The sequence below is a fragment of the Micromonospora sp. NPDC023966 genome (genome assembly GCF_040639095.1).
Taxonomy (GTDB): domain Bacteria; phylum Actinomycetota; class Actinomycetes; order Mycobacteriales; family Micromonosporaceae; genus Micromonospora.
In genome coordinates, this window is record NZ_JBEZZJ010000031.1 from 1 (window position 1) to 56649 (window position 56649).

Sequence of the window (56649 nt, forward strand, 5' to 3'; positions counted from 1 at the left end):
TACCCAGCCGAGAGCATCGAAGTAGTCCTGCCGTTGCCGCACCATCGTCACGCGATCACGATAGTGCCGATCATCAGGACGGAGGCATCCGCTATTCGGCACGTCCGGACGTTGGGCGCCTGCGCGGCGGTCATCGTCCGTGACGCCCGGTCGGCGGCAGATCCGGATGCCGTCGCCCAGAGATCTCGGACGTCGTCCGACACGAGGTCGGTGGCCGTCGCTCAACAGGCAGAGCACCGGCGTTCGACGGAGGTTGAGGGTTGGAGACCCCCGGCCATCCGGCGCCTCAGGGCTGCCGGCCGACATGGCGGCAGCAGTGGATGGCTGGCGCCGCCGATGGTGTGGCAACGGTCCGGCTACCCGGCTGCGGCCGGCGCCCGTGCGGCCGTGTTCTCGGCTGCCGCGGCTCTACGTTCGACCAGCAGGAATAGCGCCACGAGGCTGATCAGCCCCCCGGCTACGCAGGTGAGGAACGTGCCGGTTGCGTGGGCGGCGAAGGTTTGGCCGGCGGGCGCCCACTGATCGCCGGACAGGATGGTGGGCATGCTGAGGAAACCGGTGCCGACCATGCCGCCGGCACCGAGCCACGTCGCGATCAGGGGCAGCGTGAACCGCCGCTCCTTGCCCCATCTGTGGACGAGCACGAGTACGCCCAGGACAGCGCACAAGATCTGCATCGCCGCCACAACGTCGCCGAGCCGTAGCCAGACGTCCCGCGGCCCGGGGTGCAGCCCGACGGTAGCGCCGAACGCCCAGGACAGCCGCAGGCCGGCCAGGCCGGTGGCCAATACTGCGGCTGCCCACGCCAACGGAACCTGCGCCAGGTGCGTTGAACCCGCCGGCACCTGCCCCACGGTGCCCAGCAGAGCAGTGCGGAACCGGGCCCACGCGTAGACCGGGAAGGCGACCGCGAGTCCGGCGCCCAGCACGATGAAGCTGCCGTAGACGATGACGAAGGTCCACGGCTCGAGCGTCGGTTCAGTGCCATCTGCAGCCGTGGCCGGGGGTGCCCACCAACCGGCAGCCACGAATACCGCAGCCGCCGGCATGAGGACGATGAACGGAGCGAGCAGCCCGGCGCCGACCCACATCGGCACAGCGATCAGCCAAAGTGGGATGCGCATTCCCCAGGAACGTACCGTGGCCAGCGCCACGATCGCCCCTACGATGCCGAGGCCGGCGGTACTGATGTTGCCGGCCATCCAGTCAGCACGGGAGAGTCCGCGCATCTCGCTGATGCCGACCGAACTTCCGGCGATCCAGGCAACCTTCAGCAACGTGTAGGTCAATGCCGCACCGAACGCCGCATAACCAGCGATTCGCCCCGCCTTCACCGCACCCCCCGGATGGTCGACGCTGCGGATCCGCAGACTTCAGTGATTGCGATAAGCATTGCTGGGCAACATCAATGTGAGAGCTCAGACCGATTACAGCCGAGGACAATTGCCGTCCCGGGCCGAAACTTGTCAAGGCCGGTGGGACCAGTGGGTGTTACGCCGCTGTCGGGACGCGACCCGGTGGCGACGGGCGATCATCGGGCCAGCGTGCGCCGGCGCCAGTAGTTGGCCGCGACCGCGAGAACGAGCGGCCCCCACGCCAGCAGCGGGACGTAGAGTGACACGATCCCCGGCCCGGGCGGGGTCCGCTCGACATCGTGCTGCCCGACCAACACCGGTCCCCGATCGACAAAGTGAAATGTCATGTTGAGCACGGCGTACAGGCAGAGTCCGATGACCAGCGAAGCCCCGACCAGCGCGGGGACCGCGGCCGCCCGGGCTGGAATGGTCCGACCACCGACGCCGGGCACCCAGCCGGGGATTCGCTCACCCCAGTGGTGGACGAGGCCGAGGGTGAGCAGCGCGAGCCCCATGGACAGGCCGGAGAGCAGGAGGAGGTACCAGCCCCCGTTCGCCATGCTGACCGTGCCGTCAATTGCGGCGGTAGCGCGCCAGATCGTCGATGGCAACACGCAGAGCGGCACGGCATAGGCCGCCCACACCGCCCAGCGCGGCGCGGCCGTCGAGTCCCGACTTGTCGTTGACTTTTGCATGGCTCTCCCTCGTTCTGGGCCTGAAGCCATGCTCGTAGACCAGACCTGACCCGGAATCCACCACGGGAGCTAGCACCGTCCCCCGGCGGAGGGAGAACGAACGGCGCTTCTGGGTCAGCCCCGCGCACTTCGCAGCCTGGCCGGTCCTCAGCGAGTCGTGGCATGCGTCGACAATCCGGGCCACGCGTCGCGCGTGCATGTCGGCTTCGGCCTCGGCGGGCAGGTCTGCACATTGACCATGGTCGCCGGTCATCCGCTGCCCGCCATCCTTACCGCCGGGGGTCGATCTCTCCCGGCCGGCCGAACTCGGGTTGATGTTGGATGGTCACAACTCGCCTCTTTCGCGTCTGGCAGCTGCGGTGAAGCTTCTGGCGGTGCCTCTCGGGATGAGGCGTCGCCGTATCGGCGTCTCCGGCGGAACAGGCGTCCGCTTCTCGGCACGTCCCGATGCAGGGCACCCTGCGATCCGGTTACCTTCCGTGACGAGCGCATCGCGGCATGAGAGTGCGGCTGGTCGTCATCGCGGGCAGGTCCCGCCCCCAACCGGGAGAACACCTTCGAATGAGTAGGTCACTTTGTCCGGTCTCCGGGAGCGCGTGCGGACCGAGTCACATATGTGGCTGGATCGCCGTCACCGGATCGCCGCTCGGAGCAACGCCCGCCGGCCGTGGGGGTCTAGGCTGGCCCGCATGCCTGCCGATCATCACGCATTTGACCTCGGCCAGCTGATAGAGCTCGTCAACGCCGGATATTTTGAGGAGGCCAGGGACTTTGCGTGGCTGGGCTTTGTACCCCCCGGCAAGGCGTCGAGCATCAACACCGTCGCCGGACTCAAGCCGCAGCAGATGGCGACGGAGATGGGGATCTCCGCGATGGAGCCGCCGAGCGCGATCGCTCTGGTGCGGCGGCGCTGCCCGGGCATCGTCATCGCCATGGGCCGCCCAGGCGACTCCGATCCGCGCCAGCCCTTGCGCCCGGGCGGCGCCATGCTGTGGCACTACGATGGTACCAACGAGAGCCCGGCCCTGCCCCCGCCCGACCCGGGCGCCGCGCGGGTGGTGGCGGAGCTTGCCGCGCAACGGTCCTGGGGCCCGCCTCCGGTCACCTTCCATGCGGCGGCGCGGCTGCGCGAGGTACCCGTCAAAGAATTGTTGTCCTTGCTTGTCCATCCGCCGCAGTCGCCGGTGCACGCACGGATGTCCGTGTGGGAGCGGACCGTGCAGGCGTGGTGCTGCCTTGGCCTGCTGCACCGCGGTGAAACGGGGCTGCTGGCCGACATCGTCTTCGGCGTCGAGGACTGGACCACCGAGGCGGCCGTCTACGCGCTGGTGGTCTCGGCGTGGATGGAGCCGGCGCAACGGGCCGGCGTCGCCGCGCTGGTGGCGGAGCGCTTCGAGAAAGCGCTTGCAGCGCAACAGACCCGGCCCGTGCTCATCGCGGCGTCGCTGGCGCAGCTGGCCTGCGTGACTCCGGACCTGCCCGCCGCCGTCCGCGACGCGGCCCGGCAGGAGCTTGCCGAAGACGTGCTGCCCCCGGCGCAACCACAGCCCAAACGGACGCTGTGGGACAAGCTGCGGGGCCGCTGAAACCAGCGTGCCGGCGTGATTTCCGGCGGCGAGTGGCCAGGTGGCCGCGTCCGCGCGGCCTCGTCAATGTCGTTGCACTCCAGCATGACAATCGCGCCGATGACCTCTTTGAGTTCCAGGTACGGCCGGTCGGTGATCAGCGTCTGGCCATTCGCGCCGGCGCGCACTGTCTTTGCCGTGTCCCGGGGCTGTAGCTCGGCGCCGCCGTCGGCGACCTTGCCGGTCGGCTGCCACCGGTCGAACCACTCGTAGACCTGCTTCATCACGTCTTGTTCGTCGGCCGGGGACAATGCGGTCCATTCGCGGTCGTCGCCGACGATCAGCATCGCGTACTTCATCAATGCTCCTTGTGGTTGGGAGGGCTGCTTCGTCCGTGTGACGAATGGCCGGCACCGGTCCTCGACAGGTTCCGCCAAACTTCTTGCCGAAGCGTCGGCGCCCAACGGCTTTAGGGTCATTGAGTTGAGCCATCAGCACAGCGAAGAGCCGTGGTGGCAGGGCAATTGGAAGATCCCGTACAGCGCGGAGCGGGTCTTGGCGATCACGGCTCAGGCGCTCCTGGCGTACTCGACAACCCGCTCGTGAGGCTGCGGACATCATCGCGGCGAGTTTCGAACGCTTTCAGTAAAACGCGCTCACATCGGCATGTCCGGAAGCTGGGCGGCCCAAGTCGCTCTGACGCTCCGTAGCGCGCTGACCCCGGCAGATGCGGGCCTTGTAGGTTCGGCCGATGCGCTCGGCCGGCGAGCTGACCGGGCTCGTCGCGGCCGCCGGCAGCGCCCTGCAGGAGCTCAACGGCATCGGCCCGTCCGGCGCTGCCCGACTGATCGGCGACATCGGTGACGTCAGCCGGTTCGCCACGCGTGGGCACTTCGCCTCCTGGAACGGCACCGCACCTCTGGATGCCTCGTCCGGTGACCAGAAACGCCACCGGCAGTCCCGGGCCGGGAACCGGCGCATCAATCGCGTCCTGCACATCATGGCCATCGTCCAGTTGCGCCACGACACCGAGGGGCGTGCGTATTACCGGCGCAAAGTCGCCGCGGGCAAGACTCCGATGGAAGCCATGCGCTGCCTGAAACGACGCCTATCCGACGTCGTCTACAAGCAGATGATCAAGGACCCACGGCAGCGAGGACGGGCCGGGAGGACACGCGGGGGCGGCTCTTCAATCCAGCGCAGTCGACCCGATCCCCATGGTCAACACTTCGGAACAGTCACTTCCCGGACCCGCCGACTGCCAGCCTAGAACACCGCTCCTCGCCGCCTCTTGACACAGAGAGGTGACACGTGCGGACGAGAACCGGGGTCAGCTCGGTGTGACGCTGCGTCGCGCACGGTCGGCGGCTAGATGAGTGCGGTGCTGGCCCTACCGCGGTGCTCTCGCCGACTCGTTCGTCATCCACCACTTCGCTGCGGTGACGGGCGGACGGGCCGGGTCGCCGGGCGAACGGTAGCGACGAACAGGGCCAGGGCGACGGCCTGAATGCCGGCTACGACGATGACCAGGGCGGTGATGGAGTAGTCATAGAGGGCGCCGGTAAGCAGCCCACCGACCAGCGTCGCCCCGCCCAACCCGGCGGCGAAGATCCCGTAGGCCGTGCCCCGCCTCGCAGCGGGGACGATGTCCGCGATGGCGGCACGCATGGTGGATTCCTGGATGCCGAGCACGGCGCCCCAGGCCAGGACCCCGGCGACCGCGGTCGCCGAGGTGGTGGTGAAGGCGGCCAGCGGGATCAGGGCGGTCAGCAGGGGTACGGCGGCGAGCACTCGGAAGCCGGCCCGGTCGTACAGCCACCCGGAGGCCAGCGCCGCGAGCGCGTCGACGCCCATTGCGGCGGCGTACACGACCGGGACCACCACCACCGGTACGACGTGCCGGGTGGCGAGGTGAAAGCTGAGCACGCCGAAGGTGGCGTAGCCGGCCGTGGTCAGCACCGTGAAGGCCAGATAGGTCCAGAACACGCGGGGCAGCCGGGCGCCCGGCGGGGCGGGCGCCGCACCGGGTGAGGGGCCCGGTTCGAAGCGACCCGGATCGGGCACGCCGGCGCGCAGCCAGAGCAGCAGGAGCAGCACCGCCACAGCCGGCACGGCCAGGGCGAGGAACGCGGGCCGGTAGTGGTGGGCGGTGGCGGCCAGCACGGCGGCGACCAGCAACGGCCCGGCAACGGCCCCGGCCTGATCGAGCGCCTCGTGGACGGCGAAGCCCTTTCCACGGCCCACCGCCGAGGCGGCGTGGGAGAGCATGACATCCCGCGCCGGGCCACGGATCGCCTTACCGGCACGCTCCGCGACGAACAGCAGTGCAGCCAGCCACAACGCGCTGGTCAGCCCGAGCGCGGGCACCGCCACCAGGGTCAGGACGTAGCCGATCAGGACCAGCGGCCAGTAGGCCCGGGTCCGGTCGGCGAGGGGTCCGGTGCCCAGCCGTCCGGCCAGGGCGAACGCCTCCCCGACGCCGGTGACCAGGCCGACGAGGGCCGCGGATGCGCCGAGGGTGGCCAGGTAGGGGCCGATGACCGACCGGGCGCCCTCGTACACCACGTCCGACAGCAGACTGACAACACCGAACACGGTCACGAACCGCCACGGCGTCCACCTGATTGTCGGCGCGGCGATTTTCACCCATGCAGTCTGGCCTACCGGCGTGCGGGCCCGGTGCGGATCAGCACGAGCGGAGCGTTTGCCCGGGTATACCTCGGGCAATCGCGCGGCGGAGCACCGACCACGGGGAGGCGCAGGTAATGAAGATCCACGACCCGGCCAGTCAGGCGATGCAGAAGGACTACGACGTCACCGACATCGAGCGCCTGATGGGCAAACGGGACTGGAAGAACTACGACGACGTGATCAAGTGGCTGAAGAAGGAGGGTGATGAGGACCGGCGGTTCACCCCAGGCGAGGTTCAGCACATGATCGACGACTTCTCCCGGGCGCGGGACAAGGGCATCGACTTCTCGCAGGAGCCCGAGCAGCTCTACAAGAAGCTGAAGAGCACCCGATAGAGCTTGCGGGGACGCATCGGTCTAGAGCCAGGGGGCGTACGGGGCATGCGGGGCAGCGTCGCGGTAAAGCCGAAGGTGACCGGCGGCGAGTCGGTGGGGCTGGCCGACGTGGTCTGGGACAACGCCCGGCGGAAACCGGACACGGTGCAGTTTCTTCGCCCGAACCCGGACGTCCGGTCGTGGCCCGCGCAGCAGTCCGGCGTCGGCGACGCGGGTGCGGTGACCTGCCGGCAGTTCCGCGACGACGTGGTGGCGTTGGCGCGAGGGCTCATCGCCGCGGGGGTCGAGCCGGGCGCCCGGGTGGCGTTGATGAGCCGCACCCGCTACGAGTGGACCCTGGTCGACTACGCGGCGTGGACGATCGGCGCGGTGACCGTTCCGGTGTACGACACCGCGAGCGCCGAACAGCTGGCCTGGATTCTGGCCGACTCCGGCGCGGTGGCGTGCGTGGTGGAGACAGCTGAACACGCCGCCGCGCTGGCTGGCGTGCGGGACAGGCTGCCCGGGCTGGGCCAGGTGTGGCAGATCGACGCCGGTGACCTGACACAGGTGGCGGGCCGGGGCCGGGCCGTCGACGACGAGCAGGTGGAGGCCCGCCGTGGGGCGGTGTCGGGCGGGGACGTGGCGACGATCGTCTACACGAGCGGGACGACGGGCCGGCCGAAGGGCTGCGTGCTGACGCACCGCAACATCGGCCTCGACGTCGGCAACGCGGTCGCGGCCCTGCCGGAGTTGTTCCATGAGAGGGCGTCGACGGTGCTCTTCCTGCCGTTGGCGCACGCGTTCGCCCGGATGATCCAGGTGGGGATGGTGCAGACCCGGGCGACGATGGTGCACAGCGCCAGCATGAGCGGCGTGATGGGTCAGCTACGTCGATACCGGCCGACGTTCGTCCTCGCGGTGCCGCGAGTGTTCGAGCGGATGTACAACCGGGCGCAGCAGAAGGCCATCGAGAGCCACCAGGGTCGCCTCTTCACCATGGCGGACCAGGTGGCGGTGCGGTACAGCCGAGCGCTCGACCGCCCGGCCGGCCCCGGCCCGATGCTCCGGCTGGCGCGGCGGGTCTTCGACCTGCTGGTCTACCGGAAGCTGCGGGCGGCGCTCGGCGGTCGATGCACCGTCGCGATCGTCGGCGGCGCCCCGCTCGGTGAGCGGCTCGGCCACTTCTTCCGCGGCGCCGGCCTGACGGCGCTGGAGGGATACGGGTTGACCGAGACGTCCCCGGCGCTGGCGGCGAACCGGCCCTCGGCGATGCGGATCGGCACGGTCGGCCGGCCACTACCGGGCGTGGAGTTGGCGATCGCCGACGACGGCGAGGTCCTCGTCCGCGGCGAGGTCGTGTTCCAGGGCTACTGGAACAACCCGTCGGCCACCCGCGCGGCGTTCACCGCCGACGGCTGGTTCCGCACCGGCGACCTCGGCAGCCTCGACGAGGACGGCTATCTGCGGATCACCGGACGCACCAAGGAGATCCTCGTGACCGCGGCCGGCAAGCACATCGTGCCCGCACCGATGGAGGATCGGGTACGCGCGGACCCGCTGGTCAGCAACTGCATGCTCGTCGGCAACGCCAAGCCGTACGCCGCCGCTCTGATCACCATCGACCCGCAGGCGTGGTCGCGGTGGCGAACCGCTCACGGCCACCCGCACGCATCGGTGGCGGACCTGCGCGACGACCCCGCCCTGCGCGGCGAGATCCAGGCTGCCATCGACCGAGCGAACAGCCCGGTCTCCAAGGCGGAGGCGATCAAGACCTTCCGCATCCTGCCCGACGACTTCACCGAGGCCAACGGTGAGCTAACCCCCACCTTGAAAATCAGACGGGAAGTGGTGGAGCAGCACCGTGCCGCCGAGATCGAAGCCCTCTACGCCGGCCATTAGGTGCTGTCTTCAAAGGACTCCTTATCAGCCCGCCTCGGCAGCACACCTGGCCGATCTGGGAGCCGATCTGCTGTTACGCACGCCGTCCGTCGAGCCGGATTGTCCACGGCTCCACACTGTCAACCTGTAGATGCGTTTCGCTCCACGGATCGCGGGCGAGGGCAGCGCGGACGAGGTCTTCAGACTCGGCGTCGACGACGAGCACCACCCTGTGCTCGTCTGCCAGCGGCCCGCCTAGGACGACGGAGCCCGTATTCACCAGTTCGTCCATGAACGCCGCGTGCGCGGGCCAGTCGGACTGCTCTTGCATGGGCCGTGACGGGTCCCATTGAGGGCCGGATCGGCGAAGCAGGACGAGGAACGTGGCCACGCCACGGACATTACTGCACGGGCAACTTCGCCGGGCCCCGCGAAATCAGCCGCCACCACCCGGGGCACTCAGGTGCCCTTCGCTCCGTCGATGGCTTGTCGCAGCATGTCGGCGTGCCCGTTGTGGCGGGCGTACTCAGCGATCATTTGCAGGTACACGTAGCGCAGCGACGCCACGTCCTCGTCCGGAAATGCAAAGGTGTCGTCCATCGAAGCCGTGGCCACAGCCTTGCGGGCGAGTTCTGTCTCCTCGATCAGAAGGGCATAGTCGGATTGGGCGCTCGCCGGGTCGATGTCCTCGAAGTCGGCGTCGCGCCAACCCGCCGTAGAGTAGAGCGTCTCCAACGGTTCGCCGCGAAAGAGCGTCCGAAACCATGTGCGCTCCACTTTGGTCATGTGCCGGAGCAGACCGAGGAGCGAAAGGTTCGTGAAGGCCAATGGCGTCCGCGCCAGCTGTTCGGCGTCAAGGCCGGCGCACTTGTGAAGCAGCGTGGCGCGATGCCAGTCGAGAAGATTCCGAAGGTGATCGGCCTCCGGTGCGATGAGGATGTCACTGGGACGGCTCACCTCAGGGGCAGTCCAAGTCATCCGACAATGATGCCACGTGCCGAGGCCCAGCAGCATGCGGTGCGCCCGGGCCCCAGGGGGCGGGCGGACCGCTCACAGGGCGGCGAATCCCGCTCGCCAGGAGGGATACTTCGGGGTCCAGCCGAGGTGCTTGCGGGCGTAGTGGTTGCTCGCTCCCCGCGCCCAGCCGTGCCGCTCCCCCTCGGTCACTGCGGGGGCCGGGACTCCCGCCGCCGCGCAGAACGCGGGCACCCACTCGGCGGCCGGGGCGGGCTCGTCGTCGCAGACGTTGACCGCGCCGGACGGCCAGTCCAGGGCGGCGAGCGCGGCGGCGACGGCGTCGTCGACATGCAGCAGGCTGCTCACGTCCGCGTCAGCGAGGACCTTTCCGGCGGCGGCGAGCTGAGCCATTTGGCCGTCGCGGGCGTACCAGGTGTCCGGGCCGTAGAGGGTGCCGTACCGCAGCACGATCCACTCGGGTGCCTCCTGGACGGCGGATTCGAGCGCGGCGACAGCGGCCACACTGGTCTGCCGTGGCTCGGCGGCGTGGAGGTCGAGCGGATCCTCCTCCGTCGCCGGTTCGGCGCCCGGCTCGTACGCCCAGGCGATGCTCTGGGCCACAATCCGGCGTACCCCAGCGGCGAGCGCCGCGTCGACGAGGTTGCGGGTCCCGACCCGGCGCAGCCGCGCATTGGCGGCACGGTCACCGGTGCTCAGGCTGGTGAGCTGGTGCAGCACCGCGTCGGGCCGGACGTCACGCACAGCGGCGGCCACCGCATCCCGGTCGAACACGTCGACGGCGAGCGGTCCGTTTCGGGCCAGGCCGACGACCTCGTGCCCCTGGGCGGTCAGCAGGGGCGCGAGTCGGCGGCCGATGACGCCGGTCGAGCCGGCGAGCAGGATCCGCATGATCAGGCTGCTCCGTCGGTCGGCCGGGGCGCCCGGCGGTCCTTGCGCTCTTCGAGTTCCTCGGGGCTGACGTACACCAGCATCTCCTGGTTCGGTGCGCAGACCATGACAGCCAGGAACTTGGTCGGCCGGTCCGGCAGGTTGTTGGCGGCCTGGTAGTGGATGACGTCGCCGCCGGGCTCCCAGAATGCCTCACCAGCCTTGATCACCCGTTCCGGCTCGCCCTCCAGCTCGAAGATCATCTCGCCCTCGAGCAGATAGCCGAAGACCGGGCCGGAGTGCCGGTGCGGCGGCGCGCCGGGGTCACCCGGCGGTAGTTCGACTGTCCCGGTCATGACGTGCGAGCCCTCCGGCAGCACCGGCGGCATGGCCGTGCCCAGCAGCACGACCTCGTTGTTTCCCATCCTCATGGTTTGCATGATCCGAACGTATCCCCGCCTAGACCAGCGGAATGGTCCAGTCAGCGACCGCTCTGCTGGACCAGTTCGCCGAGTCCAGTGAGCGCCGCCTGCCAGGCGTGCGAGGGCGGCGCCGCGTACCCAAGGACCAGGGCCGCCGCCTGCCGCTCATCCGCCGGATCGTGCCAGTAGTCGCTGCTGTACAGGCCGATCAGATGCAGGCCCTGGCGGCGCCCGGCCTGAATCAGCCGGTGCTCCTGCGCCGCCGAGGCCAGCGGCAGCAGCGCATGCATGCCAGCCGCGATGCCCGAAAGCGGGGTGGTGGTCACCTCGGCCAGCCGGTCGGCCAGCTCGGCCCGGCGGCGCTGGTAGATCAGGCGCATGCGGCGAATGTGCCGGTCGTAGTCGCCATGCGTGAGCAGGTCGGCCATCGCCAGCTGTTCGATCGCGGAGACCGCCGCGCCGGACTCCAGAAGTGTCACCGCCAGGTCGCGGCGCAGCGACTCGGGCACGACGAACCAGCCCAGGCGTACGCCCGGCGCCAACGACTTGCTCGTGCTGCCTGCGTACACGATCCGCTCCGGCGCCAACGCCTGCATCGCGCCCACCGGCCGCTGGTCGTAGCGGAACTCGCCGTCGTAGTCGTCCTCGATCACGAACGCGTCGTGCCGCCGCGCCCAGGCGATGAACCGATAGCGGTGCTGCGGGGCGAGCACCACGCCGGTCGGATGCTGGTGCGCCGGGGTGAGCAGCGCCGCCTGCCCCGCCGCCTCGTCCGGGTCGGCCCCGCCCGCGCCGACGGTGAGCGGGGTTACCGTCAGGCCGGCGGCACGCAGCAGCATTCGGTGATGGGTCAGGCCGGGGTTCTCGGTGGCGACGGCGCGCACGCCGCGCCGGTGCAGCGCCCGCGCCAGCAGGGCGAGGCCCTGGGTGAAGCCCGCGGTGATCACCACCGCGTCCGGATCGCAGCGCACCCCACGGGTACGCACGAGATAGCCGGCCACCGCCGCCCGCAACGCGGGCAGCCCCGCCGGGTCGGGGTAGTCCAGCGTGCCGCGCGACGCCGTCGCCAGCGCCCGGCGGACACTGCCGGCCCAGGCCGTACGCGGGAACGAACCGAGATCAGGAATCCCCGGCCGCAACTCGATCACCGGCCCGGGCGTCGTCGCCGGCCGCGGTTCCCGGCGCGAGCCGGGCGGCTCCTGGGGCAGGTTCGCGACCCGGGTGCCCGAGCCGGGCGCCGTCACCAGCCACCCTTCCGCCACCAGCTGCGCGTACGCCTGCACGACCGTCCCCCGGGCCAGGCCCAGGTCGGCGGCGAGGCTTCGGCTTCCGGGCAGGCGCGACCCGGCCGGCAGCCGGCCGGTCCGAATGCTCTCTCGTAGCGCATTCTCCAGCGAACGACCCGGGAACCCCGCACCCCGATCGAACTCCAGATGCAGGTCGAGTGACTCTGCCATCCGCCAACGATCCCATCCGTGTGGCCGGCGCGACGTGTCGACGACGACCCCCGCAGCTTGTCAGCCAATCAACGGCCGCCGCCGCACACCAAATGCGGTTCTGTAATTCGCCTCGACACCGACGGCTATCGCTGGAACTGGGTCAGCTTCTCCGGGTTGAGGATGATCAGCACTCGTTCGATACCGTCGGGTGAGGCGTCGACGGTGACCAACCCGACGGAGGTTCCTGCTCGCGACACGAGGATCGCGGCCCGGCCGTTGGATTCGACGATCTCCAACGAGAGGTCGCTGCCGAACTTGCGGAACAGCCCCAGGATGTAGCGCGCCACGTTGTCGCGTCCGACGATGGGCACCCGTGCGGCCCGGACGGCGCCGCCGCCGTCGGCGTAGGAAACGGCTGTCTCGGCGAGCAGTTTTTCGAGCTGGGTCATGTCGCCGGATCGGGCGGCGGTGAGGAATGCACGCAGCAGACGGCCGTGGTCCGCGCGGGCGACCGGATCGCGCCGCTCCTGGGCCAGCTGCATCCGGGCGCGTCGGCCGAGCTGCCGCGCGTTCGCCTCACTGATGCCGAGTACCTCCCCGACCAGCCGGAACGGGTAGTCGAACGCCTCGTGCAGCACGTACACCGCCCGCTGTGCCGGGGTGAGCCGTTCCAACAGGAGCAGCACGGCAAGTTCGAGCGACTCGTTCCGTTCGGCCTGGAACATCGGGTCGGCGGAGGTGTCGACGGGCTCGGGTAGCCACGGCCCGGGATAGAGCTCGCGGCGGGCGCGAGCCGATGTCGCGGCGTTCAGAGCGACTCGAGAGGTGGTCGTGATCAAGAAACCGACCGGATCCCGTACCTGGCTGCGATCGGTCTGCTGCCACCGGAGCCAGACGTCCTGCACGACGTCCTCCGCCTCCGTGACGCTGCCGAGCATCCGGTAGGCGATGCCGAAGATCCGGGGACGGACCGCGTCGAACACCCCCAGGGCGTCCATCAGTGTCCCCTCTTTCGCTGGCCCTGCCATGACTGCCGCCTCGTCCCTTTCATCCTCGGATGTGCGGATGAGCTCGATCCACTGCCGATATCGCGGCGGTCGCTGAGCACCGGCGCACATGTGGATACCCCCGCACGGCCGTACTACAGCTTCGGCGCGTCACGCCAGGCACGCCATCGTCGGGGCACCGGGCCGGCAAGGGCGGGGTGACGTGCTCGGTCGACGGTCTGGCCGTCGGTACGGCGGGGGGCCGATTCACGTAGATCGACACAGATCCGCACGAGCGTGCCGACGAGCCAGGTGACCGGGCTGTCGATGCCGTCTTGTTCGTCGTCCTGCATCGTGTACCAGCGGACGTATGTCTCCCGTACCGCGTGTTCCGCCGCCGTGGCTGAGCCGAGCAGGCGGTGTGCGATGTTCTCGAGGAGCCGTCGTTCGGCGACGACCGCGCAGAACGTGCTGGGTAGCGCGGCCGACCGCGGCGGCCGGCGGGATTCGGGAACCATCAGTTCTCCCAGTGGTTGTCGGGGAGTTGGCGCTCCACGAAGGGTGGGTTCTGGTGCTGGCGGTTCATGGGGCCCGTTCGGGGGGATCGCCTCAGTGGGCGGCCGGAGCCGGCGCGAAGCCGAGTCGAGCCGCTCGGCGGTCGCGCAGCACCGTCAGCAGGATGATCACCAGGCCGACGAGCGCCACGGCCGCGTTTCCGGTGGTGAGGAGGACCGCCTCCCCGACGGTGGCGTTCTCCATGTTGGCGAGGTGATAGAAGAAGTGCGGCACCCCGAAGATCGAGTAGGCCGCCGCGGCGGGGATGACGAAGTGGGCCTTGGGTTTGACCGCCGCGATGCCCAGCAGCAACGCGATCGCCAGTGATGCGGTGCCGAAGTCCCGCGCGTAGTGCTCACTGAACGGCGGCGTGAGGTCCACCGTCGGGAAGTTCGCGTAGAAGCTCGCCGGCCAGATCGCGTTCCAGAGCCCGACCACGGCGTTGTCGACGAACAGGATCGCCAATGCGATGCGGATGATGACGGTCACGAGTTGTTGCTCCTTACGCTGTCCTGGCCGGCCGAGGTGTCACCGCGCAGTAGGGGTGCCAGCCGACGGAGCTGGGTGCGTCGGATGTCCATCGCCCGGTGGTGGGCGTGCTGTCACCGGTTACGGACCGAGCAGCTCTCCGATTTGTGACAGGTCGCCGAGCGGCCGGCCCTGCTGTCACGAATCGCGGCGTCGTTCGGTCCCACTTTCGGACGCCGCGGTCGTCTGCGGCGGAGGGAGCATGCCATGTACAGACGTGTTGCCGAGGGCGTGACCGGCGAGCCGGGCACCGGCCGGGCACCTCTCATTCGTCGTACCCTCGGGTTGATCGTCACGGTCGCGCTGGCTGCTGGTCTCCCGCTGGCGGGCGCGCCAACCCCTGTGTTCGCCCACGGCGCGACGCACTCGATCACGCCGGCGGACGGTGCCGCGCTCCCGACCGCCCCGCGCCGGGTTGAGGTGGTGTTCGCCGCCGCGATCAACCCGGACAGCACCGTCACGATCATGGACCGCACGGGGACGGACTGGGCCGGCGGTCGACCAGCCGTCAGAGGCGCGACGCTCATCCAGCCGGTGGACGCGGGTATGCCCGACGGCGGGTACGAGATCAGCTGGCGAGCGACCTTCACCGACGGACACCCGGTGGCCGGCACAGCCGGGTTCACCGTGGGAGCGGACGCGGCGGCTGCCGCCGCGGCGAACCCGTTCCGTGCCCGGGTCACCCATGGTGCAGTGGTCGCGTTCTACGCCGCCGCAGGCGTGGCCGTACTCGCTCTCCTTTTCGCGATCATGACGGTTTCACGCGGTGTCTACACCGCCGGCAGGCGCAGCTTCCCGGCCTCGGGGCGGGGCGAGCGTGAGCATTCCACGCTTTAGGGCGTTTTGCTGAACTTCGGCCTTGGCGGGAAGTCAGATAGGTAGGACCAACGGTGACGGCACAGCGCTTGATGTCCTTTTCACACCGGCGCCCGGACCGGGCGACGCACCACTGCGGCGTCACGGCTGACGTGGATCGGGAGGTAGTTCAGTGCGTATCGCGGTAGCCGGCGGGACCGGCGGCGTCGGACGACGCGTCGTCGACGCCGTCGGGGCCGCGGGCCACGAGCCCGTCGTGCTCGCCCGCTCCACAGGCGTGGACCTGATGCGCGGCTCCGGGCTGGACGACGCGCTGACCGGCGTTGCGGTCGTGATCGATGTCAGCAACGTGGTGACGACGAGCCGGAAGAAGTCGGAGAAGTTCTTCGGCACGGCGACCGGCAACCTGCTCGCTGCCGGCCAGCGCGTCGGTGTGCGGCACCACGTCGTTCTGTCGATTGTCGGCGTCGACCGGGTGAATCTCGGCTACTACGCAGGCAAGCGACGCCAGGAGGCGCTCGTTCTGGACGGCCGGGTACCCGCGACGGTGCTCCGCTCGACCCAGTTCTACGAGTTCGCCGCGCAGGCGATCGCCTATTTCGCACCGGTCGCGGTGGTGCCCCAGATGCTCAGCCAGCCGATCGCGGCCCACGAAGTCGCCCGCTGTCTGGTCGACCTCGCCTTGGCGAACCCGGCCGGCTTGGTGTCGGACATCGCCGGCCCCCAGCAGCTGAGAATGCCGGACATGGCTCGCCGCCTGCTACGTGCTGGTGGCAGTCACCGCGTCGTCCTTCCGCTCCGCCTTCCGGGAGCCACCGGTCGGGCCATCGCCGGAGGTGGCCTGCTGCCCACCGGGCCCGGCCCCCGAGGCCGGCAGACCTTCGACGAGTGGTTGGCGAGCCCGGCGGCACAGAGCACCACGAGGCGGGCCTGATGAAGGGCCGACACCCGTTGCGCCAGAGGACCGCACCCGAGGCTCTGCGGTGACCGCGCTGATCCGGATCGCCCTGGCCGTTCTCTTCCTCGACGAACTCGTCGTCGGGTTCTGGAACCACGCCTTTCCCGAGAACTTCTACAAGAACTTTCCGACCGTCGCCCTCACCCCGCCGTTCAGCGAGCACTACGCGCGAGACTTCGGCGGAGCCACCCTCGGCCTCGCCGTCGTTCTCGGCATAGCACTCGTCGCGCCCCGCGCCGTGTTCACCATCCCCGCGGCGGCCGCATTCTCGACCTTCGCCATACCCCACTTCTTCTTCCACGTGACCCACCTCGACCACGCCACCCGTGGCGAGGCCGTGTTCCTCACGGCTGCCAATGCCGTCGTCGCCCTGCTCGGCCTTCTCGTCATCGCCCTGACACTTGTCCGCGACGCGAGGCATCGCCGACGGCACGGCGTCGAACGGCCCCGGAGCGGAACCGCCAGCGGATAATCGACTGGCAGCAGAGCCGACCGCCCGACAGCCCAGTGGGACAGGTGATGGGGAAAGAAGAGCCAGTCGGGTTGCTGAGGGCGCCCGGGGAGCGACAGCCGGTGGCGCTGCTGGAGCTGTTCTTCGACCTGGCCTTCGTCTTCGCCCTCACCCAACTGTCCCGAGTGCTGGTCTCGAATCTGACCTGGTCGGGCGCCTACCAGACCTTCGTGCTGCTGCTCGCGCTGTGGTGGATCTGGACCGTCACGGCGTGGCTGACGAACCGGCTGGACCCCCGCCGTCCCGCGGTTCAGCTGGTCGTCCTGGGGACCATGATCGCCAGCCTCGTGATGGCAGCCGTGTTGACCGACGCCTTCGGCGAGCGTGGCCTCGTCTTCGCGAGCGTTTCCGCCGTACTTCACCTCGCGGTGCCGCTGTTCCTCACCGTCGCCCTGCCCGAGCCAGAACGGCGCACCGCATGGCGAATACTGGTCTGGTCCACCGGCACCGCTGCCCTCTGGTTCGCCGGCGGTCTCACCGGCGGCGCCATACGTGGCGTGTTGTGGACCCTCGCCGCGGCTCTCGACTACGCCGCATTCACGCTCCGATTTCCCACACCACGGCTCGGGCGGGTAACCGCACCCGAGTGGCCTGTCTCCGCCGAGCATCTGGCGGAGCGTCACCGCCAACTCTTCATCATCGCCCTCGGCGAGCTGATCCTCGTCACGGGCCTTACCTCCACCCGGACCGATTTCACCGCCGACCGAACCACCGCCTTCGCAGCGTCGATCCTCAGCACCGTGCTCTTCTGGAGGATCTACGTCCACCGCGCCGGAGAACTACTGGACGACGCCATCGCCGTCGCCGCTGATCCCGTGCGGCTGACCCGTCCCATGGCACTCGCCCACCTGACGATGGTGGCCGGTGTCGTCGTCACCGCCGTCGGCGACGAACTCGTGATCACCCACCCGGTCGGCCACGGCCACCCGACGTGGGTCGTCGTCCTCCTCGGCGGGCCCGCGCTGTTCGTAGCGGGACGGGCCCTCCTGGAGCACACAGTCTTCGGCCGTGTCTCGCCGGACCGACCGATCGCCCTGCTCACGCTGCTCGTGCTGTCAGCACCGCTGCTGTTCGCCCCACCACTGCTGGCCACCGTCGCGGTCGCCGCAGTCCTCGCCGCCATCGTCCTCATCGACACGAGGCGCGCACACAGGTCCCCACTCAGACCGGCCACCCCACGGGACACGTAGCCACGCTGACGCGGTCCGGGCGGCGGTCATCCGCCTCGACGGCACGTCCGCGCCGGTTGCGTCTCGGGGAGCAGGCATTGCGAAGCACCACTTTCGTCCATGTCGGAGGAAAGTTCGGTCGAACGCGATGAAAGCTATAGACACATGGCCATGTCTTTTGTAGCGTCGGCCACATCGATGGTGTTTCGTCGCGGTTAACCGCCACGTTGGCGGCCCTGCTGCCGGCCGACACCCGACCGTCACCTGTCCCCTACCACGTCCTCCGCCCGTCCCCGACCACGCAGCCGCAGGCCGCCAGCACTACCCGGCGCCGCGGTGGCGGCGTGCGCAGGGCACGGGCGGCTCAGCCATGCCCGCACACAGGTCCAGCAGGGAGTAGTTGACCCCTCGACCTGCCCCGGTCCGGTCCCGAGCACAAGGAGAGGCAGATGAAGAGACGACTCGCGCTCGCCATAGCGGGTTTGACGACCACGGCACTCGTCGCCACCCCCACCGTCGCGACAGCCGCGCCCGACGCGGCCAGCCCACCGCCGGACAGCGACTTCCAGAAGGTGACCCTCAACGACCACCCGGGCGAGCCGATGGACCTCGCGGTGCTGCCCGACAACCGGGTGCTGCACGTGACCCGCGCCGGGGAGGTCTGGCTGCACGACTCCGCAACCGGCCGCAACACGATCGCCGCGACCCTGGACGTCTACCGGCACGATGAGGAGGGCCTGCAGAACGTCGCGATCGATCCGAACTTCGGCAGAGCCGGCAACAACTGGGTCTACCTGTACTACTCCCCGCCGATGAACACCCCGGTCGACGACCCGTCGACCCCGGACGTCAACGAGGGCGACGCGCCGGCCTGGGGCACCGCCGCGGACTTCGCGAAGTTCAAGGGCGCCATCCGGCTCTCCCGGTTCCGGCTGGTCAAGGACAAGCTGGACCTGTCCACCGAGCAGCAGATTCTCGACGTACCGGTCGACCGGGGCATCTGCTGCCACGTCGGCGGCGACATCGGCTTCGACGCCAAGGGCAACCTGTACCTGTCCACCGGGGACGACACCAACCCGTTCGAGTCCGGCGGCTACGCGCCGCTGGACGAGCGCCCGGGCCGGAACCCGGCGTACGACGCGCAGCGCACCGCGGCCAACACCAACGACCTGCGCGGCAAGATCCTGCGCATCACGGTCGGCCAGAACGGCGGGTACAGCATCCCGGACGGCAACCTCTTCCCGGAGGGCACGGCCGGCACCCGTCCCGAAATCTACCTGATGGGCCTGCGCAACCCGTTCCGGATCGAGCTGAACCGCGAGACCGGCGACCTGTACGTCGGCGACTACTCGCCGGACGCCGGCGCGCCGGACCCGCTGCGCGGGCCGGCCGGGCACGGCAAGTGGCTCGCCGCGCGCAAGGCCGGCAACTACGGCTGGCCCTACTGCGCCACCCCGCAGCTGCCGTACGTGGACTACGACTTCGCCACCGGCCGGTCCGGGGCGCCGTTCAACTGCGCCGCGCCGGTCAACGAGTCACCGCACAACACGGGGCTACGGAACCTGCCCCCGGTGCAGCAGCCGCAGGTCTGGTACAACTACGGCCCGTCGGCGCAGTTCCCGGAGCTGGGCACCGGCGGCATCGGCCCGATGGCCGGGCCGGCGTACCAGTTCGCCCGACCGACGACGCAGGGGCGCGCCCCGGTCGCGTGGCCGGCGTACTACGACGGCATGCCGCTGTTCCACGAGTGGACCCGGGACTACGTGAAGGGCTTCCGGCTGAACTCCGGCGGCGCGCTGACCGGTATCGAGCCGGTGCTCCCCTCGGTCACCTTCGACAACCCGATGGACCTGGAGTTCGGCCCGGACGGCGCGCTCTACGTGCTCGAGTACGGCGACGGCTACTTCAGCGAGAACCCGGACGCGCAGCTCGCCCGGATCGACTACACCGGCTGGACGGGCAACCACACCCCGGTCCCCCAGGCCTCGGCCACGCCCACGAACGGCGTCGCCCCGCTGACCGTCACGTTCTCCAGCGAGGGCACCACCGACTACGACGGCGACCGGCTGAAGTACGCGTGGGACTTCGACAACGACGGCAAGGTCGACTCGCGCGAGTCGAACCCGACGTTCACGTACCGGGAGAACGGCCTCTACAACGCCACGCTCAACGTCAGCGACCCCGGCGGTCTCTCGGCGTCCGCCTCGGTCCGGATCGTGGTCGGCAACGCCGCGCCCGTGGTGGAGCTGGTCAAGCCGGCCGACGGTCAGCCGTTCGCCTTCGGCGACACGGTGCAGTTCGAGGTACGGGTGAGGGACGACCAGCCCGTGGACTGCTCCCGCGTCAGCGTCACCTACGTCCTCGGCCACGACCAGCACGGACACCCGCAGACCACTGCCAACGGCTGTACCGGCTCGATCCAGACGACGGTGCCGTCCGGCCACGACCCGGAGAACGACAACCTCACCGCGGTGTTCGTCGCGTCCTACACCGACCCCGGCGGTGACGGCCTGCCCTCCCTGACCGGCACCGACCAGGTCGTCCTGGTCCCCACCGCATAGCACGTGAGAAGGAGGAACCATGTGTTACGGATACGACGGGATGGCCGCGCTGCGGCGCTCCGTTGACCGGCGCAGCCTGCTGCGCGGCTCCCTGGCCACCCTCGCCGGCCTCGGGCTCGCGGCGTCCGGCGTCGGCGCGACGGCCGCGTCGGCCACCACCCACCGCACCGGGCGGCACCACGTACCCCCAGGCATGATCAGCATGCAGCTCTGGACGGTGCGCGACGCCCTCTGGGGTTCGCCCGGCTACGACGCCACCCTCAGCCACCTCGCGCGGATAGGGTATCCGCGCGTGGAGCTGGCGCTCGGCTACTTCGGCCGGACCGCCGCCCAGCTGCGCCAGTTCCTCGACGGCATCGGCATCGAGGCAAGCTCCAGCCACGACGGGATCAGCGGCAGCGCGGCCGAGCTGGAGCAGAAGATCCAGAACGCGGTCACCCTGGGCCAGCAGTTCATCGTGGTGCCGTACCTGTACTCCGAGAGCGCGGACGACTGGAAGCGCTGGGCGGAGCAGATGAACACCGAGGCCGCCGCCGCGCGGGCGGCCGGCCTGCGCTACGGCTACCACAACCACGCCCACGAGTTCACCATCGACCTCGGCGGTGGCAAGCGGCCCTGGGACGTGCTGACCGCGGAACTCGATCCCCGGCTCGTGCACCTGGAGGTCGACCTCTACTGGGCGGTCACCGGCGGCATCAACTCCGGTGACGGCGTCGCGGATCCCGAGGGCTTCACCCTGGACGTCATCCGCTCCGCGCCGCAGCGCGTCCTGCAGTACCACGTCAAGGACCGGGACGCCTCCACCGGCGACATGGCCGACCTGGGCACCGGGACGATCGACTTCGCCCGGATCTTCCGGGAGCACTCCGTGCTGGAGTACATCGTCGAGAACGACACCCCCGACGTGACGCCGCAGCAGACGGCCGAAGTCGGCTACCGCTACCTGCGCAAGCTGCGGTTCTGAGGAACCGCCGGGAGGAGTGCTGACGGACACCAGGACCGGCCGGAATTGCCGGCTCTGGTGTCCGGCCACCATTTTGTTGTCGACATTCAACTGACCACCGATAACCACTCCCCTCCGCCCGAGGGAGTGGTTATCGGCGTGCCATGAAACCGCCGCAGTGGCCGAAATGCGGACGCCGCCGCAATATTGACCCGCCGAAATGGATCTCGTAGGGTTCAGGAAACGTGGAAAGCGCTTTCTTACCACCGTCCCCACCAAGGAGCGCGTGTATGAGACGCCAACGCACGCTACTGTTCGCCCTGCTCGCGGCCATCACACTCCTGTTGCCGAGCACGGCAGCGGCCGCCACCGAATCCGCGACCGACGCCAATTTCCGGGTGCTGGTCTTCTCCAAGGTCACGAACTTCTACCACGACTCCATTCCGGCCGGCGTCACCGCCATCCGGCAACTCGGCGAACAACAGGGGTTCGAAGTCGAGGCGACCACCGACGCGGGCGCGTTCACCGATGCCAACCTCGCCCGCTTCGACGCCCTCGTGTTCAACAACACCAATTCCACCCCGGCGTCCGGCGACCTCCTCGACGCCGACCAGCGGGCCGCGCTCCAGAAGTTCATCCGTAACGGTGGTGGCTGGGTCGGCCTGCACGCCGCGTCGGCGAGCGAGCGGGACTGGTCGTGGTACGAGGGACTGGTCGGGACCATCTTCGACCAGCACGCGGACTACTCCGTCACGGGCGGCACCTTCCCGGGCCGGATCAAGGTCCTCGACCACGCCCACCCGTCCACCAAGGACCTGCCGGAGCTCTGGGAGCGCAGCGAGGAGTGGTACAACTGGCGGGCCAACCCCACCGGCAAGGTCCACACCCTCGCCCAGATCAAGGTGCGCGACGGCATTCCCGGGCTGAACGAGGGGGTCGACCACCCGTACTCGTGGTGCCAGAACTACGACGGCGGCCGGTCCTGGTTCACCGCCGGCGGGCACAGCGCCTCGTCGTTCCAGGAGCCGGCCTTCCTCCAGCACCTGCTCGGTGGCATCAGGTGGGCCGCGGGCGCCGCTCCCGGTGACTGCGGCGCCACCAGGACGAACAACTTCGAGCGGGTCCCGCTGGTCAACCAGGATCTCTCCGACCCGTTCGAGCTGGCCGTGGCGCCGGACCGCCGGGTCTTCTACATCGAGCGCACCGGCGCGCTGAAGGTCGTCGACCAGGAGACCCTCACGGTCACCACGCTGCTGGACTTCGCGTACACGCCGGAGCAGACCAGTCAGTCCGACGGCCTGCTCGGCATGACGCTGGATCGGCACTTCGCCCAGAACAACTGGCTCTATCTGCTCTGGTCCGACCGGGTGGAGAAGCAGCTGAACCTGTCGCGGTTCACCGTCGACGGCGACACCGTCAGCCCTGACTCGGAGAAGCGCCTGCTCACCATCCCCACCTGGCGCGGTGAGGCCCGGGCCAACTCGCACATGGGCGGCTCGGTGACGATGGACCAGCAGGGCAACCTGTACGCGGCCATCGGTGACAACACCGACCCGTTCGAGTCCAGCGGCTTCAACCCGATCGACGAGCGGGCCGGCCGCCGCGCGTACGACGCGCAGGGCACCGCCGGCAACACCAACGACCTGCGGGGCAAGATCCTGCGGATCAAGCCCCTGCCCAACGGCGGGTACGCCGTCCCGGACGGCAACCTGTTCGCCCCGGGCACGCCCAGGACCAGACCCGAGATCTACGCCATGGGCATGCGGAACCCGTTCCGCATCACGGTCGACTCCAAGACCAGCGCGCTGCTCGTCGCCGACTACGGCCCCGACGCCCGGGCCGCCAACCCCAACCGTGGGCCGGAAGGGACCGTGGAGTTCAACCGGATCACCAGCGCCGGCAACTACGGCTGGCCCTACTGCATCGGCAACAACATCCCGTTCAACGACTACGACTTCGCCACCTCGACCTCCGGACCGAAGTTCAACTGCGCCGCGCCGGTCAACGACTCCCCCAACAACACCGGCCTGACCAACCTCCCCGCGGCCAAGCCGGCGCTGGTCTGGTACGCCTACTCCGCCTCCCCTCAGTTCCCGGAGCTCGGCACGGGCGGCGGCGGCCCCATGAGCGGGCCGGTCTACGACTACGACCCGTCCAACCCGCGGCTCACCAAGTTCCCCCAGTACTTCGAGGGCAAGTGGATCGTCTACGAGCTGACCCGGCGGTGGTTCAAGACGCTGTCGATCCACGAGACGGCCCAGACCTTCAGCGATCCCCGCTTCGGCCCCACCAAGCCCGGTGACCTGCAGTCCATCAACGGGATCCTCGGCAACATGTCGTGGATCCAGCCGTTCGAGGCGGAGTTCGGGCCGGACGGCTCCCTCTACGTCATCGACTTCGGCGAGGGCAGCGGCAGCGGTCGGGGCGGCAGCAACGAGGGCGCGGGCATCTACCGCATCGACTACGTCGCCAACAGCCGACCCCCGGTGGCCAAGCTCAGCGTCGACAAGGACACCGGACCCGCGCCGCTGACCGTCGCCTTCTCCAGCGCCGGCTCCAGCGGGCCGGACGGCACCGCGATCACCTACGCCTGGGACTTCGACGGCAACGGCAGCGTCGACTCCACCGCCGCCAACCCCAGCCACACCTACGACACACCGGGCCGGTTCACCGCCCGGCTCACCGTCACCGCCACCAACGGGCAGACGGCCGTCGCCGTACAGGAGATAACCGCCGGCAACACACGGCCGACCGTGACCCTCAGCGTCCCCGACGGCGCCTTCTTCGACTTCGGTGACCGCATCCCCTACACGGTGACGGTCACCGACCCGGAGGAGAGCAGCATCGACTGCACCAAGGTGGTCGTACAGACCCAGCTCGGCCACGACTCACACGCCCACCCGCTGGACAACTACGTCGGATGCAGCGGGGTGGCCGTGACCGAGAGCAACGGCGGCGACGGGCACGGCCCGGGCCAGAACCTCTACACGCTGCTCTCCGCGCAATACACCGACGGCGGGGCGAACGGGGCGCCGGAGCTGGTCGGCTCGACCCGGGCGGAGCTGCAGACCAAGAGCAAGGAGGCCGAGCACTTCGACGGCCAGAGCGGCATCCAGGTGCTCGACCGTGCGACGGCCAGCGCCGGCAAGCGCGTCGGAGACATCGATCACGGCGAGTGGATCAACTTCGGCCCGGTCAACCTCCGGAACATCGACTCGGTCACCGTCGGGGTCGCCTCGGGCAGCAGCGGCGGCGACATCGAGTTCCGGGCCGACTCCCCCACCGGTCAGCTCCTCGGCCGGGCCACCATCGGCGGCACCGGCGGCTGGGACAACCTCGTCTCGCCCACCGTCGAGCTGACCGATCCGGGCCGCACGACCACCCTGCACCTGGTCTTCGTCAACCCGAACCAGACGGGTGGCACCCCCGACCTGATGGCGCTGGACTGGCTGCGCTTCAACGGCGCCGGGGTACGCGAACAGACCGAAGCCACGGTTTCGGCCTCGGCCACACCCACCACCGGCACCGCGCCGCTGGCGGTCGCGTTCACCGGGACCGCCTCGCCGGCGGCCGGACGCACCATCACCGATCACGCGTGGGACTTCGGCGACAACTCGACCGCCGTGCACGGAGCGTCGGCCAGTCACACGTACGCCCGCAAGGGCACCTACACGGCACGGCTGACCGTCACCGACAACCTCGGGGCGACCCTGTCCTCGACCGTGGTCGTGACGGTGAGCTGAGCCTCACGGGTGGCGGGGCGGCGCTCCGCCCCGCCACCACCGACCCGGCGCGGCCCCCGACAGCCTCCAGCAGCCGCCATCCGTGGCGCTGCCCCTCTGTGGCCTGACCACCTGCCCCTCCGACTTCCGGGAGACAACCATGAACTCCAGCTTCGCCCGCCCGTCCCACCATCGACCGCGAGCCCGTCACCTGCTCGCCGTGTCGCTCGCCGCGACACTCCTGCCGCTCACCGCGGCTCCGGCGTCGGCCGCCGAACCCGAGACGCCCGCCGCGGAACAGGTCACCGCCGACCTCTGCCCGTGGGGCTACACCACCTCGTCCACGGTCTTCTTCGGCCGTGCCGGCGCCGACTCGGGCGTACCCAACCGCGACCTCGGTGACGGATGCACAATCCTGGACGCCATCTGGGCGAAGGCCCCGTTCGCCGACCACGGCAGCTTCGTGAGCACCGTCAGCAGCCTGACCAACACGCTCCGCCAGGACGACGTCATCACACCCGAGGAGAGCGCGAGCATCGTACGAGCGGCGGCCGGCTCCGAGATCGGCACACCGCAGCCGGCATCGGGGACCCGCGCGCTACCCGACGACCGCATCGGCCTCGTCCTCTACACAGTCCGGGCCACCATGCCGACCGCACCCGAAGCCACCCTCGGCGCGCTCGCCGCCTGCGGCTACCGCAACGCCGAACCGTCGGGCGCGGTCAACAGTTTCTACGGCAAGACGGCCACCGCGCTCGCGCCCCTCGTGGCCGACGCCGGATTGGCCGTTCCCTCCATCGGGATCGGCCTCGGCGACCTCCAGAACAACCTCGACGGCGTCATCGCCAACGCCAAGGCGTTCGGCGCAAAGTACGTCCGCATCTCCGGATCGGGCTCGTGGACCCTCGCCGACTACTCCAAGGTGGCCGCGACCCTCAACACCGTCGGCGCCACGCTCAAGCAGGCCGGCATCACCGTCGCGTACCACAACCACGGCTTCGAGTTCACCGCCCAGAACGGCGTACGCGGCTACGACGTGCTGGTCCGCGAGACCGACCCGAACCTGGTGGCCATGGAGCTCGACCTGTACTGGGCGTCCAGCGTCGGCGCCGACCCGGTGGAGCTGATCAAGCAGTACCCGGGCCGGTTCTCGCTGTTCCACGTCAAGGACATGGCCGCGAACGGGTCCTTCGCCGACGTGGGCGAGGGCACCATCGACTTCGCCCGCATCTTCGCCTACAGAGAGATGAGCGGCGTCGACCTTTACCTGACCGAGAACGACAGCCCCCGCCCGGACGGCGTCTCGTCGGCCTGCGACAGCTACGCCAACCTCCGCGCCCTGCGCTACTGACGACTCCCACGGATTAGCCCGCTCCGGCCGACCCGGTGTGTCGGCCGGAGCGGGCGATCTTCTGTTTACCGAGATGTGGGGCTCTAATCCGGCCGGTTCTGCTGCTCGAAGTACTGGGCGCACTCAAACTGCTCGCGCACCTCCGCAACACCCCGCTCCAGGTAGTGCGGCGCCGACGCTGACGTGAACGCGGCGATCAACGTCAGGGACGCCGCCGAGGCAGCGACCCCACTCACCGGGCGGGCAGTCCGGGACAGGAGCCACTCGGCACCCTGTCGACCACCCACCCAGCGTCGGCGACGTACGGCGCTGGAAGCGGGAATCTCCCGCCTCTAGGCGGGAGGGGATGTCAATACCTGACTGAGAACGACAGCCCGCGTCCGGACGACGTCTCGTCGGCCTGCGACAGCTAACGCCAACCTCCGCGCCCTGCGCTACTGACATCTCCGAGGCACGGGACCTGACCCTTGTTCATCCAGGCCCGCCACCCGGACACTGGTCATCGCCCGTACCGTCCACAGCTCCTCGACCCGCCCGAGTCGCACCCGCCCACTGCGGAAGGAAAGCCATGACCGCAGAGGTCCACCCCACCAAGAGTCAAGGCCCGAAGCCCGGCGCTGGCGGGCCGGCCGGCCTGCCCGTCGAGCTCAACGGCATCAACGTGATCGCGGAGGAGGAACGCAGAGGCCGACCCCGCGACCTGTTCTGGCCATGGTGCGCCGCGAACATCGCCGTCCTGGGCATCAGCTACGGCTCATTCTTCCTCGGCTTCGGCGTCTCCTTCTGGCAGGCGACGTTCGCCGGGGTGCTCGGCACCGTCGTCTCGTTCCTGCTCGTGGGCTTCGTGTCGCTGGCCGGCAAGCGCGGCTCGGCGCCCACGATGATCCTCAGCCGGGCCCCGTTCGGCGTACGCGGCAACGCCTTGCCGACGGCCATCAGCTACGTCCTGCTCGTCGGCTGGGAGACCGTGCTCTGCGCCCTCGCCACGCTGGCCACGGCGACCGTCTTCGACCGGCTGGGCTGGGGCAGCGGCATCCTCACCAAGGTCGTCGCGTTCCTCGTCGTGGCCCTGATCGTCGTGCTCGCCGGGGTCCTCGGCTTCGACGCCATCATGCGCCTGCAAGGCATCATCACCATCGCCACCGCGGTTCTGACCGTCGGCTACGTCGCGCTGACCGCCGACCACGTCTCCTGGGCCGCGGTGTCGTCGGTGCCGAGCGGCTCCGTCGAGGCGTTCATCGGCACTCTCATCTTCGCGATGACCGGCTTCGGCCTCGGCTGGGTCAACTCCGGCGCCGACTACGCCCGCTACCTGCCGCGCGGCGCGTCGAGCCGAGGCGTCGTCGGCTGGACCACGTTCGGTGCGAGCGTGGCGCCCGTGGTCCTGGTGGTCGACGGCCTGCTGCTCGCCGCCTCCGACCAGCAGCTCAGCAGCGCGATCGCCGCCGACCCCATCGGCGCCCTGACGGCGCTCGTCCCTACCTGGTACCTCGTGCCGTTCGCGATCGTCGCCATCCTCGGCCTCATCGGCGGCGCGGTCCTGGACATCTACTCGTCGGGTCTGGCGCTGCTCACCCTCGGGCTGCGTGCGCCGAGGTGGGTGGCGGCGGGCATTGACGGCGTCCTGATGATCCTCGGCACCATCTACGTCGTCTGGATCGCCAGCAGCTTCATCGGTCCCTTCCAGGGCTTCCTCATCACCCTCGGCGTGCCGATCGCCGGCTGGTGCGGCGTGTTCCTCGCGGACCTCGCGCTGCGCAGGCAGGCGTACGCGGAGGCGGACCTCTACCGGCACGAAGGCCGATACGGCTCGATCGGCGCGGCGGCGGTCGGGCTCGTCGTCGCCGGCACCGCCGTCGGCTGGGGCCTGGTAACCAACAGCTTGGCCTCGTGGCTGTCCTGGCAGGGCTACCTGCTCTCGGCAACGGGCCTCGGCGGAAGGACCGGAGGCTGGGCGTACGCGAACCTCGGGGTGGCGGTTTCCTTCGCCATCGGCTTCCTCGGCTACCTGCTGCTCGGTCGGCGCCGCGTCCGCGACCAGGAACGCACCGCCTGATCCGGCATTGGCTCCGCTGCCTGCCACACCTATGACAGGCAGCCGGGGCCTCGTGCGACCCGGAAGCGTAGGTGGGTCACGTTTCCAGTGACCGGCTTTCCTTCCGCGATCAGCTCGGCCTGCTCGCCGGCGAACAGTGGCGTTCCCTCACCCAGCAGGAGCGGAATCAGGTGGATGCGTACCTCGTCGAGCAGATTCGCCCTGAGCAACTGGCGGGCGACATCGGCCCCGAGCACCAGGACGTCCTTGTGTCCAGCGGCCTGCTTGGCGCGCCGCACCGCGGCCTGCATCCCGTCGAAGGCAAACGTTCCGCCGTTGTTGCCGAGCAGGTCCTGCCTCGCCCGGTGGGTCACCACGAAGCTGGGGACGCCGGGCCATGGCGTACCGCCCCACGGTCCGAGGCCGAGATCGAAGGTGCGTCGCCCGATGACCGTCGCTCCGACGGCCGCGTCCACTTCTCGGCGCACCGCGGCGTCGATCTCGCCCTCGGGCCCTTGCTCGGCCATCCATGCGTGTAGGCGTTCGCCGCCATCCCCCATCGGCTCTGCCTCGCAGACGTTCGGCCCAGCCGTGAAACCGTCCAGGGACATCGACACGTCCAGCACGACCTTGCCCATCGCTGACCTCCGCCACACTGTCGGCACCACCGTCCGGCGCCGTCAGGAGATAGTCGGAGCCGACCCGGCAGTCCCGACATCGGCTCTCGAGAATGGGGTGCGGCGTTCGTTTCGCAGCCGGCCGGCCCTTTGCGGCGAGGAGCACGGCGACGGCTCAGGCTGGGCCGGAGCCGTCGCCGCGGTCCCCCGTCGTCAGTCGCGCGCCCAACGGCCGACGACGGCCGCCGCGCCGCCGCCCCGGCGTACGGGCTCGGCCGCGGCGAGCAGCCGGCCGTCCGCCAGGAACTCGATACCGGTCGCCGCACCGATCTCCGCTGTGGGCGAGAACGCGTGGCCCGGCGGGAGGCCGGTGGCGTACCCGGTGATGAAGGCCGGCTCCGCCTGGGTGCTGGCGCCGTTGCGCTGCGACGCCCGCGGCGCGGCGAGGGCCTGCGGCAGCGTCATACCCCGGTCGATCCGGTTGACCAGCATCTGCAGGACGGTGGTGATGATCGTCGCGCCGCCGGGCGAGCCGACAGCCAGGAACGGCCGGCCGTCGGCGAGCACGATCGTGGGTGACATTGAGCTGCGCGGGCGCTTGCCCGGCCCCGGGAGGTTCGGGTCGGTTGCGGCGCCCTGGGTCGGCGCGAAGTTGAAGTCGGTCAGCTCGTTGTTGAGCAGGAATCCCCGGCCGGGCACGACCATGCCGTTGCCGCCGGTCGCCTCGATGGTCAGCGTGTATTCAACAACGTTGCCCCACCGGTCGGCCACGGTCAGGTTGGTGGTGCCGGTGCGGTCGTCGCGGACGTCGGCGACCGCCGCGGCCGAGCAGCCGCCGTAGGTGCCGTCGGGGACGCCGGGCGCGACCGGCTTGGGCAGCGCCGCCGACGGGTCGATCAGGCAGGACCGCTCCTTGGCGTACGCGTCGCTGAGCAGCTCACGGAGCACGTTCTGCTGAGTGTGGTCGCCGACGTACCGGTTGCGGTCGGCGAACGACAGCGCGCTGGCCTCCAGGTAGTGGTGCATCGCCTGGGTCGCGGTCATGGACCGCAGGTCGAACTGCTCGAGGATGTTGAGCGCCTCCCCCACGGCGGTGCCACCGCTGGACGGGGTGGGCATGCCGTACACCTCGAGGCCGCGGTAGTCCGACCGAGTCGGCTCGGGGAAGCGGGTGCGGTATGCGGCCAGGTCGGCGGCGGTCATGCCGGCCGGGCGGATCGGGTACGGCCACGAGCCGACCGGCTGCGCCGCCAATGGCGGGTGCTGCACGGTCGCGACCACATCGCGACCGACCTCGCCGCGGTAGAAGACGTCCGTGCCCCGCTTGGCAATCAGCCGGTACGTCCCGGCGAGGTCCGGGTTGCGGAAGGTGCTGCCGACCGCCGGCGGCTGCCCGCCGGGCAGGTACAGCGCGCTGGTCGAGCTGAACTGGCCGAACGCCGCCTGGTTCCCGGCGATCTGACCGGCGAAGGTCTCGTCGACGGGGAAGCCGTCCTCGGCGACCCGCGCGGCGGGCGTGAGTAGCTGCGCGAGCGACCGGGTGCCCCAGCGGTCCAGCGCGTCCTGCCAGGTGAGCAGGGTGCCCGGGACACCGACCGACAGCCCGCTGATCCGGGCCTCGTCGAACCGGTACGGCCCTCCGGTGGCCGGGTCGATGAAGGTGGTCTCGCTCATCGAGGCTGGTCCGGCCTCGCGGCCGTCGATGGTGTGCACCCGCCGGCTCTTCGCGTCGTAGAAGACGAAGAAACCCCCACCGCCGACGCCGGCCGAGAAGGGTTCGGTGACGCCAAGGGTCGCCGCGGCGGCGACCGCCGCGTCGACCGCGTTGCCACCGCGCCGCAGGACGTCCAGGCCGACGGCCGTGGCGGTGGCGTCCACGGTGGAGACCGCTCCCCCGTACCCGACGGCCACCGGCTCCTTCGGCGGCGCGGCCGGCTTCGCCTGGGCGGGAACGGCGGTCCCGGCCACGAGCGTGGCCAGGGCGATGGTCGCGGTGACGAGGGCCCGAGGTCTCATCTGGCCTCCCAGATCGACATAGGTGAACCTACTGCCTACTCCACCGATGGAGGGCGGGCAACCCGAGGAGCACTTTCAACCACAGGGTTGACGGATGGTTCGTCTGCTGCCTACCGTCCTTTAAACCATCGGGTTGAAAGGGAGGGCGGATGACCACAGACACGCTGTCCCGGGCCTTCGCCGCCCTCGCGGATCCGACCCGGCGCGACATGGTGGCCCGGCTTTCGGAGGGCGACGCGACCGTAAGCCAGCTGGCCGAGCCGTACCGGATGACGCTGCAGGCGGTCTACAAGCACCTGCGGGTGCTCGAGGAGGCCGGGCTGGTCAGCCGACCGGGTGGACCGCAGCCCCGGCCGGTGCGCCTGGAGGTCCAGGCCTTCGACCTGATGGACACCTGGATCGAGCGCCACCGGAGCCGCGTCGAGCAGCGCTATCGCCGCCTTGACGCCGTTTTGGCGGAGTTGAAGGGAGACGACGATGGACAGAATCACGGAGACAGCAATCGAAGCCGATCCGAGGCTGCCGGTCATCCGGATGAGTCGTGACTTTGCGGCAACGCCCGAGCAGCTGTTCCGCGCCCACACCGATCCCGTGTTGTTCGCCCGGTGGGTGGGTCCCGACGCGATGGCCACCCGGATCGAGCACTGGGACGCGTCTACCGGCGGCAGCTGGCGGTACGTCTCGGTGCACGACGGCACGGAGTACTGGTTCCGCGGCTGCTTCCACGAGGTACGGCCGGACCGCATCGTGCAGACCTTCACGTTCGAGGGCGAGCCCGACGGAGTCGCGCTGGAGACGTTGTCGTTCGAGGACCTGGGCGACGGCCGTACGCGGCTGCGGACGCAGTCCCTGGTCGACAGCTTCGAAGGCCGCGACGCGTGGCTGCGCAGCGGCATGGAGGTCGGTGTCAACGAGGGTTACGCGAAGGTCGAGCGGATGATCATCGATGGCGCTGTCTGACCGCCCGGCCGAGCGGCACCGCCAGGTTGCCGGGCTGTTCACCGGCCGGGTCCGGGGCACCCGATCGTGGGACGTGCCATCCCCGGTCGCCGGCTGGACCGCCCGCGACGTGGTACGTCACCTGACCGAATGGTTCCCAGGATTTCTCGCCTCCGGCGCCGGCATCGAACTGCCCCAGGGGCCATCCCTGAACGAAGACCCGGTCGCCGCCTGGCAGATTCACTGCGATGCCGTGCAGGCGGTGCTGGACGATCCGGAGACAGCGCACCGACACCTCACCAACCCGCACATCGGCAGCCTGCCGCTGGCGTCCGCGATCGACCGGTTCTACACCACCGACGTGTTCATGCACACCTGGGATCTCTCCAGGGCCACCGGCCAGGACGACACGCTGGACCCGGAGTTCTGCGCTCTACTCCTCGGTGGGATGGAGCAGATGGAGGAGGTCATCCGCTCCTCCGGCCAGTACGGCCCGCGAGTGGCGGTGCCCGAGGACGCGGATGCCCAGACCAAACTGCTGGCTTTCATCGGCCGGGACCCGTTCTGGTCGAAGCCCTGAGCCGAACCCCGCCGTTGAGTGCCAGACTTGCCCACCACCCGATCGCTACCGCGGCTGATCGCCCTGCGCCTGGCCGGGCCAGGCCTGGGTGGCGGGCCCGTACTGCGGCGCCGCGGGAGGGTACGGCGGATACTGCGGCGGTCCGGCCTGCGGGTAGGGCGGGTAGGCCTGGTGGGGCTGCGGCACGGGGCCCGGCTGCAGGGCCGCGACCTGCTCGGCGAAGCGGTCGTGCGCGCGGCGGACGTGCACCGTGCTGCCGTCGTTGGACACGTATCCAGAGGCGATCGGGCCGTTGGCGGCGGTGCTGGCCACGCCGAGCCCCGCGATGAGCAGCAGCACGAAAACCAGCACGATCGAGCCGGCGGTCGAGTCGTTAGGCGCCATCAGGGCGGACAGCGCTACCGCGCCGACGACCGCGAGCACCACCAGGCCGACGCCGATGAACAGGCGGCGGGTGCGCAACCTGCCGCAGTCGGCGCAGAAGGGCCAGGTCGGCGCCTTGACGCGCTTCTGCAGTACGGCGGCGACGATGGCGAACGGCAGCACTCCGAACAGAAGCAGAACGTAGACCCACTTCGGCGTGTAGGACCGGAACACCGTCTTGCGCCGGCGGGTCGCGGGCTGACCGTGACGGGCACATACCTCGGGTACGGCTCCAGCGGTGACCGCCTGAGCGGGGAGATCGACTGTCATGGCGTCTCCATCGAAAGGTTCTGCGGCGTGGGCCGTGGCATCGCGGCTGTACCCGGAATCGGCGCCGGCCAATCGCCGGTCGACCCGTCGCCACTACCGGGCCAGGACGTCCACGGCGAGTTCTCGCACCACCGACTCGTCCACCTCGACGCCGAGCCCCGGCCCGGTCGGCACCCGGGCGACGCCGTCCTTCACCTCGACGGTCGCCCCGGTGGCGTAGGAGGAGGTGAGGAACTGCCGCCCGTTGAGGTCGACCGGCGTGTCGATGCCGTACGCGGCGAACAGGTGCAGCGACGCGGCCAGGCCGAGGTCGGAGTCGGTGAGCCCCGACCCCATCAGGCGCACCCCGGCGTCCTCGGCGAGGGCGCAGAGCCGTCGCGACAGCGTGAGCCCGCCGCTGCGCTGCACCTTGGCGATCGCCACGTCCACCGCGTTGAGCTTCACGAAGGTCGCCAGGTCGCTCGGGTGGCGCAGGCTCTCGTCGAGCGCGACCGGAATCGGGCAGGTCTCCCGTAGCCGGCGCTGCCCGGCGACGTCGTTGGCCGGTAGCGGCTGTTCGAAGGCGGTGACGTCGAGGTCGGCGAGCCGGCGGGCCATGCGCAGCGCGCCGTCGACGGTGTAGCCCTGGTTGGCGTCGACCCACAGCGCGGCGTCGGGCGCGGCCTCGCGGACGGCCCGCACCACGGCGGCGTCCTCGGCTTCGCTGTGCAGGCCGACCTTGACCTTGAACGCCTCGTACCCGAGGCCGCTGCCCTCGGCCACCGCGTCGGCCACTTCCGCGGCCGTCTGCCCGGAGACGATCCAGCCGAGCTGGATGGTTTCCCGGCGGCGTTGCCCCCAGAGCACGCCCACGGACACGCCCAGCGCGCGGCCGAGCAGGTCGTGCAGGGCGACGTCGACGGCGCACTTCGCGAGGGGGGCACCGATGGTGAAGCCGCGGTTGATCGCGCGGTCGAAGGCGGTGGTGACACCGTCGAGGTCCCAGGCGGGGCGGCCGAGGATGGCCGGGGCGAGGTACCGGTCGATGGTGGTGACGATGGACTCGGCGGTCTCGTAGGTCCAGGCGGGGATGGGGGTGGCCTCACCCCAGCCGGCGATGCCGTCGGCGGTGAGCTTGACGAGCACCCGGATGCTGGGCGTGCCGGCGACGGCCACCGAGCCGCCGGAGACGCCGAACGAGCGGATGGTGGGCAGCGCGACGGCGTACGTCTCGACCGCGTCGATGGTCAGGCCGGCCAGGCCGGCGGCGAGCGGGTTCACGAGCCCACCTTCGCGGTGCTGCCGCGCAGGACGACCTCGCCGCCCATCCGCAGGAGCCGGCGCCTTCGTCCGTTGTTCTCGGTCAGCGCCAGCTCCATCGCCTTCTCCCCGAGGCGCTGCAGCGGCAGGGCCACCGTGGTCAGCGCCGGGGTGAGGTCACGGACGATCGGGATGTCGTCGAAGCCGGCGACGGAGATGTCGTTCGGGACGGACAGGCCGTGTTCGCGCAGCGCCGCGCACGCGCCGATGGCCATCACGTCGGTCAGCGCGAACACGCAGGTCGCCGCCGATCCCCGGGCCAGCAGCTCGGACATCGCGCCGTACCCGCCGTCGCGGGTGAAGGGGCCCTCGACGATGTCGGCCGGGTCCAGCGCCACGCCGGCCTTGGCCAGCTCGTCGCGGAAGCCGCCGAGCCGGTCGGCGACGGTGGTGAGCGCCCGCGGGCCGGAGAGCACGGCGAACCGGCGGTGGCCGAGGTCGAGCAGGGCACGCGCCATGGCGCCGGCGCCGGCCCGGTTCTCCGGCAGCACGCTGTCGACCTTCAGGCTGCGGTGCCGACTGACCACCGCGACCCGGCCACCACCGTCCAGGTAGGGCTTCAGCTCGGCCTCCAGCGCCCGCTCCCAGCGGGCGTCCTCGAAGCCGGAGCCGATCAGCAGGATGGCCGGGGCACGTTCGGCGCGCAGCATCGACACGTACGCGATCTCCCGTTCGGGGTCGCGGAAGGTGCTGGCCAGCATGACCAGCAGGTCGTTGTCCCCGGCCACCCGCATGACGCCGCCGGCGACGGCGGCGAAGTAGGGGTCGGTGACGTCGTGGCAGATGACGCCGACGGTGCGGTGGGAGGCGCCGGCCAGGGCCCGAGCGTGCGCGTTCGGCGTGTAGGCCAGCTTCTCTGCGGCCGCGAGGACCCGGTCGCGCAGTTGCGGGGTGACCCGCATGCCGTTGAGCGCCCGGGAGGCGGTGGCCAGCGAGACGTCGGCGGCTCTGGCCACGTCTTCCAAGGTCACGTGCGCCCGTGGCTGCATCGTTTTCCCCCTGCGGAAGTTCTTGACCGGCTTATTTCGGCGTGGTTACCGTAGCACCCTGAAAGCGCTTACTGAAAGCGCATTCAGGGCCGCTTCCCCGTCCTCGCCGGGGTCGCCCGGCCCTGCCGACGGCACGCGCCTACCCAACGGCTGAGTACCCGGAAACCGCCGGCCAGCCAGGGAGAACGGAGGGTCATGGCCGCGCAGAGCACCATCGAGCAAGCGGAGCGCACCGCTCCCGCCGGCGTCACCGCGTCGGCCGCCCACCGCGCGGGCGGGGCGGGCGCCGGCCTGCGCCGGTTCGCCCGGAACACGTGGCGCCCCGCCGCGGTCCTCGTGGCCATCCTGGTCGTCTGGTGGGTGGTCACCGCCGCGGACCTGGTGAAGCCCTACCTGGTCCCGTCACCCGGCACGGCGCTGGACGTCGTCCTCGCCCAGCCGGGCTACTTCCTCCACCACACCTGGATCACCACCTACGAGACGGTGCTGGGCTTCGCGATCGCCATCGTGGTCGGCGTGCTCGCCGCCGTGGTCATGGTCTACTCCCCCACCGTCGAGAAGAGCCTCTACCCGCTGCTGCTGTTCGCCCAGGTCATCCCGAAGATCGCGATCGCGCCGCTGTTCATCGTGTGGCTCGGCTTCGGGCTCTCGCCCAAGGTCGTCGTCGCGGTCCTGATGGCCTTCTTCCCGATCGTCATCTCCACCGTCACCGGCATGAAGTCGATCGACCCGGAGATGCTGCAACTGTCGGCGACCATGGGCGCGGGCCCGGCCCAGACGTTCCGGAAGATCCGGTTCCCCGCCGCCCTGCCGCACCTGTTCGCCGGCCTCAAGGTCGCCGCCACCATGGCCGTCACCGGCGCCGTCGTCGGTGAGTTCGTCGGCGCCAACGAGGGCCTCGGCTACGTGATCCTGCAGGCCAACGGCAACCTCGACACCCCGACCCTGTTCGCCGGGCTGATCATCATGTCGCTGCTCGGCGTGATCCTCTTCGTCGTCGTCGAGCTGCTGGAGTACCTGGTTCTGCCCTGGCACGCCAGCCGCCGCACCGACGCCGCCACCACAACGATGTGAACAGGAGAACCCTCGGATGAAGTTGCGTACTCTCGCCGTCGCGCTCGTGCCGGCGCTCCTTATGGCCGCCACCGCCTGCGGCTCGTCCTCCGACAAGCAGGAGAAGAACGCCCAGGGCCTGGACAAGGTGACCCTGACCCTCAACTGGTACCCGTACGGCGAGCACGCGCCGTTCTACTACGGCAAGAAGCAGGAGATCTTCGCCAAGCACGGCATCGACCTGACCATCCAGGCCGGGCAGGGCTCGCAGAAGACGATCCAGGCCACCGCAGCCGGGCAGACAGACTTCGGCTGGGCCGACACCCCGGCCCTGCTCTCCGGGGTCGGCCAGGGCATGGACGTCAAGAGCGTCGGCGTCTTCCTCCAGACCACCCCGTCGTCGGTGCAGTTCTTCAGCGACAAGAACATCGCCTCCCCCGCCGACCTCAAGGGCAAGACCATCGCCTCCACCGCCGGCGACGCGCTGAGCAAGACCTTCCCGGCGTTCCTCAAGGCCAACGGTCTCGCCGCCAGCGACGTGACCCTGCAGAACACCGACCCGGCCGGCAAGATGGCCGCCGTCATGTCCGGCAAGACCGACGCGCTGCTCGGCTTCGCCACCGACCAGGGCCCGACCATGCAGGAGAAGGCCGGCAAGCAGGTCTCCTACCTGAAGTTCGCCGAGCACGGCCTGACCTTCTACAGCAACGGCCTGCTCGCCTCGGGCGACACCATCAAGAACAAGCAGGACCTGGTCAAGCGGATGGTCGCGGCCAGCAGCGAGGCCTGGGCCGCCGCCGAGAAGGACCCCGCCGGCGCCGTGGCGGCTATGCAGGGCGCGTCCCAGCAGCTGCCGTCGGAGAAGGTGCTCACCGAGCAGTTCAACGCCACGCTCCAACTGCTGCACACCGACGCCACCAAGGGCCAGGCTCCCGGCGTCAACGACGAGTCCGACTGGCAGAAGACCATCACCGTCTTCGCCGACGCCGGTGTGATCACCAAGGCGGAGTCGCCGTCGAAGTACTGGGACGCGAGCTTCTCGCCGAAGGGATGAGACCGATGACGGTCGGCAACACCACCACGCAGCGTTCCGCGGACGCCACGGCGACCGGCGCCGCGGTCGACATCGACCAGGTCGCGGTCCGCTTCCGCACCAAGAAGAAGGACGTCACCGCGCTGCGCGACGTCTCGCTGCGGATCGAACCGGGCGAGTTCGTCGCCATCGTCGGCGCCTCCGGCTGCGGCAAGTCCACGCTGCTCAAGCTGGTGTCCGGCCTGCTGCGGCCCTCGTCCGGCGAGGTCCGCCTGCACGGCGAGGACGTGCGGGGGCCGCGGCGCGACATCGGGTACGTCTTCCAGCGCGCCGCCCTGCTGGAGTGGCGCACGGCCCGGCGCAACATCCTGCTCCAAGCCGAGATGCGGGGCATGCCGAAGGCGCAGGCACGCCAGCGCGCCGACGAGCTGATCGCCATGACCGGGCTGACCGGCTTCGAGGACGCGTACCCGAACGAGCTCTCCGGTGGCATGCAGCAGCGCGTGGCCCTGTGCCGGGCGCTGCTGCACCGCCCCCCGGTGCTGCTCATGGACGAACCGTTCGGGGCGCTCGACGCCCTCACCCGCGAGCAGATGAACGTCGAACTGCGGCGGATCTGGCGGGAGACCGGCACCACCGTCCTGCTGGTCACCCACTCCATCGCGGAGGCGGTCTACCTGGCCAACCGGGTGATCGTCATGACCCCTCGACCCGGCACCGTCGCCGAGGTCATCGATGTCGACCTTCCCGTCGAGCGGGACTACGGCCAGACCATGTCGGCGCCGGAGTTCGCCCGCGCCACGGGACGCATCCGGGACCTCCTGGGTGCGACGACGACCGCCGAATAACCACTGGAAGGACACACACGTGGAGCGCACGTCTATCGGGATCATCCTCAACGGGGTGACCGGACGGATGGGGTACCGGCAGCACCTGGTCCGATCCCTGCTCGCCATCCGCGAGCAGGGCGGCCTGCCCGCCCGCGACGGCAGCCGCATCTGGCCCGAGCTGACCCTGGTCGGCCGCAACGAGGCCAAGCTCGCCGACATCGCCGCCCGGCACGGGCTGACGTCGTACACGACCGACCTGGACGCCGCGCTCGCCGACGACTCCCACCAGATCTACTTCGACGCGCAGGTGACCGCGCAGCGGGAGAAAGCCATCCGAGCGGCCATCGAGGCCGGCAAGCACATCTACACCGAGAAGCCGCTCGCCGAGGGGCTGACCGGCTCGCTGGAGCTGGCCCGGCTCGCCGCCGCCAGGGGCGTCAAGAACGGTGTCGTGCAGGACAAGCTCTTCCTGCCCGGCCTGCGCAAGCTCAAGCGGCTGGTGGACAGCGGCTTCTTCGGGCGGATCCTGTCGGTGCGCGGCGAGTTCGGCTACTGGGTGTTCGAGGGCGACTGGCAGGACGCGCAGCGGCCGAGCTGGAACTACCGCGCCGAGGACGGCGGCGGCATCACCGTGGACATGTTCCCGCACTGGCACTACGTGCTGGAGCAGATCTTCGCCCCGGTTACCGCCGTGACCGCGCACATCGCCACGCACATCCCCGAGCGGGTGGACGAGACCGGCCAGACCTACCGGGCCACCGCCGACGACGCCGCGTACGGCATCTTCGAGCTGGCCGGCGGCATCACCGCCCAGATCAACTCCTCGTGGGCGGTCCGGGTGTACCGGGACGAGCTGGTCGAGTTCCAGGTCGACGGCACGCACGGCAGCGCCGTGGCCGGGCTGCGCGAGTGCCGCATCCAGCACCGCGGCGCCACCCCGATGCCGGTGTGGAACCCCGACCTCCCGGTCACCGAGAACTTCCGCGCCCAGTGGCAGACCGTCCCCGACAACGAGGACTTCGACAACGGGTTCAAGGTCCAGTGGGAGGCGTTCCTGCGGCACGTCGTCGACGGCGAGCCGTTCCCGTGGGACTTCCTGGCCGGCGTACGGGGGGTGCAGCTCGCCGAGGCCGGACTGCGTTCGGCCAGGGAGGGACGGCGGATCGAGATCGAGGAGATCGGGCTGTGACCGTCCGGATCACTCTGCCGCGCCCGGACGGCGGCGCCGAGGCGCTGACCCTGCGCGAGCCGGCCGGCTGGCAGCGGCCGGCCACACCGCCGGCCAGCCGGATCGCGTACGCCGCGGCGCACGTGGTCGCCGACCCGCACGCCGACAACGCGCCCGGCCGGCCCGCCCGGCTGGACTGGGACGCCACCCTGGCCGTGCGGCGCAACCTCTGGTCCTGGGGGCTCGGCGTGGCCGAGGCGATGGACACCGCCCAGCGCGGCATGGGGCTGGACTGGGCGGCCACCCGGGAGCTGATCCGGCGCAGCGCCGCCGAAGCCGCCTCCTGCGGCGGGCGCATCGTCGCCGGGGCGGCCACCGACCAGCTCACCGGCCTGCCGGACACCCTGGACGACGTGGTCGGCGCGTACGTCGAGCAGGTCGCCTTCGTGCAGGAGTGCGGGGCGACCGCCGTGGTGATGGCCAGCCGGCAGCTCGTCGCGCTGGCCACCGGGCCGGACGACTACCTGCGCGTCTACGAGCAGGTGCTGCGGGAGACGTCCGCGCCGGTCGTGCTGCACTGGCTCGGCGACATGTTCGACCCGGCCCTCGGGGGCTACTGGGGGTCGACCGACCTCGACGAGGCCACCAAGACGTTCGTCTCGCTGATCCAGGCCCACGCCGCCGTGGTCGACGGGGTGAAGGTGTCGCTGCTCGACGCCGAGCGGGAGGTGCGGCTGCGCGAGCTGCTGCCGCCCACCGTCAAGGTCTACACCGGCGACGACTACCACTACCCGCAACTGATCGCCGGCGACGGCCAACGGTTCAGCCACGCGCTGCTCGGCGCGTTCGCGGCCGTCGCCCCGGCCGCGTCGGCGGCACTGCAACGCCTCGACGCCGGCGACACTGCGGGCTTCCGGGAGATCCTGGACCCCACCGTGCCGTTGTCCCGGCACGTCTTCGCCCCGCCGACGCAGTACTACAAGACCGGCATCGCGTTCCTGTCCTGGCTCAACGGCTTCCAGCCCGGCTTCACCATGGTGGGCGGGCTGCACAGCGGGCGCAGCGTGCCGCACCTGGTGGAGGTGTTCCGGCTCGCCGACGCCGCCGGGCTGCTGCTCGACCCGGACCTGGCCGCCGCCCGGATGCGGCGCTACCTGTCCGTAGCCGGGGTGAGCGCGTGAGCGCGAGGAGTGAGCCGGGTCTGCGAACCCCGCAGTCGCGAACGGAGGGAAGCACCGTGAGCGCCCAGGTCGACCCTCGGCTGGCGAAGCTGTCGCTCAACCAGCGCACCACCGAGTCCTGGTCGGTGCGGGAGGCCGTCGAGGGCTGCGTCCGCGCCGGCATCCCGGCTATCGGGCTGTGGCGTGAGCCGGTCGCCGAGATCGGGGTGGCGACCGCCGCGAAGCTCGTCGCCGACGCGGGTCTGCGGGTGTCGTCGCTGTGCCGGGGTGGTTTCCTCACCGCCGGTGGCGAGGCCGGCCGCGCCGCGCTGGCGGACAACCGGCGCGCCATCGACGAGGCCGCCGGCCTGGGCACGGACTGCCTGGTCATGGTCGTCGGCGGCCTGCCGCCCGGCTCCCGCGACCTGATCGGCGCCCGGCAGCGGGTGGCCGACGCCCTCGCCGAGCTGGCCCCGTACGCGGGCGAGCGGGGCGTCCGGCTGGCCCTGGAGCCGCTGCACCCGATGTACTGCGCGGACCGGGCGGTGCTGTCCACCCTGGGGCAGGCGCTCGACCTGGCCGAACCGTTCCCGGTGGCGCAGGTGGGGGTCGTCGTGGACACCTTCCACATCTGGTGGGACCCGGACGTGTGGCGGCAGATCGCCCGCGCCGGTGACCGCATCGCCAGCTTCCAGGTCTGTGACTTCCTCACCCCGCTCCCGGCCGACGTGCTGCTCGGCCGGGGCATGATGGGCGACGGGCACATCGACTTCCCGCCGTTGCGGCGGGCGGTCGAGGAGGCCGGCTACACCGGCGACACCGAGGTGGAGATCTTCAACGCCGAGGTGTGGGCGACCGACCCCGACGAGGTCCTCGCCACCATGAAGGACCGCTACCTGCAGCTCGTCCTCGCCGACTGATGCGGGTCGTCGTCGCACCCGACTCGTTCAAAGGCTCCGTCACCGCCGACGACGCGGCCCGGGCCCTGGCCGGCGGCTGGCTGGCCCACCGGCCCGGCGACGACGTACGGCTGATTCCCCTCGCGGACGGCGGCGAAGGCACGGTCGACGCCTTCGCCGCCGCACTGCCCGACGCGGAACGCCGGACGACGGTCGTGCCGGGACCGGACGGCCGGCCCGTCACCGCCGCCTGGCTGCTGCTGCCGGACCGGACCGCCGTGCTGGAGCTGGCCCAGTCCAGCGGCCTGCCGCTGCTGGCCGCCCCGGACCCGCTCGGCGCGCACACGTACGGGCTCGGCGTGGTAGCGCGGGCCGCCTTGAACGCCGGGGCCACCCGCCTCGTGATCGGCCTCGGCGGCTCCGCCTCCACCGACGGCGGCGCCGGCGCGCTGCGCGCCCTCGGTCTGCGGCTGCAGGACAACCTCGGCCAAGACCTGCCGCTGGGCGGTGCGGCGCTGGCCGACGTGGCCCATCTCGACTCCACCTACCTGCTCCCCCCGCCGCCCGGCGGCGTGCAACTGCTGGTCGACGTGACCGCGCCGCTGACCGGCCCGGCCGGGGCCGCCGCCACCTACGGACCACAGAAGGGCGCCGGCCGGGCCGAGGTGGCGCTGCTCGACGGGGCGCTGGGCCGGTTCGCCGCGCTGGCCGGCGGCGCGCCGGACCAACCCGGTGCCGGCGCGGCCGGCGGCACGGCGTACGGTCTCGCGGCGCTGTGGGGCGCGCGGATCACCCCGGGCGCGGCGACGATCGCAGCGCTGGTCGGGTTGGGCGATGCGCTCGCCGGCGCGGACGTGGTGCTCACCGGCGAGGGGCGGTTCGACGAGACCTCGCTGTCCGGCAAGGTGGTCGGTTCGCTGCTGGATGCCGCGGGCGCCGCCGCCGTTCCCGTCGGGGTGGTCGCCGGCCAGATCTCCGGGCCCGTCCCCGGGTCGGTGTCGGCGGCGGTGTCCCTGGTGGAGCTTGCCGGCTCGGTCGACGCGGCCCTGAACGACCCGACGACCTGGTTGGCCGAGGCCGGCGAGGCGCTGTCCCGGCGGCTGACCCGCGGGTAGGACGAGGCTCCTCATAGGGCAGCGGCCGAGATCGGACACCTCATGGTCACCACGGGAGACCGTCGGTTCCCCAGAACGGTGCTCTATCTGTCGGGGCGGTTGACTGCCACGGGGACCGGAGCGACAACTCGACCATACGCCCGATCGGCCGGAGAAGGGCCCCGCCTGCGGCCGGCATCCATCGCCCGTCGCCGCAGGGAATGACCGGCGCGATGGCGTAGGATGGGGCGTAACGGCCGCCCTGGTCCCTGGTGGTGTCCCAGCCGCAGGCACACCACCAGGAGCATCGGATGCCTGTTACCCCTGTCTACGTCGTCCCCGGTCCAGAATCCGTGAACGACCTCGTCAAGCGGGTCGCCGACCGTGACCGGGGTGCCTTCGGTCGCCTCTACCGCCGTCTCGTCCGCGTTGTCTTCATCCAGGTGTGTGAGGTTGTGGGCCGCCCGTCGGTCGCCGTCGCGGTGACCCGGGCGGTGTTCGTCGAGGTGTGGCAGCTTGCGCCTAGGTGCGCCGCCGGTCAGGTCGATGGTCTCGCGTGGGTGACGGCCATCGCCGTTCGCCGGGCTGCGGAACGGCTTCGCGAGATCGATGGCCGCACCTCGCCCTTCGGCGCCGGATACGACGAGTTCGTCGGTCGCGAACTGATCGCCGCGCTGGAGGGCGAGCCGCCGGTACTGCTCGGCACGTCAGTTCCACCCACTACCGGATGACCGTCTGCCGACGGGCCCCGGCCCGGTGAGCGACGCGGTCACCGGGCCGAGCAGCCGTTCTTGTCGGTCAGCCCATTGGCACCGCTGCCGTCGTGGGCTCGGATTCGGGGAGGATCCGCCGGACATCCGGCATCGTCGCTGTCTCCGCTGCCCGGGGATGCGGCGCGACGACTGGCGCCGGCGCGCGCGGCGCGGGCGTCGCGTGGTCGAGGAACCGCAGCAGTTCGACGGGGAACGGCATGACGAGGGTGCTGTTCTTCTCCGCGGCGACCTCCACCACCGTCTGCAGCAGTCGCAGTTGCAGGGCGGCGGGGTCGGCGGCCATGGTGGCGGCGGCCCGGGCGAGCTTCTCGGCGGCCTGGTATTCACCGTCGGCGGCGATGACCCGGGCGCGGCGTTCGCGCTCGGCCTCGGCCTGACGTGACATGGAGCGTTTCATCGATTCTGGCAGAGCGACGTCCTTGACCTCGACGCGTTCGACCTTGACACCCCACGGACCCTCGGTGGGTGTGTCGATGATGCCGGTGAGTTCGGCGTTGAGCTTGTCCCGGTCGGAGAGCAGCTCGTCGAGGTCGGCGCGGCCGATCACCGCGCGCAGCGAGGTCTGTGCGACCTGGGAGACGGCGTACAGGTAGTTCTGCACGTTCACCAGCGCCTTGACCGGGTCGACGACGCGGAAGTACACGACCGCGTCGACGCGTACGGAGACGTTGTCGCGGGTGATGCCGTCCTGAGCGGGCACGCTCATGGTGGTGATCTGGAGGTTGACCTTCACCAGCCGGTCGACCCCGGGGACGATGAGGGTGAGGCCCGGGCCACGGCTACCGTCGCGCACCCGACCGAAGCGGAAGACCACACCGCGCTCGTACTGCTGCACGACCCGCACCGCTTGGGCGGCGGTGCCGAGACCGATGACGCCGATCGCCACGATCGCGATCACGATGACTGTCTGCAGAGCGTTCACGAGGGCACTCCGGTCCGGGGAGGGGTTGTGAAGAGGTCATTGACGGGGCGGCGGCCGATCGGAGCGGTGCTGCCACCTTCGTTGTCCCACACCGCGTACGCGTCGGAGCCGGTCGCCGCCGCGGCCCGGGGCCCAACCGGTGCGCTGGCCAGAATGTCGGGCGCGCGCCTGAGGTTGGTCGGGTCGGCTGCGGTCGCCATCGCCCACTCAGCTGCCGCCCGTGGCGTGGCGGGCGGCACCACCAGCAGGTCGACCTGGACGTCGCGGCCGGTGGTGGCGACCAGCAGGGCGGGGTCGAGGGTGTCGAACCAGCCGATCCGGACCACGTCCGGTCCGACGGTCAACCGGCGGGGACGGCTTTCCCAGGTGTGGATGTTGAGCATGAGATGCCGGATCCGATCATGGCGTTCGGACAGGGCGAGGACGAGGCCGGAGAGTTCGGCGGCCGGGTCCCAGGACCGCGGCCACCACCCGCCGTCCAGGACCGTCCGATCCCGGGTAGGGGCGAGGACGAGCCGAGGCGCGGACGGCGCCGACGCGGGGGTCGTGGCGGCTCGTCGCGTGGTGACGGACATGGCTCATCCGTCCTCACGGGGTGGTCGGGGCGGCAGCGGGACGTCAGCGATGCCGGTCGTCGACGGGGGAGTCGGGCCGGGCCCGGGCGGGCCGCCCGGCTGCGTGACGGGACGGCGGTCGAGCATCCTCAGCTGAACGATCCGGGCGGTGCCGGGAAGGGCGACGAGCAGGACCCCGAAGACCGCGGCCAGCAGCAGCGCCACCCCCATCGGCAGGGTGCCGTGTGCGCCGAGGAACGACACCTCGGCACGTTTCCCGTTCTGCAGTACGAAGATCAGGAGCAGCAGGAGCACGAACGCGAACACCACGGCAGCGACCCACACGCCTCCGACCCGTGAGCGCTTCACCGCCGGCCGCCGGGGCATCGCACGAGAAGCATCGGTGCTGCTGCGGCCGTTTAGTGGGAAGAATCGAGCATGACTGTTCCGGGGTGCGGTCATCACGAACCGCCGCCTTCCGATGAAGATCTGGCGCGCCTGGACGCCGTGGTGCGCTGGCGCGCCTGGATGATGGCGGGCCTGCGACGGACTGTCGCGGTCCGACGTGCCGGTGCGAGGGAGGTGCCTGGCCAGGAAAGCGATGGAGATCCGGCGACCTGACCGGTGGCTGCGGTGCGGCGGGTGGTCAACACGGTGACCTCGATCGGTGGGGTGCGTCCGCCAGCGGCGAACTGTCAGCCACCGGGGTCCCGAGCGACACTGCAAGCGTACGCTTCCGCGACCGGCTCGTCAGCCGCCGGAGCCGTCGCGGTCCGGTGGGCCGCCGGTCGCGCGGCAGCGTCACGCGGGAGTACGGTGTGACCGTCGCCCGGGACCTCGGCGCCGCACGGCAGCGCGTCCGTTCGACTGATCCGGGTCGGAGCCAGCAGTGGGCAAGGACAAACCGGAGCGCGGCGATCCGATGACCGCCGATCGTCGGCTGCGGCTGTGGGCTGTTCTCGTCGATGCCGCCCGGGGTGGCGCCGTCGCGCTCGATCACGTCTGCGCGGCGGCGGTGTCGGTCGCGGGCGTCGACTCCGCCGCCGTCGCGGTGATCCTCGACGCCACGCCGCGCGAACTGGTGTACGCCACGGACCGGACCGCGTCGGAGCTGGAAGACCTGACCCTGACCCTCGGTGAGGGGCCGTGCGTGGACGCGACCACCGGTGGACCTGTCCTGGTCGCCGATCTGACCGTGCCGGAGTGCCGGAACCGCTGGCCGGTGTTCGCGCCGGCCGCGGTGCTCGCCGGGGCCGGTGCGGTGTTCGCGTTGCCACTACGGGTGGGCGGGATCCGCCTCGGTGCCCTGGACCTCTACCGGGCCCGCGCCGGTGACCTCAGGGCGGAGCAACTGGCCGACGCACTGGTCCTGGCGGACACGGCATGCGCGGTGCTGCTGGACGACGCGACGCGCCACGGGGTGGACCGGGACGATCAGTGGCCCGAGCGGACCGGCCTGCAACACCCCGAGGTGCACCAGGCGACCGGCATGATCACGGTGCAGTTGGGAGTGACCGCGGCGGTGGCGCTCATGCGATTACGCGCCTACGCGTACTCCCAGGACCGGCGTCTCCGGGACGTGGCAGCTGACGTCGTCGCCCGGCGCCTGCGTCTCGAACCGGCCGGGACACCTGGTGACCGACATGGGTGAACAACGGATCGGCGCCAGGGCGGCGCGTTACGGACCATCCCGTCGGGCGACCGGCGGAACCACTGATTGACGAGGTGACTGACATGGCCGAGACCCCGCTGGCCGACGTTTTCGTGGAGATGGCCGACACTCTCGTCGACGACTTCGACGTGATCGAGTTCCTGCACATGCTGACCGAGAGGTGTGTCGAGCTGCTGGGTGTGTCGGCGGCCGGGCTGCTCCTGACCGACCAGCGGGACACGCTGCAGGTGGTCGCCGCTTCCTCCGAACGCACCCGACTGCTGGAGTTGTTCCAGCTCCAGACCGACCAGGGGCCCTGCCTCGATTGCTTCCATACCGGGCAACCGGTGTCGGTCGCCGACCTGACCCTGACCACTGCCCGATGGCCGAGGTTCACCGCCGCCGCAGCCGAGGTCGGCTTCGCCGCGGTGCACGCCCTGCCCATGCGCCTGCGCTCCGAGGTCATCGGCGCGCTGAACCTCTTCGACGTCCGGCCGGGCCCCCTCGACGAGGACAAGCTCCGTATCGGTCAGGCGCTCGCCGACGTGGCCACCATCGGACTGCTGCAACACCGCGCCATCCACCGGCGCGACATCCTCACCGAACAGCTGCAGACCGCCCTGAACAGCCGGGTCCTGATCGAGCAGGCCAAGGGAGTCCTGGCCGAACGCCTCCAGGTGGACATTGGTCAGGCCTTCGCGCTACTGCGCGACGGCGCCCGCAGCCGCAACCAGCGACTGTCCGAACTGGCCCAGGCGATCGTCGACGGCTCCGAGCAGCTCGCACCGGGGCCGGTCGCCGACCGGCTCGGCTGACGGCCGGCTCGACAGCCGAGTCGGCTTCCCAGAGCGCGGCGGCCAGGGTGCGGTCGGGGAGATGAAGGCGTACGGTGACGGTGTCGCCCGGGTCCCCGGTGGCCGCCAGTCTCGCCGCCACCAGCCCGTTAGGGGCGTGGAAACAATGGTCACCTCCACCGTGACACCCACGGCCGATTCGTCCCCTCCGACGCTGAGCCCGGCCACGGGGGACAGCGAACAACTGTTGCGTCGACGCGCAGCCCTGAACGTCGAAGATCCCGACCGCGCACGGCTGCGGACCCGGGTCATCGAGGCGAACCTGCCGATGGCGGGTCGACTGGCCCGCCGGTACACCGGTAGGGGGGAGTCCCACGAAGACCTGGCGCAGGTTGGCGCGCTCGGCCTGATCAAGGCCGTCGACGGATACGACAGCAATCGGGGCGTGCCGTTCGTCAGTTACGCCGTCCCGACCATCCTCGGCGGCATCCGGAAGCACTTCCGCGACTCGGCCTGGGCGATCCGGGTCCCGCGCGCGGTCCAGGAACTGGGTGCACAGGTGTCCGAGGCCCGTGGCAGGCTGGCGCAGCAACGCGGTCGCCAACCGACGGATCGAGAACTCGCCGATGACCTGGAGGTGACCGTCGCCCAACTCATGGCCGCGGTCGCCGCCCTCGACGTCTATCGCCTGCCGTCGCTGAACGAGCCACGGCCCCGGGCCGACGGCATCGGGTACCTCGCGCTCGTCGGCGCCGCCGATCCGGGATACGCAGCCGTGGACGACCACCTCACCCTCCGACCGCTCCTCGCGGCACTTCCCCCACGGGAACGTCGGGTCCTGATCATGCGGTTCTACGGCGACCTGACCCAGGCGCAGATCGCCACCCGGGTCGGGCTGTCCCAGATGCACGTCTCCCGGCTGCTGAAGCGCTCGCTGGCCCAGCTGAGAGCCGGGATGCTCCGCTGACCAGTCGTCGGCCGGGACCGCTCAGACACCCGGGCCGAGCCGTCGAGATCACCAGGAGAAATTGCATGGCCGTTCGTTCAATCGCCGCTGCCGGGCCCTCGCCGCCGGTCAGCGGGACATCCGCCCCCTCGACATTCGGGGTACGGGTCAGGCGGTCCCTCGACGTCCGCGCGCTCCGCCTGCGGGTGTTCCTCCTGGTGACCGTCCTGCTTCTGCCGCTGGTGCTCATCACGACGTTTGCCGACCGCTGACCGCTTCCCGGGTGTCCACGTCAGTGGCGCCCGGCATGGCGGGGCCCGGACCGGCGTAGCCTGGGGCGGTCCGGATCGACGGGGTCCCACCGCTGCGATGCTGGCCACGCCGGCTGGCCCTGGGGATCGCAGGTACGTGCCGCACTATTCGCCGGTCACGGCGACAGGTCGACCGCCCGCCGCGCCTCGGCACCCCGGTGATGGGATTCGGCCAGGGCCTCCACACCGCCACCCGTGACCATGACCATCCGGAACGGCTTCTCAAAGGGGGCAGACGATGAAGATCGCCAGGTACAGGATCGTTGCGGCGCTGCGCGAGCGCGGCCAGCAGACCAGGGCCGACTGGGTCGAGCGGGAACTGCCGGAGCGGGTGAACCCCGACAGGCACGTCGGGCTGCTCGCAACCCTGCGTCTCGATCCGGCCGACCTCGCCGACGCGCCGTCCCCGTGAGGGTGGCCCTGCTCGGTCCGGTCGCCTGGCGGACACCCCCACACCACTACGGTCCCTGGGAGCAGGTAACCGGGCTGCTCGCCGAGGGACTGGTCACCCGTGGCGTGGACGTGACCCTCTTCGCGACGCTGGACTCCGTTACCTCCGCCGCCCTCGACGGCGTCTGCCCCCGGGGATACGCAGACGATCCGGACCTGGACGGCCGGGTGTGGGAGGCGATGCACGTGTCGCACGCGATGGCCCGCTCCGGGCAGTTCGACCTGGTGCACAGCCACCTCGACTGGCTGCCACTCGCCTTCGCCGAACACTGCCGCGCTCCGCTGCTCACCACCGTGCACGGCTTCTCCGGCGCGGGGATCCTCCCCGCGTACGCCCGGGCCCGCTCGAACTACGTGTCGATCTCCGACGCCGATCGGAGCGCCGACCTCGACTACGTCGCCACGGTGCACCACGGTGTCGACCTCACCGGACTGCCGTTCACCCGCGACGCCGGCCCCGGACTGGCCGCCTTCGGCCGGATCCACCCCGACAAAGGCATCCACACCGCCATCGAGATCGCCCGCCTCGCCGGCCGGACCCTGACCATCTGCGGCATCGTGCAGGACGAGAGGTACTTCGCCGAACAGGTGGCCCCCCACATCGACGGCGACCAGGTCGTCTTCCTCGGATCGGTCGGCCCTCGACGGCGTGCGGAGGTGCTGGGCGCGAGCACCGCCCTGCTGCACCCGATCGCCTTCGACGAGCCGTTCGGGCTGTCGGTGGTGGAGTCGATGGTCTGCGGCACGCCGGTCGTCGCGTACGCGCGAGGATCCATGCCGGAGGTCGTCGACGAAGGGGTGACGGGATTTCTCGTGCAGACCGTCGAGCAGGCCGTCGACGCCGTCACCCGGGCTGCCGGGCTGGACCGGGCCGGCTGCCGGGCCCGGGCCGGGCAGCGCTTCGGCGCGGACCGGATGGTCACCGACTACCTGGCCGTCTACGACCACCTCACCCGCCGACCGCCCCGCTGAACCCGGCCACCGCCTACGAATCCGTTCCGCCGGCCACACACGCTGGCCGGCGTGCGCCGATACCGCGTGAGGCCGCCACCGCACTCCGGAGGCGGCCGACAACCGGAAGGCCCGACACCCATGCCCAGCTACGGATTCCTCAGCACCCACCCACCGACCCGGTGCGGACTGGCCACCTTCAACGCCGCCCTCGCCACCCACCTGACATCCGACGGCACGCGCGGCGGCATCGTCCGGGTCACCGACCGCGGCGACGACCAGCGGGCCGGAGCCGGGGTCGTGCACACCTGGTCGGCCCCTACGCAGGCCGGATGGCGGGACGCCGCGGCGGCCCTGAACGCCTTCGACGTGGCCGTCGTGCAGCACGAGTACGGCATCTACCCCGGCGCCGACGGCGAGGACATCCTGCCGCTGCTGCGCCGACTCACCGTGCCGAGCATCGTGGTCCTGCACACCGTGCTCCGCCGACCCTCCGCCCGGCAGAAGTCCCTGCTGGAGCAAATCATCACCGCCGCCGGGGCGGTCGTCACGATGACCGACACCGCCCGCGACCGGCTGCTCGTCGGCTACACCGTACGTCCGGGCAAGGTCACGGTCATCCCCCACGGCGCCGCCGAACATGTCCGCGTACCCGCCGACCGCCGGACCCGCCCACACCTGCTGACCTGGGGACTGCTCGGCCCCGGCAAGGGCATCGAGTGGTCGTTGCGGGCCCTCGCGCAGTTGCAGGACCTCGACCCGACACCCACCTACACCGTCGCGGGCCGGACCCATCCGAAGGTGGTCGAGCACCAGGGGGAGGCGTACCGGTCGGGACTGCACCGGCTCGGCGCGCAGCTGGGCGTCGCGCACGCCGTGGACTACCAGGACGTCTACCACGACCAGGCCGCGCTCGCCCGGTTGATCCGCTCAGCCGACGTGGTCGTGCTGCCCTACGACTCCCGTGAACAGGTCACCTCCGGGGTGCTCATCGAGGCGGTGGCCGCCGGGACACCCGTCGTGGCCACGGCCTTCCCGCACGCCGTCGAGCTGCTCACCGGCGGCCCCGGTCTGGTCGTGCCTCATCAGGATCCGGCGGCGCTGGCCGCCGCGATCCGGCGGATCCTGACCGAACCGGGCCTGGCCGCCCGGCTGGCCGGCCGCGTCCGGCCGCTCGCCGCGGACCTGCGCTGGCCGGCGGTGGCGGCCCGCTACGGCACGCTCGCCGAACGGCTCGTCGCCGCCCGCCTTCCCGCGGTCAGCGCGGCATCGGCGTGACCACGACCGCCAGCCGCCCCAGTACGCCGGACCGCGGTCCCCGGCCGACCGCGCCCGGACCGGGCTTCACGCACCTGACCCGGTTGAGCGACGACACCGGTTTGTTCGAGCACGCCCGACACGCGATCGTCCGCCGCGAGCACGGCTACTGCACCGATGACGTCGCGCGCGGCCTGGTCGTCACCAGCCGCGAGCCGGAGCCCGCCGAGGAGGTGCTTCGGCTCGCCGAGCGCTACCTCGCCTTCCTGACCCACGCCCAGGACGGCGCCGGCGCCTTCCACAACCGGCTCGGTCACGACCGGCGGTGGACCGACGCCCCCGGGCTCGGCGACTGGTGGGGCCGGGCGCTGTGGGGGCTGGGCACCGCCGCTGCCCGCAGTCCCGCCGCCTGGATCCGGCAGGAGGCGCTGGTCGCCTTCAGCCGGGGCGCCAACCGGCGCTCCCCGGCGCCGCACGCGATGGCCTTCGCCGGGCTCGGCGCCGTCGAGGTGCTGCGCCGCCACCCGGCCCACGCCGCCGCAGCGGCGCTGCTGACGGACGCCGCCACGACGATCGGCGGTCCCGGATCCGACCAGCGGTGGCCCTGGCCGCAGCAAGAGCTCACCTACGCCAGCGCGGCCCTCGCGGAGGTCGTCATCGCCGCCAGCCAACTGCGCCACGGCGGTCCACCTCTCGACGACGGGCTGCGGATGATGGCCTGGCTGCGCGACGTACAGCTCCGCGACGGGCACCTGTCGGTCATACCCGCCGGCGGGTGGCAGCGCGGCGCGGCGCGGCTGCGCCACGACCAGCAACCGATCGAGGTCGCCGCCTTCGCCGACGCCTGCGCCACCGCCGCCACGGTCACCGGCGACCCCGGCTGGGAGACCGGAGTGCACCAGGCGGTCGGATGGTTCCTCGGCGACAACGACGTCGGCACGCCGATGTGGGATCCGGCGACCGGTGGCGGCTACGACGGGTTGACCCAGCACGGACCCAACCTCAACCAGGGCGCCGAGTCCACCCTCGCCCTCATCGCCACCCTGCAGCACGCCCGGCGGTGGTCGTGACCGGCACCCTGGCCGTCCGGCACGGCACCACCCTCACCCCGGATCCACGCCGGGTCGTCGTCAAGCTCTTCGTCCCGGGTGAGGACGCCGCCCTGGTACGCAACCGCGCGAGGGCGCTCATCGACCGCGTCGCGCACCTCGACGACGAGGAGACCGGCCGGCTGCTGCGGGACACCTTCGACCGCTTCGGTGCCCGGCACCGCGACCTGGACACCACGTTCCACCACCACTACGACCTCGTCCGGCACCGCATCGCCCGGGACCGGGACCTTTCCCCCACCACCAGGCTTCTGATCGGCGCCTACTTCAGCCACGAGTACGCGGTCGAGGCGGCGGCCCTGTGCAACCCGTCGATGGTGGCCCACCCCGACCAGACCGGCCTGAACGCCGGGCAGTTGCGCGTCGCGATCAGCCTGCGCCAGATCGGCGAGGGCCACGTGTCGTCGATCGGGTTCGCCAGCGCGGTCCTCGGACCCGGGCGTCGGCTCGCCGTCGCCAACCGGTCCGGCCCGCTGGTCGTCGGGCAACGGGCCGGCGTACGGCACCGTCGCGACCTCCTCGCCGCCGGCCTGACCGAGGTGGACTGCGACAACGAGATCACCGCCACCGTGCTGGACGCCCTGCCCGAACGCTACGACGAGGCCACCTTCGAGCGGGTGCTCGGCGACCTGCCACCGGACCTGCTCTCCCGCAGCACCGGACCGGACACCCTCGAACACGTACGCCGCACCAACGCCGCCAGTTACGCCACGACCTTCCCCACCGACACCGCCCTGCACCAACGGGTGCTCTGGCCGGCCGTTCCGGCGGAGAGCAACGGCATGGAGGACGCCCGGTTCGTCCGGTTCGCCGACGAATCCGGACCGGTGTACCAGGCCACCTACACCGCCTACGACGGCCGCCGCATCGCCACCCGCGCGCTGGCCAGCGGGGACCTGCGCCGCTTCGAGAGCACCCCGATGCGCGGGCCGGGCGTCGGCAACAAGGGCGTCGCGCTGTTCCCCCGTACCGTCGGCGGCCGGCACCTCGCCCTGTGCCGTACCGACGGCGAGACCATCGGCCTGACCCGCCTGGACGGTGAGAACCGGTGGCAGGAACCGGTGCCGCTGCACGCCCCCCGCGACAGCTGGGAACTGATCCAGGTCGGCAACTGCGGATCCCCCGTCGAGACCGACGCCGGCTGGCTGGTGCTCACCCACGGCGTCGGCCCGATGCGCCGGTACGCCATCGGCGCGCTCCTGCTCGACCTACGGCGGCCCGACCGGGTCGTCGCGCGGCTGCCCGGCTCGCTCCTGGCACCCGAGGAGGCCGACCGGGACGGGTACGTGCCGAACGTCGTCTACTCCTGCGGCGCGCTCGTCCACGACAGTGAGCTGTGGCTGCCGTACGGGGCCGGCGATAACCGGGTCGGGTTCGCCACCGTGCCGGTGGCCACGCTCCTCGCCGCGATGGTGGAATCCGCGCCAGCACCGGGCGGCCGGGACGGATGAGCGGCCGCCGGCACGACGTTCCGGGACGGTCGGTGTCGGCGTACGCCGACCGCCCGGTCGCACGTGCGTCGACAGGGCAGCGGAGTCCTGCTCAGGTGTGGACGGCCCCGGACCGGCGGCTCTGGCGTGGTCGTCGGACAGGTGCCGCCGCGGCAAGCAGCTCGGTCGCGGTCAGTTGTCCAGGAGCCCACTACCTTCCACCCGGTCCGAAGAGCAACCAGGAATTGAGCTCTGTCGTTTGTAGACCCCACCGGGCGACGCCGTGCCGGTGAAGCACGCACAACCTAGGTCAACGCGGGCCGCTCCCTGACATCCCGGGTGGGCGCGCAGGTCGCTGGGCTGCGCTCGCGCCCTCGTAGCTCAGGCGATAGAGCATCGGTTTCCCAAGACGCTGCTCGATCCGCATCCGCAGGCTGACTGCCTGCGGCCCTCTCCTTTGTCTCTTTGATGCTGGTCGCATCTGCGCGATGTGGTGCTCGCCTGCCTCCTGGACACAACCGATCAGGATTAGCGGAAGTCAGCTGGCGAAACTGCTGTGGTGCCGCAGCTGGGTGGTGTTCCAATGCATTCCACCCAATGGTCCGTCCCGGCCATGACCCGGTATCCGTGCGGACTGACGAAGCCTGTCGTCCGGAAGGGTTTGCCATGGTTGGTCACTTCGACGTTCTGCGACTCGCCGCCCACGACGAGGTCGAGATCGATGACCCACTCCACCGTGCCCTTGGTGGTGGCGGTCAGCTCGAAGACCTCAGTCTCTCCCTTTTCGAGGGTGAACCCGAAGAGCGGCAGCCGGCCGTCGACCTTGATGGCGTACTCGGCCGACGGAACCGCCTCGTCCAGATCCATGGCGACCTGCCGCGGCGTGACGGTGCCCTGCCCGCCGCCGCAGGTCAATGAGGTGCCGCCGGGGTCAGGGTGCTCCGAACGCCTGATGATGCGTGCTCGCATTCCCTGGATGAGCACACCCTTGTCGGACAGGCCCTGCGCCACCAGCCGCACCCTGGTGGCATCCTGATCGACCCCGCCGTTGCGGTGCGCCCAATCCACGATCGAGGGGCAGTCGAGCGGAGGACGTGTGGCGGGACGTGCAGTCTTGGGCATGACGAACGAGAACACGTCGTTTCCCCAGGCCGGCACAGTGGCGGGGTTGCTCACCACGTTGATCGCGATCGGCCGCTCGTCCTGCGGGTCGAGCACCTTCGGGACATAGATGCCCGCCGCGGTACCGATGACCGCCAGGACGGTGCCGCCGACCACGAACCACCAGCCCTTGCTGACGGACTGCAGCACCCGCCGCCGCGGGCTCAGTTCTTGCCGCGTGGCAGGATCTGCACGCGGACGCCGTCGGGTATCGACCAGACCTGCCCGCCCTCGCCTCCGTCGAGCAGCAGCCATTTCCCGTCCTCCGTGAAGTGCGGCTCCACACCGAAGTACCGCAGTTTGTAGTCCCCGTTCAGCGGCGGTCGCTCGGGCAGCGCCCAGACCCGCTGCTCGCGTCGGCCAGCCACGTCCCACAGCGACAGCCTGTTGTCCGGAATCACCAGGGCCACCAGACTGCCGGCACGGTTCACCGCGCCGGTGTCCGCTCCGCAGCCGCACGGCACCCAGGAAAGCTTCTGACTTTCGACCGCCCAGTGCAGGAACCCGTCGCTGCCAGCGGCCACGACCTGCTTTCCGTGATCGAAAACGGCGAGCGATCCCGAGTACCAGTACTTGCCCGGATCGTTGGACACCTCTATCTGCGGCGGCACCGGCGAGGTCACCCATTTCCCCGTCGCCACGTCGATCACCACGAGGCGCCCGTTGCGGACCTGCTGGTAGTCCTCCCGGCCGACCAGGTAGGCGCTGTCGGATGAGAAGCGAATGCTCTCCACGGGCGGGGTGAACAAGGCCTTCGGTTGCTTCGTCCTCAAGTCATAGAGGATCACCGTGTCGGGATGCGCTACGGCGAGATAATGTCCGTCCGGCGAGAAGTCCGCGCCGAGGATGCGCTCGGCAGCGGTGCCGAAACGGCCGAACTCTTCGCCGTCCCGGGTGAGCACCACCCATTCGTTGACGTGCCTGGCCTCGAATCGTCCATCCTGGCTGAGATGACGATCGAGCTGACGCCACGACAGGTCGAAGGCCTCGGCCGGCAGCGTGATCGACGTCGGTGACGCCTGGGTGGTGACGATCGGGTCGGACCCGTCGGAGGTCGTCTGCTTGGGAGTCGAGTGGCATGCCGCCAGACAGGCCAGCATTGCGACGCCCGCAACGAATCGCACCGACGCCCTCCCCCGAAATCGCGAGACAACCTCACCGCACTTTATAGAACGTCGTCAAGCTCTCAGACGGGGCAACTGTCGCGCATCATGGGCATGGTGCCGTTGCGCCGTCGCTCTCAGGACGGCCGCCCGCCGAACGCCCAGGCGTGCACCTCGATCTCGGCGTACCGGTCCGGAGTCAGGACGGCGCGCGCCTCACCCGGGTCCGCTGCCCGGACCAGGGCCGCCGTGCCCAGCCAGGCGGCGCCGTCGTCGGAGAGCAGCGGCCCGTACGCGATCAGGTCCGGCCGGTCGGGCGGCACGTCGAGGTCGGCGGCCTGTCCCGCGCCGAGACCGAGAACCAGGTAGCGGTTGCCGCCGGTCCGACCCCCGGGGAAGTCCCACATGGTCCGCCCCAGCAGGTTGCGCCACCGGCGCAGGAGCACGTCCCGGTACGCGCCTGCCTGGTAGTTGGGCTCGTCGAAGGCGAACGCCCGGGCGGCGGCGGGATCGGGCAGGTCGAGG

At 70.6% G+C, this 56649-nt stretch carries 56 protein-coding genes and 1 pseudogene (1 of these 57 only partly in view); 33 read left to right on the forward strand and 24 right to left on the reverse strand.

The annotated features are described in order from the left end of the window. Window positions 1-356: 356 nt before the first annotated feature. The 3 genes from AB0F68_RS27780 to AB0F68_RS27790 all read right to left on the reverse strand — a co-directional run bounded on the left by AB0F68_RS27780 (window position 357) and on the right by AB0F68_RS27790 (window position 2303). A complete protein-coding gene (locus AB0F68_RS27780) occupies window positions 357-1289 on the reverse strand; it encodes a hypothetical protein (RefSeq protein ID WP_357343487.1) in 933 nt (310 codons plus the stop codon). A gap of 242 nt (window positions 1290-1531) precedes the next feature. Next, complete coding sequence (locus tag AB0F68_RS27785) at window positions 1532-1915, reverse strand: hypothetical protein (protein ID WP_197698956.1); 384 nt, start codon at window positions 1913-1915, stop codon at window positions 1532-1534. 13 nt (window positions 1916-1928) lie between these two features. Continuing rightward, window positions 1929-2303 carry a hypothetical protein gene (locus AB0F68_RS27790; RefSeq protein ID WP_357343489.1) on the reverse strand — a complete coding sequence of 125 codons (375 nt, stop codon included), beginning with the start codon at window positions 2301-2303 and terminating at the stop codon, window positions 1929-1931. Window positions 2304-2739: 436 nt separating this feature from the next. On the opposite strand from AB0F68_RS27790, the gene AB0F68_RS27795 reads away from it, so the two are divergent. After that, on the forward strand, window positions 2740-3636 hold the full coding sequence (locus AB0F68_RS27795) for a hypothetical protein (protein WP_357343620.1): 897 nt from the start codon (window positions 2740-2742) through the stop codon (window positions 3634-3636). Between the two features lie 65 nt (window positions 3637-3701). Here AB0F68_RS27795 and AB0F68_RS27800 read toward each other — a convergent pair. Further along, window positions 3702-4094 (reverse strand): annotated as a pseudogene (locus AB0F68_RS27800) (hypothetical protein); the annotation flags it as partial. Window positions 4095-4366: 272 nt separating this feature from the next. On the opposite strand from AB0F68_RS27800, the gene AB0F68_RS27805 reads away from it, so the two are divergent. Then, window positions 4367-4885: an IS110 family transposase gene (locus AB0F68_RS27805; RefSeq protein WP_357343491.1), complete on the forward strand. Its 519-nt coding sequence runs from the start codon at window positions 4367-4369 to the stop codon at window positions 4883-4885. Window positions 4886-5034: 149 nt separating this feature from the next. Here AB0F68_RS27805 and AB0F68_RS27810 read toward each other — a convergent pair whose 3' ends face one another. Then, a complete protein-coding gene (locus AB0F68_RS27810) occupies window positions 5035-6210 on the reverse strand; it encodes an MFS transporter (protein WP_357343493.1) in 1176 nt (391 codons plus the stop codon). Between the two features lie 170 nt (window positions 6211-6380). Between AB0F68_RS27810 and AB0F68_RS27815 the strand changes: the two genes are divergently transcribed. Both AB0F68_RS27815 and AB0F68_RS27820 read left to right on the forward strand, forming a co-directional pair. Beyond that, a complete protein-coding gene (locus AB0F68_RS27815) occupies window positions 6381-6641 on the forward strand; it encodes a hypothetical protein (protein WP_357343495.1) in 261 nt (86 codons plus the stop codon). A 45-nt stretch (window positions 6642-6686) separates the two neighbouring features. Then, complete coding sequence (locus AB0F68_RS27820; RefSeq protein WP_357343497.1) at window positions 6687-8522, forward strand: AMP-dependent synthetase/ligase; 1836 nt, start codon at window positions 6687-6689, stop codon at window positions 8520-8522. Window positions 8523-8595: 73 nt separating this feature from the next. Here AB0F68_RS27820 and AB0F68_RS27825 read toward each other — a convergent pair whose 3' ends face one another. The 8 genes from AB0F68_RS27825 to AB0F68_RS27860 all read right to left on the reverse strand — a co-directional run bounded on the left by AB0F68_RS27825 (window position 8596) and on the right by AB0F68_RS27860 (window position 14237). After that, complete coding sequence (locus AB0F68_RS27825; RefSeq protein ID WP_357343499.1) at window positions 8596-8892, reverse strand: YciI family protein; 297 nt, start codon at window positions 8890-8892, stop codon at window positions 8596-8598. Window positions 8893-8960: 68 nt separating this feature from the next. After that, complete coding sequence (locus AB0F68_RS27830) at window positions 8961-9479, reverse strand: DinB family protein (RefSeq protein ID WP_357343501.1); 519 nt, start codon at window positions 9477-9479, stop codon at window positions 8961-8963. A gap of 72 nt (window positions 9480-9551) precedes the next feature. Further along, window positions 9552-10367, reverse strand: a complete 816-nt coding sequence (locus AB0F68_RS27835; protein ID WP_357343503.1) for an NAD(P)-dependent oxidoreductase — start codon at window positions 10365-10367, stop codon at window positions 9552-9554. A gap of 2 nt (window positions 10368-10369) precedes the next feature. Then, window positions 10370-10777 carry a cupin domain-containing protein gene (locus AB0F68_RS27840; protein WP_357343505.1) on the reverse strand — a complete coding sequence of 136 codons (408 nt, stop codon included), beginning with the start codon at window positions 10775-10777 and terminating at the stop codon, window positions 10370-10372. Between the two features lie 50 nt (window positions 10778-10827). Then, complete coding sequence (locus AB0F68_RS27845) at window positions 10828-12225, reverse strand: PLP-dependent aminotransferase family protein (RefSeq protein ID WP_357343507.1); 1398 nt, start codon at window positions 12223-12225, stop codon at window positions 10828-10830. A gap of 125 nt (window positions 12226-12350) precedes the next feature. Further along, window positions 12351-13325 (reverse strand): RNA polymerase sigma factor SigJ, encoded by a 975-nt coding sequence (gene sigJ / locus AB0F68_RS27850; RefSeq protein WP_357343508.1) that lies wholly within the window; start codon window positions 13323-13325, stop codon window positions 12351-12353. Window positions 13326-13348: 23 nt separating this feature from the next. Then, window positions 13349-13711, reverse strand: coding sequence for a sigma factor (locus AB0F68_RS27855; protein WP_357343510.1), 363 nt, complete (start codon window positions 13709-13711; stop codon window positions 13349-13351). Between the two features lie 91 nt (window positions 13712-13802). After that, complete coding sequence (locus AB0F68_RS27860) at window positions 13803-14237, reverse strand: hypothetical protein (RefSeq protein WP_357343512.1); 435 nt, start codon at window positions 14235-14237, stop codon at window positions 13803-13805. 270 nt (window positions 14238-14507) lie between these two features. Here AB0F68_RS27860 and AB0F68_RS27865 point away from each other — a divergent pair, with 270 nt between their 5' ends. From AB0F68_RS27865 to AB0F68_RS27905, 9 genes are all read left to right on the forward strand, one after another. Further along, entirely contained in the window at window positions 14508-15113 is a 606-nt protein-coding gene (locus AB0F68_RS27865; protein ID WP_357343514.1) for a copper resistance CopC family protein, read from the forward strand. A gap of 235 nt (window positions 15114-15348) precedes the next feature. Further along, window positions 15349-16026 (forward strand): 3-beta hydroxysteroid dehydrogenase, encoded by a 678-nt coding sequence (locus AB0F68_RS27870; protein ID WP_357343516.1) that lies wholly within the window; start codon window positions 15349-15351, stop codon window positions 16024-16026. Between the two features lie 49 nt (window positions 16027-16075). Beyond that, window positions 16076-16522 carry a hypothetical protein gene (locus tag AB0F68_RS27875; RefSeq protein WP_357343518.1) on the forward strand — a complete coding sequence of 149 codons (447 nt, stop codon included), beginning with the start codon at window positions 16076-16078 and terminating at the stop codon, window positions 16520-16522. A gap of 101 nt (window positions 16523-16623) precedes the next feature. After that, complete coding sequence (locus AB0F68_RS27880) at window positions 16624-17751, forward strand: low temperature requirement protein A (RefSeq protein ID WP_357343520.1); 1128 nt, start codon at window positions 16624-16626, stop codon at window positions 17749-17751. A gap of 428 nt (window positions 17752-18179) precedes the next feature. Continuing rightward, on the forward strand, window positions 18180-20291 hold the full coding sequence (locus AB0F68_RS27885) for a PQQ-dependent sugar dehydrogenase (RefSeq protein ID WP_357343522.1): 2112 nt from the start codon (window positions 18180-18182) through the stop codon (window positions 20289-20291). A 19-nt stretch (window positions 20292-20310) separates the two neighbouring features. After that, a complete protein-coding gene (locus tag AB0F68_RS27890) occupies window positions 20311-21255 on the forward strand; it encodes a sugar phosphate isomerase/epimerase (RefSeq protein WP_357343524.1) in 945 nt (314 codons plus the stop codon). Window positions 21256-21524: 269 nt separating this feature from the next. After that, window positions 21525-24977, forward strand: coding sequence for a ThuA domain-containing protein (locus AB0F68_RS27895; RefSeq protein ID WP_357343526.1), 3453 nt, complete (start codon window positions 21525-21527; stop codon window positions 24975-24977). A gap of 139 nt (window positions 24978-25116) precedes the next feature. Then, on the forward strand, window positions 25117-26307 hold the full coding sequence (locus AB0F68_RS27900) for a sugar phosphate isomerase/epimerase (protein ID WP_357343528.1): 1191 nt from the start codon (window positions 25117-25119) through the stop codon (window positions 26305-26307). Window positions 26308-26875: 568 nt separating this feature from the next. Continuing rightward, window positions 26876-28363, forward strand: coding sequence for a cytosine permease (locus tag AB0F68_RS27905; protein ID WP_357343531.1), 1488 nt, complete (start codon window positions 26876-26878; stop codon window positions 28361-28363). A gap of 29 nt (window positions 28364-28392) precedes the next feature. Here the strand turns inward: AB0F68_RS27905 and AB0F68_RS27910 are convergent, their stop codons facing one another. Together AB0F68_RS27910 and ggt are read right to left on the reverse strand one after the other, a co-directional pair. Next, entirely contained in the window at window positions 28393-28980 is a 588-nt protein-coding gene (locus tag AB0F68_RS27910; RefSeq protein WP_357343533.1) for a dihydrofolate reductase family protein, read from the reverse strand. Between the two features lie 192 nt (window positions 28981-29172). Then, window positions 29173-30975 carry a gamma-glutamyltransferase gene (gene ggt, locus AB0F68_RS27915; RefSeq protein WP_357343535.1) on the reverse strand — a complete coding sequence of 601 codons (1803 nt, stop codon included), beginning with the start codon at window positions 30973-30975 and terminating at the stop codon, window positions 29173-29175. A gap of 149 nt (window positions 30976-31124) precedes the next feature. Between ggt and AB0F68_RS27920 the strand changes: the two genes are divergently transcribed. From AB0F68_RS27920 to AB0F68_RS27930, 3 genes are read left to right on the forward strand one after another with little or no spacing between them, the layout of a single operon-like run. After that, window positions 31125-31520 carry a metalloregulator ArsR/SmtB family transcription factor gene (locus tag AB0F68_RS27920; protein WP_357343537.1) on the forward strand — a complete coding sequence of 132 codons (396 nt, stop codon included), beginning with the start codon at window positions 31125-31127 and terminating at the stop codon, window positions 31518-31520. Then, window positions 31510-31935 (forward strand): SRPBCC domain-containing protein, encoded by a 426-nt coding sequence (locus AB0F68_RS27925; RefSeq protein ID WP_357343539.1) that lies wholly within the window; start codon window positions 31510-31512, stop codon window positions 31933-31935. Before AB0F68_RS27920 ends, AB0F68_RS27925 begins: the two co-directional genes overlap by 11 nt. Then, window positions 31922-32494 (forward strand): TIGR03086 family metal-binding protein, encoded by a 573-nt coding sequence (locus tag AB0F68_RS27930; RefSeq protein ID WP_357343541.1) that lies wholly within the window; start codon window positions 31922-31924, stop codon window positions 32492-32494. The genes AB0F68_RS27925 and AB0F68_RS27930 overlap by 14 nt, the downstream gene beginning before the upstream one ends. Before the next feature lie 45 nt (window positions 32495-32539). Here AB0F68_RS27930 and AB0F68_RS27935 read toward each other — a convergent pair whose 3' ends face one another. The 3 genes from AB0F68_RS27935 to AB0F68_RS27945 all read right to left on the reverse strand — a co-directional run bounded on the left by AB0F68_RS27935 (window position 32540) and on the right by AB0F68_RS27945 (window position 35442). Next, a complete protein-coding gene (locus AB0F68_RS27935) occupies window positions 32540-33187 on the reverse strand; it encodes a hypothetical protein (RefSeq protein WP_357343543.1) in 648 nt (215 codons plus the stop codon). Window positions 33188-33280: 93 nt separating this feature from the next. After that, window positions 33281-34447, reverse strand: coding sequence for an enolase C-terminal domain-like protein (locus AB0F68_RS27940; protein WP_357343545.1), 1167 nt, complete (start codon window positions 34445-34447; stop codon window positions 33281-33283). Then, on the reverse strand, window positions 34444-35442 hold the full coding sequence (locus AB0F68_RS27945) for a LacI family DNA-binding transcriptional regulator (protein WP_357343547.1): 999 nt from the start codon (window positions 35440-35442) through the stop codon (window positions 34444-34446). The genes AB0F68_RS27940 and AB0F68_RS27945 overlap by 4 nt, the downstream gene beginning before the upstream one ends. Window positions 35443-35670: 228 nt before the next feature. Between AB0F68_RS27945 and AB0F68_RS27950 the strand changes: the two genes are divergently transcribed. The 8 genes from AB0F68_RS27950 to AB0F68_RS27985 all read left to right on the forward strand — a co-directional run bounded on the left by AB0F68_RS27950 (window position 35671) and on the right by AB0F68_RS27985 (window position 43443). Then, entirely contained in the window at window positions 35671-36549 is an 879-nt protein-coding gene (locus AB0F68_RS27950) for an ABC transporter permease (protein ID WP_357343550.1), read from the forward strand. Between the two features lie 16 nt (window positions 36550-36565). Next, the gene (locus tag AB0F68_RS27955; RefSeq protein ID WP_357343552.1) at window positions 36566-37582 is read left to right on the forward strand and encodes an ABC transporter substrate-binding protein; all 1017 of its coding nucleotides are present in this window, start codon (window positions 36566-36568) and stop codon (window positions 37580-37582) included. A 5-nt stretch (window positions 37583-37587) separates the two neighbouring features. After that, window positions 37588-38409, forward strand: a complete 822-nt coding sequence (locus tag AB0F68_RS27960; RefSeq protein WP_357343554.1) for an ABC transporter ATP-binding protein — start codon at window positions 37588-37590, stop codon at window positions 38407-38409. Window positions 38410-38428: 19 nt separating this feature from the next. Further along, window positions 38429-39580 carry a Gfo/Idh/MocA family oxidoreductase gene (locus AB0F68_RS27965; RefSeq protein ID WP_357343556.1) on the forward strand — a complete coding sequence of 384 codons (1152 nt, stop codon included), beginning with the start codon at window positions 38429-38431 and terminating at the stop codon, window positions 39578-39580. Then, on the forward strand, window positions 39577-40740 hold the full coding sequence (locus AB0F68_RS27970) for a dihydrodipicolinate synthase family protein (RefSeq protein ID WP_357343558.1): 1164 nt from the start codon (window positions 39577-39579) through the stop codon (window positions 40738-40740). Before AB0F68_RS27965 ends, AB0F68_RS27970 begins: the two co-directional genes overlap by 4 nt. A gap of 56 nt (window positions 40741-40796) precedes the next feature. Continuing rightward, complete coding sequence (locus AB0F68_RS27975) at window positions 40797-41639, forward strand: sugar phosphate isomerase/epimerase family protein (protein ID WP_357343560.1); 843 nt, start codon at window positions 40797-40799, stop codon at window positions 41637-41639. Next, entirely contained in the window at window positions 41639-42733 is a 1095-nt protein-coding gene (locus AB0F68_RS27980) for a glycerate kinase (protein ID WP_357343562.1), read from the forward strand. The genes AB0F68_RS27975 and AB0F68_RS27980 overlap by 1 nt, the downstream gene beginning before the upstream one ends. 332 nt (window positions 42734-43065) lie before the next feature. Beyond that, the gene (locus tag AB0F68_RS27985; protein WP_357343564.1) at window positions 43066-43443 is read left to right on the forward strand and encodes a hypothetical protein; all 378 of its coding nucleotides are present in this window, start codon (window positions 43066-43068) and stop codon (window positions 43441-43443) included. A 67-nt stretch (window positions 43444-43510) separates the two neighbouring features. On the opposite strand, the gene AB0F68_RS27990 is transcribed toward AB0F68_RS27985, so the two are convergent. The 3 genes from AB0F68_RS27990 to AB0F68_RS28000 are packed head-to-tail and all read right to left on the reverse strand — an operon-like array spanning window position 43511 to window position 45306. Continuing rightward, window positions 43511-44398: an SPFH domain-containing protein gene (locus tag AB0F68_RS27990; protein WP_357343618.1), complete on the reverse strand. Its 888-nt coding sequence runs from the start codon at window positions 44396-44398 to the stop codon at window positions 43511-43513. Between the two features lie 5 nt (window positions 44399-44403). After that, the gene (locus AB0F68_RS27995; protein WP_357343566.1) at window positions 44404-44982 is read right to left on the reverse strand and encodes a DUF5994 family protein; all 579 of its coding nucleotides are present in this window, start codon (window positions 44980-44982) and stop codon (window positions 44404-44406) included. A 3-nt stretch (window positions 44983-44985) separates the two neighbouring features. Further along, window positions 44986-45306, reverse strand: a complete 321-nt coding sequence (locus tag AB0F68_RS28000) for a LapA family protein (RefSeq protein ID WP_357343568.1) — start codon at window positions 45304-45306, stop codon at window positions 44986-44988. Window positions 45307-45850: 544 nt separating this feature from the next. On the opposite strand from AB0F68_RS28000, the gene AB0F68_RS28005 reads away from it, so the two are divergent. From AB0F68_RS28005 to AB0F68_RS28045, 9 genes are all read left to right on the forward strand, one after another. Next, complete coding sequence (locus AB0F68_RS28005; RefSeq protein WP_357343569.1) at window positions 45851-46612, forward strand: GAF and ANTAR domain-containing protein; 762 nt, start codon at window positions 45851-45853, stop codon at window positions 46610-46612. An 83-nt stretch (window positions 46613-46695) separates the two neighbouring features. Continuing rightward, window positions 46696-47427, forward strand: a complete 732-nt coding sequence (locus AB0F68_RS28010) for a GAF and ANTAR domain-containing protein (protein WP_357343571.1) — start codon at window positions 46696-46698, stop codon at window positions 47425-47427. A 226-nt stretch (window positions 47428-47653) separates the two neighbouring features. Next, window positions 47654-48373: a SigB/SigF/SigG family RNA polymerase sigma factor gene (locus AB0F68_RS28015; protein ID WP_357343573.1), complete on the forward strand. Its 720-nt coding sequence runs from the start codon at window positions 47654-47656 to the stop codon at window positions 48371-48373. Window positions 48374-48438: 65 nt separating this feature from the next. Continuing rightward, the gene (locus tag AB0F68_RS28020; RefSeq protein WP_357343575.1) at window positions 48439-48624 is read left to right on the forward strand and encodes a hypothetical protein; all 186 of its coding nucleotides are present in this window, start codon (window positions 48439-48441) and stop codon (window positions 48622-48624) included. A 277-nt stretch (window positions 48625-48901) separates the two neighbouring features. Then, entirely contained in the window at window positions 48902-49075 is a 174-nt protein-coding gene (locus AB0F68_RS28025; protein ID WP_357343577.1) for a hypothetical protein, read from the forward strand. Then, window positions 49072-50085, forward strand: a complete 1014-nt coding sequence (locus AB0F68_RS28030) for a glycosyltransferase family 4 protein (protein WP_357343579.1) — start codon at window positions 49072-49074, stop codon at window positions 50083-50085. Before AB0F68_RS28025 ends, AB0F68_RS28030 begins: the two co-directional genes overlap by 4 nt. 120 nt (window positions 50086-50205) lie before the next feature. Beyond that, complete coding sequence (locus tag AB0F68_RS28035; protein WP_357343581.1) at window positions 50206-51342, forward strand: glycosyltransferase; 1137 nt, start codon at window positions 50206-50208, stop codon at window positions 51340-51342. Next, window positions 51339-52391, forward strand: a complete 1053-nt coding sequence (locus AB0F68_RS28040; protein WP_357343583.1) for a glycosyltransferase — start codon at window positions 51339-51341, stop codon at window positions 52389-52391. The genes AB0F68_RS28035 and AB0F68_RS28040 overlap by 4 nt, the downstream gene beginning before the upstream one ends. Next, window positions 52388-53881, forward strand: coding sequence for a glycoside hydrolase family 130 protein (locus AB0F68_RS28045; RefSeq protein ID WP_357343585.1), 1494 nt, complete (start codon window positions 52388-52390; stop codon window positions 53879-53881). Before AB0F68_RS28040 ends, AB0F68_RS28045 begins: the two co-directional genes overlap by 4 nt. A gap of 507 nt (window positions 53882-54388) precedes the next feature. Here the strand turns inward: AB0F68_RS28045 and AB0F68_RS28050 are convergent. The 3 genes from AB0F68_RS28050 to AB0F68_RS28060 all read right to left on the reverse strand — a co-directional run. Then, window positions 54389-55171: a hypothetical protein gene (locus AB0F68_RS28050; protein ID WP_357343587.1), complete on the reverse strand. Its 783-nt coding sequence runs from the start codon at window positions 55169-55171 to the stop codon at window positions 54389-54391. Between the two features lie 14 nt (window positions 55172-55185). Continuing rightward, window positions 55186-56145, reverse strand: a complete 960-nt coding sequence (locus AB0F68_RS28055; protein ID WP_357343589.1) for a hypothetical protein — start codon at window positions 56143-56145, stop codon at window positions 55186-55188. Window positions 56146-56261: 116 nt separating this feature from the next. Then, window positions 56262-56649 carry the 3' portion of a YciI family protein gene (locus AB0F68_RS28060; RefSeq protein ID WP_357343591.1) on the reverse strand. The gene runs 164 nt beyond the window's last position, so 388 of the gene's 552 nt are visible here — the last part of the coding sequence; the start codon falls outside the window, past its right edge — the gene reads right to left on this strand; its stop codon occupies window positions 56262-56264.

Bases quoted from the DNA above. Each gene is read 5' to 3' on its own strand.
- AB0F68_RS27905 (WP_357343531.1), top strand. From the start codon at position 26,876: ATGACCGCAGAGGTCCACCCCACCAAGAGTCAAGGCCCGAAGCCCGGC.
- AB0F68_RS27930 (WP_357343541.1), top strand. From the start codon at position 31,922: ATGGCGCTGTCTGACCGCCCGGCCGAGCGGCACCGCCAGGTTGCCGGG.
- AB0F68_RS27785 (WP_197698956.1), bottom strand. From the start codon at position 1,915: ATGGCGAACGGGGGCTGGTACCTCCTCCTGCTCTCCGGCCTGTCCATG.
- AB0F68_RS27790 (WP_357343489.1), bottom strand. From the start codon at position 2,303: ATGACCGGCGACCATGGTCAATGTGCAGACCTGCCCGCCGAGGCCGAA.
- AB0F68_RS27835 (WP_357343503.1), bottom strand. From the start codon at position 10,367: ATGCGGATCCTGCTCGCCGGCTCGACCGGCGTCATCGGCCGCCGACTC.
- AB0F68_RS27920 (WP_357343537.1), top strand. From the start codon at position 31,125: ATGACCACAGACACGCTGTCCCGGGCCTTCGCCGCCCTCGCGGATCCG.
- AB0F68_RS27820 (WP_357343497.1), top strand. From the start codon at position 6,687: ATGCGGGGCAGCGTCGCGGTAAAGCCGAAGGTGACCGGCGGCGAGTCG.
- AB0F68_RS27925 (WP_357343539.1), top strand. From the start codon at position 31,510: ATGAGTCGTGACTTTGCGGCAACGCCCGAGCAGCTGTTCCGCGCCCAC.
- AB0F68_RS27795 (WP_357343620.1), top strand. From the start codon at position 2,740: ATGCCTGCCGATCATCACGCATTTGACCTCGGCCAGCTGATAGAGCTC.
- AB0F68_RS28035 (WP_357343581.1), top strand. From the start codon at position 50,206: ATGCCCAGCTACGGATTCCTCAGCACCCACCCACCGACCCGGTGCGGA.
- AB0F68_RS27845 (WP_357343507.1), bottom strand. From the start codon at position 12,225: ATGGCAGAGTCACTCGACCTGCATCTGGAGTTCGATCGGGGTGCGGGG.
- AB0F68_RS27855 (WP_357343510.1), bottom strand. From the start codon at position 13,711: ATGGTTCCCGAATCCCGCCGGCCGCCGCGGTCGGCCGCGCTACCCAGC.
- AB0F68_RS27890 (WP_357343524.1), top strand. From the start codon at position 20,311: ATGTGTTACGGATACGACGGGATGGCCGCGCTGCGGCGCTCCGTTGAC.
- AB0F68_RS27885 (WP_357343522.1), top strand. From the start codon at position 18,180: ATGAAGAGACGACTCGCGCTCGCCATAGCGGGTTTGACGACCACGGCA.
- AB0F68_RS27950 (WP_357343550.1), top strand. From the start codon at position 35,671: ATGGCCGCGCAGAGCACCATCGAGCAAGCGGAGCGCACCGCTCCCGCC.
- AB0F68_RS27815 (WP_357343495.1), top strand. From the start codon at position 6,381: ATGAAGATCCACGACCCGGCCAGTCAGGCGATGCAGAAGGACTACGAC.
- AB0F68_RS27935 (WP_357343543.1), bottom strand. From the start codon at position 33,187: ATGACAGTCGATCTCCCCGCTCAGGCGGTCACCGCTGGAGCCGTACCC.
- sigJ (WP_357343508.1), bottom strand. From the start codon at position 13,325: ATGTGCGCCGGTGCTCAGCGACCGCCGCGATATCGGCAGTGGATCGAG.
- AB0F68_RS27955 (WP_357343552.1), top strand. From the start codon at position 36,566: ATGAAGTTGCGTACTCTCGCCGTCGCGCTCGTGCCGGCGCTCCTTATG.
- AB0F68_RS27840 (WP_357343505.1), bottom strand. From the start codon at position 10,777: ATGAGGATGGGAAACAACGAGGTCGTGCTGCTGGGCACGGCCATGCCG.
- AB0F68_RS28025 (WP_357343577.1), top strand. From the start codon at position 48,902: ATGAAGATCGCCAGGTACAGGATCGTTGCGGCGCTGCGCGAGCGCGGC.
- AB0F68_RS27980 (WP_357343562.1), top strand. From the start codon at position 41,639: ATGCGGGTCGTCGTCGCACCCGACTCGTTCAAAGGCTCCGTCACCGCC.
- ggt (WP_357343535.1), bottom strand. From the start codon at position 30,975: ATGAGACCTCGGGCCCTCGTCACCGCGACCATCGCCCTGGCCACGCTC.
- AB0F68_RS28010 (WP_357343571.1), top strand. From the start codon at position 46,696: ATGGCCGAGACCCCGCTGGCCGACGTTTTCGTGGAGATGGCCGACACT.
- AB0F68_RS27895 (WP_357343526.1), top strand. From the start codon at position 21,525: ATGAGACGCCAACGCACGCTACTGTTCGCCCTGCTCGCGGCCATCACA.
- AB0F68_RS27910 (WP_357343533.1), bottom strand. From the start codon at position 28,980: ATGGGCAAGGTCGTGCTGGACGTGTCGATGTCCCTGGACGGTTTCACG.
- AB0F68_RS27995 (WP_357343566.1), bottom strand. From the start codon at position 44,982: ATGTCCGTCACCACGCGACGAGCCGCCACGACCCCCGCGTCGGCGCCG.
- AB0F68_RS27960 (WP_357343554.1), top strand. From the start codon at position 37,588: ATGACGGTCGGCAACACCACCACGCAGCGTTCCGCGGACGCCACGGCG.
- AB0F68_RS27900 (WP_357343528.1), top strand. From the start codon at position 25,117: ATGAACTCCAGCTTCGCCCGCCCGTCCCACCATCGACCGCGAGCCCGT.
- AB0F68_RS27805 (WP_357343491.1), top strand. From the start codon at position 4,367: ATGCGCTCGGCCGGCGAGCTGACCGGGCTCGTCGCGGCCGCCGGCAGC.
- AB0F68_RS28020 (WP_357343575.1), top strand. From the start codon at position 48,439: ATGGCCGTTCGTTCAATCGCCGCTGCCGGGCCCTCGCCGCCGGTCAGC.
- AB0F68_RS27830 (WP_357343501.1), bottom strand. From the start codon at position 9,479: ATGACTTGGACTGCCCCTGAGGTGAGCCGTCCCAGTGACATCCTCATC.